The sequence below is a fragment of the Nocardia sp. NPDC058244 genome, from assembly GCF_042882065.1.
Classification (GTDB): Bacteria; Actinomycetota; Actinomycetes; order Mycobacteriales; family Mycobacteriaceae; genus Nocardia.
On sequence record NZ_JBHVWX010000005.1, the window covers coordinates 224,708 to 280,854 of the forward strand.

At 69.8% G+C, this 56,147-nt stretch carries 54 protein-coding genes and 2 pseudogenes (2 of these 56 running past the window's edge); 25 read left to right on the forward strand and 31 right to left on the reverse strand.

Annotated elements, in window-relative coordinates; all coding sequences use genetic code 11:
• The 4 genes in view from ACFVW6_RS17390 to ACFVW6_RS17405 are tightly spaced (at most 28 nt apart) and all read left to right on the forward strand, a layout consistent with a single transcriptional unit that may run on beyond the window.
• Positions 1-468, forward strand: partial view of an acyl-CoA dehydrogenase family protein gene (locus ACFVW6_RS17390; RefSeq protein WP_378828614.1) — the 3' end only. It extends 822 nt beyond the left edge of the window; 468 of the gene's 1,290 nt are visible here — the last part of the coding sequence; its start codon lies beyond the left edge, outside the window; the stop codon is at positions 466-468.
• Positions 465-1,709, forward strand: a complete 1,245-nt coding sequence (locus ACFVW6_RS17395) for an acyl-CoA dehydrogenase family protein (RefSeq protein ID WP_378828616.1) — start codon at positions 465-467, stop codon at positions 1,707-1,709. Before ACFVW6_RS17390 ends, ACFVW6_RS17395 begins: the two co-directional genes overlap by 4 nt.
• Before the next feature lie 28 nt (positions 1,710-1,737).
• Positions 1,738-2,769 (forward strand): aldo/keto reductase, encoded by a 1,032-nt coding sequence (locus ACFVW6_RS17400; RefSeq protein ID WP_378828618.1) that lies wholly within the window; start codon positions 1,738-1,740, stop codon positions 2,767-2,769.
• 2 nt (positions 2,770-2,771) lie between these two features.
• Positions 2,772-4,109, forward strand: coding sequence for an NtaA/DmoA family FMN-dependent monooxygenase (locus tag ACFVW6_RS17405; RefSeq protein ID WP_378828621.1), 1,338 nt, complete (start codon positions 2,772-2,774; stop codon positions 4,107-4,109).
• A 60-nt stretch (positions 4,110-4,169) separates the two neighbouring features.
• Here ACFVW6_RS17405 and ACFVW6_RS17410 read toward each other — a convergent pair whose 3' ends face one another.
• From ACFVW6_RS17410 to ACFVW6_RS17440, 7 genes are all read right to left on the reverse strand, one after another.
• On the reverse strand, positions 4,170-5,441 hold the full coding sequence (locus ACFVW6_RS17410; RefSeq protein WP_378828623.1) for an MFS transporter: 1,272 nt from the start codon (positions 5,439-5,441) through the stop codon (positions 4,170-4,172).
• Positions 5,438-6,502: an LLM class flavin-dependent oxidoreductase gene (locus tag ACFVW6_RS17415; protein ID WP_378828625.1), complete on the reverse strand. Its 1,065-nt coding sequence runs from the start codon at positions 6,500-6,502 to the stop codon at positions 5,438-5,440. Before ACFVW6_RS17415 ends, ACFVW6_RS17410 begins: the two co-directional genes overlap by 4 nt.
• Positions 6,503-6,524: 22 nt before the next feature.
• The gene (locus ACFVW6_RS17420; RefSeq protein WP_378828628.1) at positions 6,525-7,604 is read right to left on the reverse strand and encodes an acyl-CoA dehydrogenase family protein; all 1,080 of its coding nucleotides are present in this window, start codon (positions 7,602-7,604) and stop codon (positions 6,525-6,527) included.
• 193 nt (positions 7,605-7,797) lie between these two features.
• The gene (locus tag ACFVW6_RS17425; RefSeq protein WP_378828630.1) at positions 7,798-8,298 is read right to left on the reverse strand and encodes a DinB family protein; all 501 of its coding nucleotides are present in this window, start codon (positions 8,296-8,298) and stop codon (positions 7,798-7,800) included.
• Positions 8,299-8,447: 149 nt separating this feature from the next.
• A complete protein-coding gene (locus tag ACFVW6_RS17430) occupies positions 8,448-8,621 on the reverse strand; it encodes a CsbD family protein (RefSeq protein ID WP_378828633.1) in 174 nt (57 codons plus the stop codon).
• Between the two features lie 117 nt (positions 8,622-8,738).
• Positions 8,739-9,845 carry a glutamate--cysteine ligase gene (locus ACFVW6_RS17435; RefSeq protein ID WP_378828635.1) on the reverse strand — a complete coding sequence of 369 codons (1,107 nt, stop codon included), beginning with the start codon at positions 9,843-9,845 and terminating at the stop codon, positions 8,739-8,741.
• A 162-nt stretch (positions 9,846-10,007) separates the two neighbouring features.
• Positions 10,008-11,186, reverse strand: a complete 1,179-nt coding sequence (locus ACFVW6_RS17440; RefSeq protein WP_378828637.1) for an AI-2E family transporter — start codon at positions 11,184-11,186, stop codon at positions 10,008-10,010.
• Positions 11,187-11,307: 121 nt separating this feature from the next.
• Between ACFVW6_RS17440 and ACFVW6_RS17445 the strand changes: the two genes are divergently transcribed.
• A complete protein-coding gene (locus ACFVW6_RS17445) occupies positions 11,308-12,081 on the forward strand; it encodes a MarR family transcriptional regulator (protein ID WP_378828639.1) in 774 nt (257 codons plus the stop codon).
• The gene (locus tag ACFVW6_RS17450; protein ID WP_378828642.1) at positions 12,078-12,473 is read left to right on the forward strand and encodes a VOC family protein; all 396 of its coding nucleotides are present in this window, start codon (positions 12,078-12,080) and stop codon (positions 12,471-12,473) included. The genes ACFVW6_RS17445 and ACFVW6_RS17450 overlap by 4 nt, the downstream gene beginning before the upstream one ends.
• 27 nt (positions 12,474-12,500) lie before the next feature.
• On the opposite strand, the gene ACFVW6_RS17455 is transcribed toward ACFVW6_RS17450, so the two are convergent.
• The 3 genes from ACFVW6_RS17455 to ACFVW6_RS17465 are packed head-to-tail and all read right to left on the reverse strand — an operon-like array spanning position 12,501 to position 17,358.
• Entirely contained in the window at positions 12,501-14,006 is a 1,506-nt protein-coding gene (locus ACFVW6_RS17455; RefSeq protein ID WP_378828644.1) for an aldehyde dehydrogenase family protein, read from the reverse strand.
• A 30-nt stretch (positions 14,007-14,036) separates the two neighbouring features.
• A complete protein-coding gene (locus ACFVW6_RS17460; protein WP_378828646.1) occupies positions 14,037-15,824 on the reverse strand; it encodes an AMP-dependent synthetase/ligase in 1,788 nt (595 codons plus the stop codon).
• Positions 15,825-15,873: 49 nt separating this feature from the next.
• Entirely contained in the window at positions 15,874-17,358 is a 1,485-nt protein-coding gene (locus ACFVW6_RS17465; protein WP_378828648.1) for a flavin-containing monooxygenase, read from the reverse strand.
• 108 nt (positions 17,359-17,466) lie between these two features.
• Between ACFVW6_RS17465 and ACFVW6_RS17470 the strand changes: the two genes are divergently transcribed.
• Entirely contained in the window at positions 17,467-18,522 is a 1,056-nt protein-coding gene (locus ACFVW6_RS17470; RefSeq protein WP_378828652.1) for an AraC family transcriptional regulator, read from the forward strand.
• Positions 18,523-18,570: 48 nt separating this feature from the next.
• Here the strand turns inward: ACFVW6_RS17470 and ACFVW6_RS17475 are convergent, their stop codons facing one another.
• From ACFVW6_RS17475 to ACFVW6_RS17490, 4 genes and pseudogenes are all read right to left on the reverse strand, one after another.
• A complete protein-coding gene (locus ACFVW6_RS17475; RefSeq protein ID WP_365012143.1) occupies positions 18,571-18,804 on the reverse strand; it encodes a hypothetical protein in 234 nt (77 codons plus the stop codon).
• A gap of 66 nt (positions 18,805-18,870) precedes the next feature.
• Positions 18,871-19,626 (reverse strand): glucose 1-dehydrogenase, encoded by a 756-nt coding sequence (locus ACFVW6_RS17480; protein ID WP_378828654.1) that lies wholly within the window; start codon positions 19,624-19,626, stop codon positions 18,871-18,873.
• A 47-nt stretch (positions 19,627-19,673) separates the two neighbouring features.
• Positions 19,674-20,891 (reverse strand): annotated as a pseudogene (locus ACFVW6_RS17485) (class I adenylate-forming enzyme family protein); the annotation flags it as partial.
• 171 nt (positions 20,892-21,062) lie between these two features.
• The gene (locus ACFVW6_RS17490) at positions 21,063-21,692 is read right to left on the reverse strand and encodes a TetR/AcrR family transcriptional regulator (RefSeq protein WP_378828657.1); all 630 of its coding nucleotides are present in this window, start codon (positions 21,690-21,692) and stop codon (positions 21,063-21,065) included.
• Between the two features lie 174 nt (positions 21,693-21,866).
• Between ACFVW6_RS17490 and ACFVW6_RS17495 the strand changes: the two genes are divergently transcribed.
• The 3 genes and pseudogenes from ACFVW6_RS17495 to ACFVW6_RS17505 form a co-directional block, all read left to right on the forward strand.
• Positions 21,867-23,411 carry a long-chain fatty acid--CoA ligase gene (locus ACFVW6_RS17495; RefSeq protein WP_378828659.1) on the forward strand — a complete coding sequence of 515 codons (1,545 nt, stop codon included), beginning with the start codon at positions 21,867-21,869 and terminating at the stop codon, positions 23,409-23,411.
• A 130-nt stretch (positions 23,412-23,541) separates the two neighbouring features.
• The gene (locus ACFVW6_RS17500; RefSeq protein ID WP_378828661.1) at positions 23,542-24,738 is read left to right on the forward strand and encodes a cation:proton antiporter; all 1,197 of its coding nucleotides are present in this window, start codon (positions 23,542-23,544) and stop codon (positions 24,736-24,738) included.
• Between the two features lie 163 nt (positions 24,739-24,901).
• A pseudogene (locus ACFVW6_RS17505) lies at positions 24,902-27,076 on the forward strand (MMPL family transporter); the annotation flags it as partial.
• A 21-nt stretch (positions 27,077-27,097) separates the two neighbouring features.
• Here ACFVW6_RS17505 and phaZ read toward each other — a convergent pair.
• Both phaZ and ACFVW6_RS17515 read right to left on the reverse strand, forming a co-directional pair.
• Positions 27,098-27,922, reverse strand: a complete 825-nt coding sequence (phaZ, locus tag ACFVW6_RS17510; RefSeq protein ID WP_378828664.1) for a poly(3-hydroxyalkanoate) depolymerase — start codon at positions 27,920-27,922, stop codon at positions 27,098-27,100.
• A 10-nt stretch (positions 27,923-27,932) separates the two neighbouring features.
• Entirely contained in the window at positions 27,933-29,150 is a 1,218-nt protein-coding gene (locus tag ACFVW6_RS17515; protein ID WP_378828666.1) for a PucR family transcriptional regulator, read from the reverse strand.
• A 397-nt stretch (positions 29,151-29,547) separates the two neighbouring features.
• On the opposite strand from ACFVW6_RS17515, the gene ACFVW6_RS17520 reads away from it, so the two are divergent.
• The gene (locus ACFVW6_RS17520) at positions 29,548-31,227 is read left to right on the forward strand and encodes a PHA/PHB synthase family protein (RefSeq protein ID WP_378828668.1); all 1,680 of its coding nucleotides are present in this window, start codon (positions 29,548-29,550) and stop codon (positions 31,225-31,227) included.
• A 239-nt stretch (positions 31,228-31,466) separates the two neighbouring features.
• On the opposite strand, the gene ACFVW6_RS17525 is transcribed toward ACFVW6_RS17520, so the two are convergent.
• Positions 31,467-31,862: a hypothetical protein gene (locus ACFVW6_RS17525; protein ID WP_378828671.1), complete on the reverse strand. Its 396-nt coding sequence runs from the start codon at positions 31,860-31,862 to the stop codon at positions 31,467-31,469.
• 59 nt (positions 31,863-31,921) lie between these two features.
• On the opposite strand from ACFVW6_RS17525, the gene ACFVW6_RS17530 reads away from it, so the two are divergent.
• Complete coding sequence (locus ACFVW6_RS17530) at positions 31,922-32,383, forward strand: MarR family winged helix-turn-helix transcriptional regulator (RefSeq protein WP_378828674.1); 462 nt, start codon at positions 31,922-31,924, stop codon at positions 32,381-32,383.
• Between the two features lie 10 nt (positions 32,384-32,393).
• On the opposite strand, the gene ACFVW6_RS17535 is transcribed toward ACFVW6_RS17530, so the two are convergent.
• Positions 32,394-33,017, reverse strand: a complete 624-nt coding sequence (locus ACFVW6_RS17535) for a TetR family transcriptional regulator (RefSeq protein ID WP_355272518.1) — start codon at positions 33,015-33,017, stop codon at positions 32,394-32,396.
• 75 nt (positions 33,018-33,092) lie between these two features.
• Here ACFVW6_RS17535 and ACFVW6_RS17540 point away from each other — a divergent pair, with 75 nt between their 5' ends.
• Positions 33,093-34,304, forward strand: a complete 1,212-nt coding sequence (locus tag ACFVW6_RS17540) for an oxygenase MpaB family protein (RefSeq protein WP_378828677.1) — start codon at positions 33,093-33,095, stop codon at positions 34,302-34,304.
• 39 nt (positions 34,305-34,343) lie between these two features.
• On the opposite strand, the gene ACFVW6_RS17545 is transcribed toward ACFVW6_RS17540, so the two are convergent.
• The 4 genes from ACFVW6_RS17545 to ACFVW6_RS17560 form a co-directional block, all read right to left on the reverse strand.
• A complete protein-coding gene (locus ACFVW6_RS17545) occupies positions 34,344-35,615 on the reverse strand; it encodes a PucR family transcriptional regulator (protein ID WP_378828679.1) in 1,272 nt (423 codons plus the stop codon).
• Positions 35,616-35,850: 235 nt separating this feature from the next.
• On the reverse strand, positions 35,851-36,018 hold the full coding sequence (locus ACFVW6_RS17550; protein ID WP_355272523.1) for a hypothetical protein: 168 nt from the start codon (positions 36,016-36,018) through the stop codon (positions 35,851-35,853).
• 139 nt (positions 36,019-36,157) lie between these two features.
• Positions 36,158-36,907, reverse strand: a complete 750-nt coding sequence (locus ACFVW6_RS17555; protein ID WP_378828681.1) for a helix-turn-helix transcriptional regulator — start codon at positions 36,905-36,907, stop codon at positions 36,158-36,160.
• Between the two features lie 21 nt (positions 36,908-36,928).
• On the reverse strand, positions 36,929-37,525 hold the full coding sequence (locus ACFVW6_RS17560) for a TetR/AcrR family transcriptional regulator (RefSeq protein ID WP_357346757.1): 597 nt from the start codon (positions 37,523-37,525) through the stop codon (positions 36,929-36,931).
• 83 nt (positions 37,526-37,608) lie between these two features.
• Here ACFVW6_RS17560 and ACFVW6_RS17565 point away from each other — a divergent pair, with 83 nt between their 5' ends.
• The 5 genes from ACFVW6_RS17565 to ACFVW6_RS17585 all read left to right on the forward strand — a co-directional run bounded on the left by ACFVW6_RS17565 (position 37,609) and on the right by ACFVW6_RS17585 (position 42,561).
• The gene (locus tag ACFVW6_RS17565) at positions 37,609-38,724 is read left to right on the forward strand and encodes a cytochrome P450 (RefSeq protein WP_378828685.1); all 1,116 of its coding nucleotides are present in this window, start codon (positions 37,609-37,611) and stop codon (positions 38,722-38,724) included.
• A gap of 14 nt (positions 38,725-38,738) precedes the next feature.
• The gene (locus tag ACFVW6_RS17570; RefSeq protein WP_378828687.1) at positions 38,739-39,866 is read left to right on the forward strand and encodes a cytochrome P450; all 1,128 of its coding nucleotides are present in this window, start codon (positions 38,739-38,741) and stop codon (positions 39,864-39,866) included.
• Positions 39,867-39,936: 70 nt separating this feature from the next.
• Positions 39,937-40,728 carry an alpha/beta fold hydrolase gene (locus ACFVW6_RS17575; RefSeq protein ID WP_378828689.1) on the forward strand — a complete coding sequence of 264 codons (792 nt, stop codon included), beginning with the start codon at positions 39,937-39,939 and terminating at the stop codon, positions 40,726-40,728.
• Positions 40,729-40,840: 112 nt separating this feature from the next.
• Positions 40,841-41,803, forward strand: coding sequence for a hypothetical protein (locus ACFVW6_RS17580; protein WP_378828691.1), 963 nt, complete (start codon positions 40,841-40,843; stop codon positions 41,801-41,803).
• Positions 41,800-42,561, forward strand: coding sequence for an SDR family oxidoreductase (locus tag ACFVW6_RS17585; protein WP_355272536.1), 762 nt, complete (start codon positions 41,800-41,802; stop codon positions 42,559-42,561). Before ACFVW6_RS17580 ends, ACFVW6_RS17585 begins: the two co-directional genes overlap by 4 nt.
• A 9-nt stretch (positions 42,562-42,570) precedes the next feature.
• Here ACFVW6_RS17585 and ACFVW6_RS17590 read toward each other — a convergent pair whose 3' ends face one another.
• The 5 genes from ACFVW6_RS17590 to ACFVW6_RS17610 all read right to left on the reverse strand — a co-directional run bounded on the left by ACFVW6_RS17590 (position 42,571) and on the right by ACFVW6_RS17610 (position 46,732).
• A complete protein-coding gene (locus ACFVW6_RS17590; RefSeq protein WP_378829415.1) occupies positions 42,571-43,137 on the reverse strand; it encodes a TetR/AcrR family transcriptional regulator in 567 nt (188 codons plus the stop codon).
• Positions 43,138-43,229: 92 nt separating this feature from the next.
• On the reverse strand, positions 43,230-43,601 hold the full coding sequence (locus ACFVW6_RS17595) for a carboxymuconolactone decarboxylase family protein (protein ID WP_378828694.1): 372 nt from the start codon (positions 43,599-43,601) through the stop codon (positions 43,230-43,232).
• Positions 43,598-44,485 carry an NAD(P)-dependent oxidoreductase gene (locus ACFVW6_RS17600; protein ID WP_378828696.1) on the reverse strand — a complete coding sequence of 296 codons (888 nt, stop codon included), beginning with the start codon at positions 44,483-44,485 and terminating at the stop codon, positions 43,598-43,600. The genes ACFVW6_RS17595 and ACFVW6_RS17600 overlap by 4 nt, the downstream gene beginning before the upstream one ends.
• Positions 44,482-45,231 (reverse strand): SDR family oxidoreductase, encoded by a 750-nt coding sequence (locus ACFVW6_RS17605; RefSeq protein ID WP_378828698.1) that lies wholly within the window; start codon positions 45,229-45,231, stop codon positions 44,482-44,484. The genes ACFVW6_RS17600 and ACFVW6_RS17605 overlap by 4 nt, the downstream gene beginning before the upstream one ends.
• A 31-nt stretch (positions 45,232-45,262) precedes the next feature.
• Positions 45,263-46,732 (reverse strand): aldehyde dehydrogenase, encoded by a 1,470-nt coding sequence (locus tag ACFVW6_RS17610; protein WP_378828701.1) that lies wholly within the window; start codon positions 46,730-46,732, stop codon positions 45,263-45,265.
• Between the two features lie 117 nt (positions 46,733-46,849).
• Here ACFVW6_RS17610 and ACFVW6_RS17615 point away from each other — a divergent pair, with 117 nt between their 5' ends.
• From ACFVW6_RS17615 to ACFVW6_RS17640, 6 genes are all read left to right on the forward strand, one after another.
• Positions 46,850-47,443, forward strand: a complete 594-nt coding sequence (locus tag ACFVW6_RS17615) for a TetR/AcrR family transcriptional regulator (RefSeq protein ID WP_378828703.1) — start codon at positions 46,850-46,852, stop codon at positions 47,441-47,443.
• 90 nt (positions 47,444-47,533) lie between these two features.
• Positions 47,534-48,886, forward strand: coding sequence for a cytochrome P450 (locus ACFVW6_RS17620; RefSeq protein WP_378828705.1), 1,353 nt, complete (start codon positions 47,534-47,536; stop codon positions 48,884-48,886).
• Positions 48,887-48,929: 43 nt separating this feature from the next.
• Positions 48,930-50,186 (forward strand): cytochrome P450, encoded by a 1,257-nt coding sequence (locus ACFVW6_RS17625; RefSeq protein ID WP_378828708.1) that lies wholly within the window; start codon positions 48,930-48,932, stop codon positions 50,184-50,186.
• Positions 50,186-51,442, forward strand: coding sequence for a glycosyltransferase family 4 protein (locus tag ACFVW6_RS17630; protein ID WP_378828710.1), 1,257 nt, complete (start codon positions 50,186-50,188; stop codon positions 51,440-51,442). Before ACFVW6_RS17625 ends, ACFVW6_RS17630 begins: the two co-directional genes overlap by 1 nt.
• A complete protein-coding gene (locus ACFVW6_RS17635; RefSeq protein WP_378828712.1) occupies positions 51,436-52,158 on the forward strand; it encodes a class I SAM-dependent methyltransferase in 723 nt (240 codons plus the stop codon). The genes ACFVW6_RS17630 and ACFVW6_RS17635 overlap by 7 nt, the downstream gene beginning before the upstream one ends.
• On the forward strand, positions 52,155-53,168 hold the full coding sequence (locus ACFVW6_RS17640) for a prenyltransferase (protein WP_378828714.1): 1,014 nt from the start codon (positions 52,155-52,157) through the stop codon (positions 53,166-53,168). The genes ACFVW6_RS17635 and ACFVW6_RS17640 overlap by 4 nt, the downstream gene beginning before the upstream one ends.
• Here ACFVW6_RS17640 and ACFVW6_RS17645 read toward each other — a convergent pair.
• On the reverse strand, positions 53,165-53,821 hold the full coding sequence (locus tag ACFVW6_RS17645; RefSeq protein ID WP_378828716.1) for a class I SAM-dependent methyltransferase: 657 nt from the start codon (positions 53,819-53,821) through the stop codon (positions 53,165-53,167). The two genes, ACFVW6_RS17640 and ACFVW6_RS17645, sit on opposite strands and share 4 nt — an antisense overlap.
• An 86-nt stretch (positions 53,822-53,907) precedes the next feature.
• Between ACFVW6_RS17645 and ACFVW6_RS17650 the strand changes: the two genes are divergently transcribed.
• Positions 53,908-54,054, forward strand: coding sequence for a DUF1059 domain-containing protein (locus ACFVW6_RS17650; protein WP_355272539.1), 147 nt, complete (start codon positions 53,908-53,910; stop codon positions 54,052-54,054).
• A gap of 5 nt (positions 54,055-54,059) precedes the next feature.
• On the opposite strand, the gene ACFVW6_RS17655 is transcribed toward ACFVW6_RS17650, so the two are convergent.
• The 3 genes in view from ACFVW6_RS17655 to ACFVW6_RS17665 are tightly spaced (at most 16 nt apart) and all read right to left on the reverse strand, a layout consistent with a single transcriptional unit that may run on beyond the window.
• Positions 54,060-54,638 carry a hypothetical protein gene (locus tag ACFVW6_RS17655; RefSeq protein WP_378828719.1) on the reverse strand — a complete coding sequence of 193 codons (579 nt, stop codon included), beginning with the start codon at positions 54,636-54,638 and terminating at the stop codon, positions 54,060-54,062.
• Positions 54,639-54,654: 16 nt separating this feature from the next.
• Entirely contained in the window at positions 54,655-55,611 is a 957-nt protein-coding gene (locus ACFVW6_RS17660) for an MlaD family protein (protein ID WP_378828721.1), read from the reverse strand.
• Positions 55,608-56,147: the 3' portion of an MlaD family protein gene (locus tag ACFVW6_RS17665; RefSeq protein WP_378828724.1), read on the reverse strand. Its footprint extends 528 nt past the window's final position; the window shows 540 of its 1,068 coding nt (coding positions 529-1,068); its start codon lies beyond the right edge, outside the window; it ends in the stop codon at positions 55,608-55,610. The genes ACFVW6_RS17660 and ACFVW6_RS17665 overlap by 4 nt, the downstream gene beginning before the upstream one ends.

The window sequence follows — 56,147 nt, forward strand, 5'->3', positions numbered from 1 at the left end:
ACGAGCCTGCACGCGCTCACCCAGCACGCCACCGAAGACCCCGACATCCTGTCCGTCGTCGGCACCCTGGAGACCCGGCGGCTCACGGCGGAGACCCTGCTGCGCCACGCCGCCGAGCAGCTCGAGGCGGCGCACGCCGCGGGCGACGAGGCGGCCTACGCCCGCGCCTACCTCGACACCTCCGCCGCCCAGATCGCCGTCATCGAAGCCGTTCTCGACGCCGCGACACGGGCTTTCGACGCGGGTGGTTCCTCGACGGTGCGCAACAGCGCCCACCTGGACCGGCACTGGCGCAATGCCAGGACCCTCGCCTCGCACAACCCGGTGGTCTACAAGCCACGGGTGCTCGGGAATTTCGTGGTCAACGGGACCACGCCGGTGCCCGGCTACTACCGGCAACGGCCGTCGGTGGCCGACCCGGTGGAGCCGGACGGGGACGCGGCGGCCGACGCGGGCGGTTCGCGATGACCACCGCACCCGTCGACCCGTCGTCGGTCACCCGGCCCGATGCCCCCGTGTCCCCGTCTGTTCCAGCTCTCACCGTGGCCGGGATCCGGTCCGCGGCGGCACCGGTCCTGCGTCGGCTGGCCGAGACCGCGCGACAGCGTGAGCAGACCCGCGACTACGCCTTCGACGAGGTCCGCGCGCTCGCCGACGCGGGCATCACGCTGACCGGGATCGCGGTGGCCGACGGCGGGGCGGGCGGCTCGCTGCGCGAGGTGACCGAGCTGGTGATCGCGATCGCGCGCGCCGATTCCAGTGTGGCGCAGGCACTGCGGAGCAGTTTCCTGATCGCCTACCAGGTGGCCGCCAGGCCGGATCTGCCGCACCGCGAACCCCTCCTGGAGCGGTTACGGCACCGGGACCTGTTCGCGGGCACCGTGAACGAACGCACCGGCGGTGCCAGCGGACAGGTCAACGCCACCGCCCGCCGCGACGGGACCGAGTGGGTGATCGACGGCGAGAAGTTCTACTCGACCGGCGGACTCTACGCGCAGTGGTTCGGCACCCAGGCGCGCACCGAGGACGACGAGATCCTGCGATTCACCGTGCCGGTGGATCGCGCCGGGGTCGAGCGGCTCGACGACTTCGACGCCATCGGGCAGCGCCTCACCGCCAGCGGCACCACCCGGTTCACCGGGGTGCGGGTGTCGGCCGACGAGGTGACGCCCGCGCCGGAGACCGAACCGGACAACCCGTGGCAGGGCTCCTATGCCCAGCTGTATCTGGCCGCCGTGCAGGCGGGCATCGCGGCGCGGGCCCGCGACGACGCCGTCGGCTACGTGCGCGAGCGGGCCCGCCCGATCAAGCACAGCACCGCGACCGACAGCGTCGACGACCCGTACGTGCGCCAGACCGTCGGCGAGATCGCGGCCCGCGCGCTCGCCGCCGAAGCGGTGGTGCTGCTGGCCGCCGAGACCCTCGAGGACGTGCGTCGCCACACCGGCGACGCGGCCAGAGCGGCGGGCGCGGCGGCCGCCGTCGAGGTGGCCGAGGCCGGGGTGATCGCGATCGAATCCGCCCTCGCCGCCGCCGAACTCGTCTTCGACGTGGGCGGCGGGTCGATCACCGACCGGGGTCTGGGCTTCGACCGGCACTGGCGCAATGCCCGCACCGCCGCCAATCACAACCCCCGCCAGTGGAAGCTGGCCGTCGCGGGCGCGTTTCACTTGACGGGCGAGGACCCGCCCACCACCGGCCTCTTCTGAACCGACACGAGAGAGAAAAGAACACCTGATGAGCTACGGCCCCTTCGAAACCACCTACGCCGCCGCGGAAGACCGCTACGAGAACGCGTCCTTCCGCCGCACCGGGAGCTCCGGTCTGGACCTGCCCGCCTTCTCCTTCGGCCTGTGGCAGAAGTTCGGCGGCGACTACGCCTTCGCCACCCAGCGCGAGATCATCCTGCACGCCTTCGATCTGGGCATCACCCACTTCGACAACGCCGACCGCTACGGTCCGCCGCACCGCGCGGCCCAGCAGAACTTCGGCCGGGTGCTGGCCAGGGACCTCGCGCCGTACCGCGACGAGATCATCCTGTCCACCAAGGCGGGCAACCCGATCGGCCCCAGCCCCTACCTGCGCGGCGGCTCCCGCAAATCCCTGCTGGCCTCGCTCGACCACAGCCTGCGCGACCTCGGCACCGACTACGTCGACATCTTCTACCACCACAGCCCCGACCTGGAGACCCCGCTGGAGGAGACCGTCGGCGCGCTGGTGAGCGCGGTGCAGCAGGGCAAGGCGCTCTACGTCGGTATCTCCAACTACCAGCCCGACCGCACCCACGAGATCGCCGAGCAGTTGCGCGCGGCCGGGGTGCCGCTGCTGATCCACCAGGCCAGGTACTCGATCTACGATCGCCGCCCGGAACGCAACGGGCTGCTCGACACCGCGACGCGCGACGGCTTCGGCGTCATCGTCTACTCGCCCTTGGCACAGGGCCTGCTCACCGACAAGTACCTCGAGTCCATCCCCGAGGGCGCCCGCGCGCAGAACAGCACCTTCCTGTCGCCGGACGTGATCGACGAGACCTACCGGCAGCGCACCGCCGAGCTGAACAAGATCGCCGCGGCCCGCGGCCAGTCGCTGGCCCAGCTGGCGCTGCAGTGGGTGCTGCGCAGGCCCGAGGTGACCTCGGCGCTGATCGGCGCCAGCTCGGTGGCCCAGCTCGACCACAACACCGCGGCCCTGGACTTCCCCGACTTCACCGCCGAGGAACTGGCGCTGATCGAGGAGCACGGTGTACACGGAACCGGACTGAAGCTGTAGCGATGACCGGATTCCATCTCAATCTGTCGCTGATGACGCCGGGCCACTTCCGGAACGCCTGGCGGCTCGAGCACGCCGATCCGCTCGCCTACCTCGACATCGATCACTTCCAGCGGCTGGCGCGGATCGCCGAGGCCGCCAAGATCGACGCGGTCTTCCTCGGGGACGGGCCCGCGCTGCGCGGGGAGATCGAGGAGGCGCCCGGCACCGGGATCGATCCGCTCGTGCTGCTCGGCAATCTGGCGGCGGTCACCGAGCACCTCGGCGTGGTGATCACCTCGTCGACGACCTACAACTCGCCCTATAACCTGGCCCGCCGGTTCCAGGCACTCGATCACGTGACGAAGGGACGGGCGGCGGTCAATATCGTCACCACCGGAACTCCGGCCGCCGCCGCCAACTTCGGGCTGACCGACCATCCGGACAAGGAGACCCGCTACCGGCGAGCCTGGGAGTTCCTCGATGTCGTCACCCGGCTGTGGGACAGCTGGGAGGCCGACTGGCTGATCGCGGACAAGGCGACGGGCCACTACGCCGACACCGGCAAGATCCACCGCATCGACCACGACGGCGAGTTCTTCTCGGTGGCCGGACCGCTGCCGGTGGCGCCCGGACCGCAGGGCAGGCCGGTGGTGGTCCAGGCGGGCGGGTCGGAAGGCGGCCTGAAACTCGCGGGCGACTTCGCCGACGTGGTGTTCACCGTGGCCCAGACCCGAGCCAAGGCGATCGCGTTCCGCAACGACATCCGGCAGCGGGCTGCGGCGGCGGGCAGGCATCCCGACGACGTGAAGCTCTCCCTCGGCGTGGTGGTGCTGGTCGCGGCCACCGAGCAGGAGGCGCGGCGCCGCGAGCGCGAGCTCTACGCGCAGCTGCCGATCGAACGGCTCACCACCGCGCTGCTGGGGAATCTCGGCCTGCCCGCCGACGCGTTCGGCCCCGACGACCCGATCAGCGCCGCCGACCTGCCCGACACCGTCCCGGCCGGCGCGTTCTCGACCGGATTCGGCGTCTCCACGCGGGCACTCATCGCGGAGGGCCCGCGCACGCCGCGGGAGCTGATCCAGCGGGGCGCGGGCGGTTCCGGTCATCGGCTGCTCGTCGGTTCGGCCGAACAGGTCGCCGACGATCTGGCCGACTGGTACGCGGCGGGCACCGCCGACGGTTTCACCGTGATGCCCGCCGAAACGGCAGTGGATCTGGAGAATTTCGCCACCCTGGTGGTCCCGATCCTGCAGGAGCGCGGACTCTTCCAGCGGGACTACGTGGCGCCGACCCTGCGCGAACGCTTCGGGCTGCCCCTTCCGGGTGAGCGCCGGGCCTACGCGAGCCTGCCCGCGTAGCGCCCCCGAAACACGGTGGGCCGCCCTCGTCCGAGAGGCGGCCCACCGTGTTTTCCGCCGTCAGGGCGGCGTAGCGCAATTGTGTCCGGTCACCGCGCAGTCCGCTGCCGGAACAGCGGCGACGCGGTCCTCGGACACGGTGCGGGACAACGGGATCAGGGCCACGGCCGCCAGCAGCGCGGCCACCCCGACGGCGACCAGGAAGCGCCAGTCACCGAGCCAGGTGGCGGCCAGGGGCGCGCCCGCCCTGGACAGGGCGATCGGCACCGTCATCACCGCGAGGATGCCGGCGAACTGCGGCACGCCGAAATTGTCGGCGACGATCGACGGCCGGGCGATCACACTGGTGCCGTAACCCGTACTGAAGGCCACGATGCAGGCCAGGGTCAGCGGGAGCGAGGTCCCGGCCAGCGGCAGCGCCAGCAGCCCGAGACCCTGCACCGCGAAGGAGGCACCGGTCACGGCGGTCATCCCGAAGCGGCGGGCCAAGGGTCCCAGCGCCAGCCGCGACCCGATCTGGGTCACCCCGACGGCGATCGGCAGGGCGGCCGCGGTGACGGGTGAATGCCCGATGTCACGGAAGTAGGTGACCATCATCAGCAGGAAGGCCGAGGTCGCACCGCTCTGCGCCACGAACGACAGCACCAGCAGCCAGAACTTGCGGTCACGCAGCGCGTCCCCGAGCGGGACACCCGCCCGCTGCTCGACCCGGCTGACGTGCGCGGCCCGCCCCGGCACGGCCCACAGATGGGCCGGGACCACGATCGCCGCCGAACCGACGGCGAGCACCAGCAGCGTTGCCCGCCAGCCGATCTCCGTCTCGAGCCAGCCGGCGAAGAAGTAGTACAGGCTGGTCGCCAGCCCGACGATGGTGGTCACCGCGATGATGGCGGAATCACGATGCCGCGGTTCGGTGGCCACCACGAGCACCGCGAAGGCCGCCTCGTAGGTGGACGTGGCCAGCGCCAGGCCGATCAGGACGAACGCCAGATACAGCTGTGCCAGGCTCTGCACCTGCGACCACAGCACGATCGCGCCGACCCCCACCGCCGAGCCCGTGGTCATCAGGGCCCGGCCACCGTAGCGGTCGAGCAGGTTGCCCACCGGGACGGCCGCCGCGGCGCCGACGAGCGTGGAAAGGGTGGCCGCGGCGGCGATCTCGGTGCGCGAGACGGCCAGCGCCTGCGACATCGGCAGCAGCAGCACGGTGAAGGCCTGGATCATCGCGCCGTAGCCGACGGTCTGGGTCACCGCGAAGACCGCGATCAGCCGGAACCGGTGACCCGCGTCCGGCGCGGCGGTCAGGACCGGGACGGCGCTGTCGGTGCTCACTCTCCGAGCAACGGCAGCAGCTGTTCGCCCTGGCGTTCGATCTCGCGCAGGTACGGGGTGTCCGACAGCACGAAGTGGGTGATGCCCAGATCGCGGTACTTGCGCAGCGATTTGGCGACATCCTCGGCGGAGCCGACGAGCCAGGTGGTGCCGGCGCCGCCGCCACCGTACTTACCCGGTGCGGTGTAGAGGTTGTCGTCGAGCACGTCGCCCCGGGCAGCCAGGTCGAGCAGCCGCTGTTGCCCGACGGCGGTTCGGCGCCGCGGATCCTGTGGTGCGCCACCGTGATTCGCCGCCATCTCGGCGACCCTGGCCTCGGCGTCGGCCCAGGCCTGCTCGGTGGTGTCGCGGACGAAGGTGGTGATCCGCAGCCCGAATTCCAGCGGCGCGTGCTCGCGGCCGAGTTCGGCGCTCAACGCGCGCAGGCGTTCGATCCGTTCCCGGACGCCTTCGAGTGGTTCGCCCCAGAACAGCTGCACGTCGGCTTCGGTGGCCGCGACCCGTTCGGCGGCCGCGGAGGCGCCGCCGAAGTACAGCGTCGGATGGCGGCGCTCGCCACGGGGCACGATGCGCGGGGTCACCGTGGAATCGGTGACCTGGAAGTGCTCACCCCGATAGGTGACGTTCTCCTCGGTCCAGAGTTTGCGGACCAGCTGCAGGAACTCCTTGGTGCGGGCGTAGCGGTGCGCCTGATCGCCCTCGCTGTCGCCGTAGGCGGCCAGGTCGTCCTGCCCGGAGACGATGTTGACCCGCACCCGGCCACCGCTGAGATGGTCGAGAGTTGCTGCGGCGGAGGCGAAGTTCGCGGGTCGCCAGTAGCCGGGACGGATCGCGATGAGCGGTTCGAAGGTGCGGGTCCGCGCGGCCAGCGCCGCGGCCACGGTGAGGGTGTCGGGGCGGCCCCAGCCGGTGCCGAGCAGCGCGCCCTTCCAGCCGTTGGCCTCCAGCGCCTCGGCGTGGGCGGTCAGCGTGTCGAGACTGTTGTGGTCGGCGGTGACCGGCTCACCCCGGTGGCCGGGAACGACCTGATTCGGGATGTACCAGAGGAATTCGAGACTCATGCGGGGTGGTTCCGTTCGATGATCAGCGGGCGAGGTGGGTGAGCTGGGCACGCCGGACGTCGGCGGTCTGTCCCTGGACCAGGACGAACAGGGCCGAGCGCGCGTGCAGTTGCGCGGTGTCCTCGCCGCTGAGGCCGCGCCCGGCCCTGGCGACGAGCAGCGCGCGAGTGAGGGCCGAGAGGGCCTCGCCGCTGGCGACTTTGGTGGCCAGCCGGTCGTCGAGCCGGTGCGGGCCGCCGCCCGCGGCGGTGGCCTCGTCGGCGAGCGCGTAGGCGGTGGCGCGGATCTCGGCGACGCGGGGCCGCCAGCGGGCCGCGACCGCGTGGGCGAGCGGTTCCGCGGTCTGTTCGAGCTCGGTGAGCACCGTGTCCGCCAGGCCGAAGTGGTGTGCCCTGGCATCACTGGCGGTGCCGATGTCGGCGAAACGGGCCGCCTCGAGGCTCTGCGTGCCGAGGACGTTCTCGTCGGGCACGAACACCGTGTCGAGCCGGACTCGCGCGGTCCGGCTGCCCGCCACCGCGCCGAGCGCGAGCGGGCCGGCGCTGTGCGTGCGCTCGCTCACCGGCACCAGCGCGGTCACCACGGTCTCGCTGCCCGGTTCCACCGCCGCCACGGCGAGCGCCGCGTTGAGTCCCCACCCACTGACCCACGAGACGGTGCCGTCGAACACCCAGCCGCCGTCGGCCTTGCGCGCCTCGATGTAGTGCTCGGGGAACCTGCGCACATCGCTGACGCCCGCGCCGAGCAGCAGTTCGCCGCGCAGGATCCGTTCCGCGAACACTGATATCGGCGTACCGTCGGCGCGACCGGCCGTGATCCTGCCCGCCAGCGGCGCGTGCTGCGCCCAGACCAGCCAGGTGTTGAAGCAGGCGCCCGCGATGATCTCGTGTACCCGCCGATCGGTGTCCCGATCGATCGCGAGACCACCGTATTCCGGCGGCGCCAGGTGGTTCAGCAGACCCAGCGCCCGCAGTTCGCCGATCCGCTCCGCGGGAACGCCGTCGCGGTCGGTGGTCAGGGCCGCGGGCCGCAACACCTGGTCGGCGTACTGCTCTACCCGGGCGACGAACGCGTCGTCGTCCGAGCTGTCGCGCGCGGTCATCACGTCCCTTCCGAGGTTCCACACCTGAGCCGGAGCACTCCGCGAGCGGAGCTCGGCCCTGGTTCCTCTGGGAATTGTCGACCCGCCGCGCACGCGAAAGCCGCTGTCCACCCGCGTCTCACGTGCGAGATTGCGGCTATGACCAGCGGCTATCCGACATAAAATCCCATCGATGCGGAATTCCGGAAGCAGGTCAGCGGCCGGTGCTGCCGTCGATCAGTTCGCGCAGGATGTCGGCGTGGCCCGCGTGCCTGCCGGTCTCCTCGATCATGTGGGTGAGCGCCCATCGGACACTGGGCGCGGGGCGGCCCGGCCGCGGGCGCGGCAGCGGTGCGCCGAGATCGGTACAGCCGTCCAGGCTTTCGTTCGTCTGCTCGACCGCGGACCGGTAGCGGGCGAGGACGTCGCCCACACCGTCCCCGGGAGCGACCCGGAACGTGGCCTGCCAGTCGGTCACGGTGTCACCGAGGAACATCGACCGTTCGACGAAGGTCAGGTGCGCGAGCAAGCCGAGCAGATTCGTGCCCGAGGGCACGGCGGCGGTGCGCACCTGCGGCTCCGGCGCGCCCTCGACCTTCGCGGCGATCGACGTCCGCAGATAGTCGAGGAAGCCGCGCAGCACCTCGGCCTCGCCGCTGCCGGTCCGGGGCGGTGGGGTATCCCTGCGGCGGGGACGGCGCGGCGTCGCGGACACGACGGTCTCCTTCCGTCGCGAGCGTCGGCCCGCGAGGCCCTCAGTCTCCCCACGTTCGCCACGATCCGGCACGCGAAATTGCGGTTTCGGCAAACCGGCGAGTGCCCGCGGGGCACCGGCGATCGTGCTCGGTGCCCCGCGGCCGGGAGTCAGTTCCGGAAGGCGTCCTTCACCTTCTCGCCGGCGTCCTTCAGGTTGGACTTGGCCTGATCCGCACGACCCTCGTTCTCCAGGTCCCGGTCGTCGGTGGCCTTGCCGGTGGCCTCCTTGGCCTTACCCGCCAATTCCTCGGCCTTGTTCTTCGCCTTGTCCGCAAAGCTCATCGCGGCATTCCTTTCAGACGTTCGCTCGGCCACCACGGTGACCGTGGGCCGTCTTGGGGACCCACTCCGGCGGTACCCGGGTCGCGCCGGGACAAACAACGGTGCGCCGACGGGTCGTCAGCACCCGTCCAGCGTGGCCCGCGCGGATTCGGCCACGACGTCGGCGACGTCGCGCCGAGCGCGGAACGCCTGGAGCTGGCGGCGCGCGCCGTTTCCCCGGCTGAGCAGCGCGTCGATCGCCGCGACGACGAAATCGTGGTCACCGCTCTCGACGAGGGCGGGCTCGATGTACGTGACGAGCCGGGCGAGCAGGTCCCGATGCGGGATCACCCGGTTGTCGGCCATGTCGAGACCGTCGCCGTCCAGGCCCGAATGCGCGGCGTTCCAGTAGGCGGCCCGCAGCACCTCGCCCGACACCGCCAGCGCCGATTCCCCCCTCGCGATCGAGCGCAGCCCGGAGCTCACGATCCCCCGGATCAACGCGGCCAGCAGCGCGGATTCCGCCGCGGTGGCCGGGATGTCGCTGACCCGTATTTCCACGGTGGGGAACGATTCGGAGGGCCGGATGTCCCAGTAGACCATCTTGTTGTCCAGGATGCTGCCGCTGGCCCGCATCATCGCCACGATCGCCTCGTACTGGTCGAGCGAGGTGAAGTACGGCGGCGGACCGGCGCTGGGCCAGCGCCGCCACAGGATGCTGCGCCAGCTCGCGTAGCCGGTCTCACTACCGCGATAGATCGCCGAGTTCGCCGTCGTGGCGAGCAGGACCGGCAGCCATGGCCGGACATAGTTGCCGACGAGGACCGCGGTCTCGCGGTCCGGTACGCCGACGTGGACGTGGCATCCGCACAGCCCCTGCTCGTGGGCGAGCATCCCGAACGTGTGCGCGATCCGCTCATAGCGTGGGGTGTCGGTCACCGGGAACCGGTCGGGCACGGTCGGCGGGATCGCGACCGCGAGCATCCGCACGTCATGGTCGGCCGCGCACTCGGCGATCCGGCGCCGGGAGGTGCGCAGCTCCGCCAGCAGTTCGCCGATGTCGGAGTGCACCCGGCTGCTGGTTTCCACCTGGCAGCGCGTCAGCTCCAGCTGCAGATCGATGCCGGCCTGCCGCGCGGTGGCGGCGACCTGACGGTTCTTCGGGGCCGGAGCCCCGGTACCGGGGTCGGTCAACAGGAATTCCTCTTCGACACCGACCGTGAGTACGTCCGCGTGCCTGCCCACCGCCCGCCTCCTTCGCAGGGATTCGACGAGGTTCTTCCCGCCGCGACCACGGCACAGCGGCGACACTTTCACCGTAGACCAGGTGGTCGCCGAGGTGAACCCTGTCGGCACCGTGTCGGGGTCACGGCCCGACCACCGGCGCGAATCGTCGACCGGTACGGGTCAGGGAGCCGGGTCGGGCGACGGCGCGGGCACCACGCGCTCGTCGCTGTCCGATTCGTCGGGCTCCGCCGGTGTCTTTCCGGTGGCCGCGTCGATCTGCTCGCCGATGTAGCGGATGACCACCGCGACCATCGCCACGACCGGCACCGCGAGGAACGCGCCGGTGATGCCGTAGAGCGAGCCGCCCGCGGTCACCGCGAGCAGCACGATCACGGCGTGCAGCTCCATGCTGCGGCTCTGCAGCACCGGTTGCAGCACATTGCCTTCCAGCTGCTGCACCGCGATGACGATGCCGAGGACGATCACCGCGGTGGTGAACCCGTTGCCGACCAGCGCGACGAGGACCGCGAGCGCACCGGCGACGAACGCGCCGACCATGGGCACGAATCCGCCGATGAAGGTGATCACCGACAGCACCAGCGCGAGCGGGACATCGAGGATGAACAGCGCGGTACCGATGCAGAGGGCGTCGACCATGCTGACGACGGCCTGAGTCCGGATGAATCCACCCAGGGTCGCCCACACCCGTTCCAGGACGGCTTCGACGTGGCGGCCGCTGCGGCTGCCGAACACCCCGTGCATCCACGGCAGCAGCCGGGGCCCGTCCTTCAGGAAGAAGAACACCAATACCAGCACCAGGAACACGGTGATCAGGAGCGAGGTCGCGGTGGAGACGCCGGTGAACACCCCGTTGGCGATCTGCGCGCCGCTGGACTGCAGCCGCGCCACGATGGCTTCGACCGCGGAATCGAGTTGTTCGTCGCGGATCTGCAACGGCGGGCCCTGGATCCAGTCGCGGACCTGATTGACGCCCTCGGTGGACTTGTCGACGAGTTCGGGGGCCTGATCGGCCACCGACGGCACGATCAGCGCGACGACGCCGGCGACCAGCGCGAGAAACCCCAGCAGGGTCGTCGACGCGGCCAGCGCGGGCGGCCACCGGTGCCGGGTCAGCCACCGGGTGAGCGGCCACAGGATCGTGGCGACCACGATCGCCAGCGCGACGGGCAGAATCACCACCCACAGCCGGGCGGCGACCGAACCGAGCACCCACGCCCCCGCCGCGATCGCCACGATGCACAGCGACCACTTGGCCAGCCACAGCAGCCCGCCGCCGATCACCTCGCCTCGGTCGCGCAACGACTTTCCGTTCGATGCCGCCGCGCTGGGTTCTTGCACCGAAGGTTCCTTCACCGGCCCGCTCACGCCGCCAGTCTTCCACGCCGGGCCGGATCGCGACGCCGAGACCGGACGCAATTCCATCAAACTCATTTGATTTATTCGATGCTAGCCTGGAGTGGTGACCTCGCCCCGCCGAACGGTTCCCCCGTTCGTTCAGCTGGCCGCTCATCCCCTGCGATGGCAGTTGCTCACCGAGCTGGCCGGCGGCGATCTGCGCGTGCGCGAACTGGTGACGCGGCTCGGCGAACCGCAGAACCTGGTGTCCTACCACCTGCGATTGCTCCGCGACGGCGGGCTGGTCACGACGACGCGCAGCAGCCACGACGGCCGCGATAGCTACAACCACCTGGATCTGGACCGCTGCGCCGACCTGATCGCCGGCGCGGGCCCCGCGCTGCATCCGGCGCTCCGGATGCACCCGGGCGCGCCGTCGGTCGAACCGCGGGCGGCGGCGACGGTGCTGTTCGTCTGCACCGGCAACAGCGCGCGCTCGGTGATCGCCGAAGCCCTGCTTCGGCACCGCGGCGAGAACCGCGTGACGGCGCTCAGCGCCGGAACCCGGCCGAAACCGGCGCTGCATCCCGACACCGTGCGCGTGCTGCGCGACGAGTTCGGCATCGATATCGGCGGCCGGGTACCCCGGCCGCTCGAAGAACTGCGTGATCAGCGCTTCGATGTCGTGATCACCCTGTGCGACAAGGCTCGCGAGAACTGCCCCGATTTCCCGGACCACCCGCGACACATCCACTGGAGCATTCCGGACCCGGCCGCGCGGCACCGCGCCGACGAGGACCCCTATCCCCTGTTCCGGGCCACCGCGACCGAGATCGACACCCGGGTCCGCCATCTCCTGCCCACCCTCACCGCCAACCCGAAAGGCAGTGCGCCATGACCACATCCACCGACCTGGCCGCCGTCCGCTACCTCGTCGACGACGTCGCGGCAGCGATCGACTTCTACACCGGGCACTTCGGCTTCACCCTGCACACCGATGCCGCGCCCGCCTTCGCCGATGTCGTGCGAGGTCCCCTGCGGCTCCTGCTGTCCGGTCCGGCGAGTTCCGGTGCCCGCGCCACCCCGGCCGAGCTGGCCGGGCCGGGCGGCAACCGGATCCACCTCCTCGTCGCCGACCTCGATGCCGAGATCGGCCGGCTCCGTAGCGCGAGCGTCGACTTCCGCAGCGACCCGGTGTCCGGCCCGGGCGGACGGCAGGTCCTGATCGCCGACCCCGCGGGCAATCTCATCGAGCTGTTCCAGCCCGCCGCACAGCGCCCCGGTTCGTAGCCGAACGCGGGCGCGCTCGTCCGGGGGTCAGTGCTTGTTGCCGTACAGGGTGCGTACCGCGCGCCGGACGATGGCCATGGTCGCCGCCGTCCGCTCGAAGGTCAGCAACGCCATGCCCGGGATCGCGAACCGTTGCCGGGCCAGCGCATGCGGGCGGGCGAACTCGCGCAGCCCCTCCTGACCGTGGATGCGCCCGATGCCGGACTCGCCTACCCCGCCGAACGGCAGGGAGGAGATGGCGCCGAAGGCGAGGACCGCGTTGATCGAGGTGGCCCCCGCGCGCAGCCGACGGGCGATCTCGACCCCGTGCCGCTTCGAGTAGACCGTGGAGGCCAGCCCGAAGCGGGTGCCGTTGGCCAGCGCCACCGCCTCGTCCACATCGGCGACCGACCGCACGGTCAGGGTGGGCCCGAAGGTCTCCTCCTGCACCGCGGGTGAGTGTTCGTCGACATCGAGCAGTACGACCGGGTCGATGAAGGGCGCCCGCACCGATTCGGGCCCACCGACCACGGCGGTGCCGCCGTCGCGCAGCGCGTCCTCGATATGGCGACGGACCACCTCGATCTGGCCCGGCATGGTCATCGGGCCGTAGTCGGCCCCGGGATCGCTGCCGGCGCGCACACCGTCGAGGTTCTTGCGCAGCTCCGAGACGAACTGGTCGCGTACGGATTTCACGACATAGACCCGTTCGATGCCGACACAGGTCTGGCCGCTGTTGGCGAAGGCACCCCAGGCGATATCGCGGGCGGCGGCCGCGATATCGGCGTCATCGGCGACGATCGCGGCGTCCTTGCCACCGCATTCGAGCAGCACGGGTGTCAGGGAATCGGCGGCCGCGGCCATGATCTTCTTCCCGGTCGCGGTCGACCCGGTGAAGGCGACCTTGTCCACCCCGGCGGTCACCAGCGCGGCACCGGTGGCGCCGTACCCGTTGACGGTCTCCAGAATGCCCTGCGGCAGCTCGGGATTCGCCAGGGCGAAGGCCGCCGCGAAGTAGTTGCCGACGCCGGTGGTGTACTCACTCGGCTTGAACACCACGGTGTTCCCGGCGATGAGGGCGTAGGCGATCGAGCCGGTCGGGGTGTAGACCGGGTAGTTCCACGGCCCGATCACCCCGACCACACCGAGTGGCCGCCACTCGACCGTGGCGGCGAAGTTCGCCATCAGCAGGCCGGGGCGCTCCCGCCGCGAGGCCAGCGCCCGTTCCCCGTGGCGAGCGGCCCAGTCGATGTGGCCCAGCGCCAGGGTGAGTTCGAGGAAGGCGTCGTCGACCGGTTTGCCGTTCTCCCGCTGGATCAGGGCGGTGAACTCCTCGGCGTGCCCGGTCAGGTACGACGCCCAGCGCAGCAGCGCCGTGCGCCGCGCCGAGAACGGCTGCGCCGCCCAGAATTCCGCGGCGACGCGCGCCGTGCCGACCACGCGCTGGACCTGTTCCGGCGTGTCGATCGGGTACTCGCCGATCGGTTCACCGGTCGCGGGATCGAACGACACCAGTACTTCCGCCGTGACCAGCGTCTGCTCGGTGGTACTCATCTCTGCTTCCTCGTCTTCGATTCGGGTGGGTCAGCGCGCGGCGCTGTACATGGTGTCGATCTCGGTGGCGTACTTGGCCGTGATGGGCTTGCGCTTCAGCTTTCCCGTCGGCGTCAGTTCGTCACCGCCGGGCTGCCAGAAGACCGGCGCGACAACGAATTTCTTGATCTGCTCCACCCGGGCCAGCTTCGCGTTGGCGTCGCGGATGCCGGCGTCGACGAGGTCGCGGATCCCCGGATCGGTGGCCAGCTCGGCCGGGTTCGGGGTCAGGCCGTTGGCGAGGGCGTACGCGGCGGCGGCATCGGGGTCGAGGGCGATCAGCGCGGTGACATACGGCCGCGCGTCGCCGATGGCCACCACCGACCCGGCGAGCGGGCAGGCGACCTTCACGTAGCCCTCGATCTTGCTGGGCGACATGTTCTTTCCGCCGGAGTTGACGATCAGCTCCTTCTTGCGGTCGATGATCGAGACGAAGCCGTCGGCGTCGACGGTGCCGATATCGCCGGTGTGCACCCAGCCATCCGCGTCGATCGCCTCGGCGGTCTGCTCGGGGTCGCCCAGGTATCCCTTCATCACGATCGGGCCGCGGACCAGGATCTCGCCGTCCTCGGCGATCGACACCTCGACCCCACGCGCGGCGACACCGACCGTGCCGAGCCGCATCCGGCCCGGCCGGTTCAGGGTGGCGATGGCCGACAGTTCCGACATGCCGTACACCTCACCGACCGGCAGACCGAGTCCGAGGACGAACTCGAGCGCTTCCGGTGCGATCGGCGCCGCGCCGGTCGCACCGACGAGCAGCTCGTCGAGCCCGAGCCGGTGCCGGATCTTCTGCAGGACCAGTCGATCCGCCACCCGATGCCGCGCGGCCAGCCACGGCGAGACCCCGCCGCCGGACCCGCCGAGCTCGGCACGAACCCGCTGCCGCCCGATGTCGATGGCCCAGGTCGCGAGATTCCGCTTGACCGGACTGGTCTCGGCGGCGAGCTGCGCCTCCAGCGCGCCCTTGATCTTGTACCAGACCTGAGGCACGCCGACGAACGCCGTCGGCCGGGTGTCCGACAGCGCGGTCACGATCTGCTTCGGGTCGGCCAGGTCGGTGACCGGTCCCCCGCCGATCATCGGGAAGTAGTGGCACGTCCAGCGATTCACGATGTGCGCGTCCGGCAGGTAGGACACCGTCCGATGTTCGAACCAGGGATCGAGCATGTCGCGGACGCCGTCGATATTGCTCAGGATGTTGGCGTGGGTGAGCTCGACGCCCTTGGGGGTTCCGGTGGTGCCGGAGGTGAAGATGATCGTCAGGACGTCCTCGGCGCCGACTCGCTCCCAGGCGGCCCGGAAGTCGAAGCCGGGCAGCGGGTTCGACTCGAGCTCGGCCAGCGACACCGTGTCGGCCCCGCCCTCGTCGACGACCACGACCGTGTCGACGGTGCGGTCGACGGCGCGGGCTGCGGCGATCTGCGGCAGGAACTGCTTCTCGCACAGGATCACCCGGCTCCCGGTCTTCGCCAGCTGATAGGCGATCGTCTCGACCGGGTTGGTGTTGTAGATCGAGAAGGGCACCGCGCCCAGGTGCATCGCGGCGGTGTCGACGAGATGGAATTCGGGCCGGTTGGTCAGCATCAGCGCCACGGCGTCACCGGGGGCGACACCCAGATTCGCCAGGCCAGCGGCGATCCGCTCCACCCGGCGCGCGTATTCGCCCCAGGTGATGCGGGTGGTGTCGCCGGGTGTGCGCAGGGCGACGGCGTCGGGCATGCGGGCGGCGGTGCGCTGGAACGCTTCGCACAGGGTGGTCGGCAGGGCAACGGTCATCGGTCGGCTCCGGCAGGTCTCGTCGGGAAGGGGGTCGATCGGGCGCTGTTCACAGCCCGGGTCGGTCGGCCGTGGCGGGGACCACCTGGTAGTCCGACAGCGCGAAGGTGCGCGTGCCGCGGCGATAGCTGGACACGGTGCCCGGCCAGTTGTTGGTGATGCGCCCGGCGGCGGTGCGGTACCAGCTCGTGCACCGGGTCCACGGGGTCCGTTCCAGCCGCCGCTGCACCCGGGTGTCGTATGCCTCGGCCACCTCGGCCCGCACATCGAGCACCCGTCCCGAATGCCGGGCGATCTGCTGGACGGCCTGGCGGATGTAGCGGGCCTGGGATTCGATCATGTAGACGATCGACCCCACGCCGAGATTGGTGTTCGGGCCGTAGATCAGGAACATGTTCGGGAAGCCGGGCACGGTCATGCCCTGGTAGGCGCGGGCGCCGCCGTCCCACGCGTCGGTCAGCTCGCGTCCGGCGCGCCCGGTGATCCGCATGGGCCACAGGAATTCGGTGCCCTTGAATCCCGTGCCGTAGATGATCACGTCCGCGCTGTGGACGGCACCGTCGGCGGTGCGCAGACCGTCGGGCAGGATCTCGCTGATCGCGCTGGTCTCGACGTGTGCGTTCGGCTGGGTGAGGGCCGGAAAGTAGTTGTTGGAGAACAGGCCTCGCTTGCAGCCGGCCGGATAGTCCGGCAGCAGCGCGGCTCGCAGCCGCGGGTCCTGGACCTGGTTCTCGAGATGCCGGGTGGCGATGCCGGTCACCAGCGGCCGGATCGCGGGGACATCGACGATGCCCAGCGACAGGAATTCGCACAGGGCCCAGACCGCGAACCGTTCCGCCAGCCGGATCGGTGGCACGGAGGCGAACACGGTGTGGTGCCAGGGCCGGTACTCGATGTCCGGCTTGGGCAGCACCCAGGCGGCCGACCGCTGGAACAGGGTCAGCCGCTCCACCTTCGGCTGGATGGCGGGCACGAACTGGATCGCGCTGGCGCCGGTACCGATCACCGCGACCCGTTTGCCGGTGAGATCCACCTCGTGATTCCACTCGGCCGAGTGGAACGACTCCCCCTGGAAATCGTCGATTCCCGGGATATCCGGCAGCGCTGGACGCGACAGCTGTCCCACGGCCGGGATGAGGATGTCGGCGGTGATCGTCGCGCCGTCCGCCGTGCGCACCGTCCAGGTGCCGGTGGCGTCGTCGAACTCGGCCGCCGTGACCTCGGCCCCGAACCGGATCTTCGGGATCAGACCGCGTTTCTCGGCGACCCCGCGCAGGTAGGCGTGGATGTCGGGCTGCTCGGAGAACCGTTTGGGCCAGTCGGTCCGGGGTTCGTAGGAGTACGAGTACAGCGGCGAGGGGATGTCGCAGCCCGCCCCGGGGTAGGTGTTCTCCCGCCACACACCGCCGACGTCGGCGGCCCGTTCCAGCAGCGTCACCCGGTCGAATCCGGCCTTCTGCAGTTCCATCGCCATGCCGAGGCCGCCGAAGCCGGTGCCGATGATGACGATCGACGGGGTGGTGCGCGCGCTCATCCCAGGACTCCTCTGTCGCTGCTGTCGCTGTCAACGCTACGACCTGCGCGAACACCGGGGACAAACAACGACGGCCAGCAAATCAATATTTTCGGCCATACTGGGCGGATGCGTACCGTCGAAGAGCCGGAAGTCCGGACCTGGGACTTTCCGCGCGGCATCGCCAGCATCGCGGTGATGGCGGCCTTCGCGGCCGATCACGGCGTCACCGCCGATCGCGTGCTGGCCGGCACCGGCCTCGCCGAGACGGCCCTGACCTCGCCCGATCTGCAGGTGCCCGCCACGACCGAGCTCGTCGTCGTGCGCAATCTCGTGCGCGAGCTCGCCCACGTTCCCGCGCTCGGCGTCGAGGTGGGGCGCCGCTACCGGCTCTCCACCTTCGGCATCTTCGGCTTCGCCTGCGTCACCAGTCCCACACTGCGCGAGGCGATTTCGCTGGCGCTGCGCTACTACCACCTGGGCTACGGATTCTGCACGCCGGTCGTCGAATCCGGCGACGGCGGGGTGCTGGCCCGGATCCACCACGAGCTCGTTCCCCCCGACGTGGCGCGCTTCCTCGTCGAACGCGACATCGTCGCCATGCATCGGGTGATGGGTGACCTGCTCGGCCACGAACTCGCCGTGTCGCGCATCGAGTTCGACTTCGACGCGGGCGACAGCGCCGAGCGCCTGGCCGAGGTGCTCGGCGCCCCGCCGGAATTCGGCCGCGCGCAGACGGTGTTCACCCTCGACCCGGCGGTGCTGGCCCAGACCCTGCCCCAGGCGAACGCCCAGACCTGGAGCCTGTGTGTCGCGCAGTGCGCCGATCTCCTGCAACGGCGCAGCGCCCGCACCGGCATCACGGCGGAGGTCCGCGAGCTGATCCTGCCCGGCGGCGAGTCCGCGGGCATCGCGTCCCCGCCGACCATCGAGGTGGTCGCGCGCGAATTGGGCACGAGCCCGCGCACGCTCCGGCGGCGTCTCACCGAGGCGGGTACCGGCTTTCGCGCGCTGGTCGACGAGGTCCGCTGCACGCTGGCCGAGGAGATGCTCACCGGCACTCCGCTCTCGATCGACGACATCGCCATCCGGCTGGGCTACGCCGAGGCGACGCCGTTCATCCACGCCTTCAAACGCTGGACCGGGACCACGCCGTCGGCCTACCGGCGCTCCCGCGTCCGCTGAGGGACAGCGAACGCCGACTCGGCCACCACGGAGACCGGCCGCACCGGGCTACCGCCACAACCGATTCCGGCACTGTTCCCGCAGTGTGACGACAGTGGTGTTGGTGAGCGTGCGCGCGGCGCGCGACCCGAGCAACCGGTGCAGTCGGCGGTGGAATTCGTCGGCGCCGAGCCCGAATCGGACGAAGGCCTCGGCATCGTTGCCGCCATAGGGCGCCCACGCGGTGGCGAATTCGAGCAGCTCGATATCGGCGGCGCTCAGCACCGTCGGCCGGTCACCCATCAGGCCACATCCGTGCCGGTCGGCGCGCCCGGCCTCGGCGCACGCCACGCCCGGTGCGGAATCCCTTCACACATGGCCGAACTCGCCGCCGCGGAACGAGGCCGCGTCACCCAGCCACTGTCCGCCGTCGATCACGAAGGTCTCGCCGGTGATCCGGCCCGCCGCGTCGGAGGCGAGGAAAGCGATGGCGGCACCGATGTCCTCGGGCACAGCGTGGTCCGCCGCCGCGACGGCCGACTGCGGCTGGTCCGGCGGCGTGCGGACGGTCCCCGGCACGACAGCGTTGACCCGCACGCCGGGCGAGAGTTCCAGCGCCAGCTGTTCGGTGACGTGGATCAGTGCGGCCTTCGCGGCGTGGTAGAGCCCGAGGTCGGGCTCGGGTGTCGTGCCGCCGACCGACACGGTATTGATCACGACCCCGCCGTGCTCACCCATCCACGCCCGCGTCACCAGCGAGGTCCACAGGATCGGCCCCCAGACGTTCACCCCGAAGGTCTTGGTGAAGCGCAGGTAGTCCTGGTCGAGGACCGGCCCGGCCGACGGGTTGCGGTCCGCGGCGTTGACCAGGATGTCGATGCTGCCGAAGCGGCTCATCGTGGCTTCGACACACCGCCGGGCCGCCGACTCGTCGATACCGCCGGCGGCGAAACCGATCGCTGCGCCCCGTAATTCGGCCGCAGCGGCATCGGCGGCCTCCTGTCGGCGTGCGGTGAGGACGACATTGCCGCCCGCGGCCACGATGGCCCGCGCGGCGGCCGCGCCGATCCCCTCCGAGCCCCCGGTGACGATCGCGGTGCGTCCGGTCAGATCGAGTCCGGTCATGTCGGTCCGCCATCAGCATCGGGTGTCCGGCGCCGGGTTCCGGCGGTGTCGGCGAGGCGGTCGATGAGGTAGACCCGCCCCGCGTCGTCGACGCGCACCACGTCACCGGTGCGGAGCCAGCCGCCGACGATCGTCTCGGCGGTCGCCGCCGGGCGGTACCAGTATCCGGCAGTGACGTTGGCGCCACGGACGACCAGCTCACCGATGTGCGGGACATCGCCGATCGGGACGATCCCGATGTCCACCGACGGCACCGCGTAGCCGACAGAGTCCGCGTGCGTGACCGCGTCCCGATCGGGCAGCACGGTGATCAGCGACGCCGTCTCGGTCGTGCCGTACCCGTTGGTCACCGTCGCGCGCGGAAAAGCCACGAGCAACTCGCGCACCAGCGACGGCGCGATCGGGGCACCGCCGTAGCCGACCATGCGCACTCCGGACACGTCCGCGGTGGCGAAGTCCGGGTGCCGCAGCAGCGCCGAGTAGACCGACGGCACCGTCACGACGAAGGAGATCCGTTCCACCGCCAGCGTTTCGATCAGCAGCGCGAGATCGGGCGCGGCCTGGATCACCGCGGTTCCACCGACGTAGGCGGCGACCACCAGTTGCGAATGGCAGGCCGTCACCTGGAACAGCGGCATCGAGATCAGGGTCCGCAGATCCGAGCCCACCTCGCGGGGCAACGTGCAGCTGCGGATCATGTTCTCGGCATTGGTGACGAAGGCCCCGTGGGTGGTGGGCACGCCCTTCGGGCGCCCGGCGCCGCCCGAGGTGTAGAACAGCGCGGCCAGGTCGTCGGCGCAGAGCCCCTCCGACACATAGGGGTCGCTGTCCGGCAGCGGGGTGTCCGCGGTGAGATCGACCGCGATGTCGGCGTCGGTGAGGACGAATTCCACCTCCGAGTCCGCCGACCGGGTATTCACCGCCACGGCGATACCGCCGGCCATGATCGTGCCCCAGAAGGCGAGCGCCCAGGTCGTCCCCGACGGGTAGCGCAGCGCCACCCGATCCCCGCGCCGCACTCCGGCGGCACGCAACCCACCGGCCGTCCGCGCGGCGCGCTCCCAGAGCTGCCGGTAGGTCAGCCGGTCGCCGCCGACTTCCGCGACGGCTTCGGCGTCCGGTCGCTGCTCGACGTGGGTGCGCAGGACATCGATCAGCGTCTCCGGGACCGAGGCGTAGCGCGGGGTTCCCGTGCTGTCGCGCGTCACCTCCGACTGCGGAAAGGGATTGCGCGCACGCGTGACTTCGATGACAGCGGTGGTCACGCGGCAACTCCGAACGCTCGATGGAATGGTGGGTGAGCATGATGGCCAGGTGTTCCCCGAACACGCCACCAATACTCGATATCGAATCTATTTCGAGTTTATGGACCCCGCGGAACCCTGTCAAACAATCGGCCGATGGTCCGGCGTCTCCGCTCGCCCCCGAAGGAGGGGTCAGACCCTCGGTGCGTAGGTCTCGAGATAGGCGGCGACGAGCCGTCGCGCTTCGGCGATCACGGCCTCGTCACCGGAAGACGACCGCCGGAAGGCGATGTCGAACAGCCGGTTGCCCGCCTCGAAAGCGAGCTCGACGGGGAGCAGCGGCGTCTCGGCGTCGACGAACTCCCGGTCGATGAGGTACCGCCAGAAGCGTTCGGACTGCGCCTCGTCGAACACCCGCGCCACCTCGGCGATCGCCGGGGGGCGCCCCACGAACCAGAGTTCGATGAAGCCGGGAAACTCCCGGTAGTAGGCGAGGAGCAGATCGATGATCACATCGGTGGCCTGGCGCAGATTCCGCGCCACCGGACGCTCCAGCGCCGCGGTGATGCGCGCGTCCAGTTCGCGGACATGGCGATGCGCCAGCTCGACATCGACCTGATAGCGGTCGGCGAAGTAGTGATAGATCGACGCCAGCGGAATGCCGGTCCGGTCCCCGATCGCCTTCAGCGTCGCCGCGTCGTAGCCCTGCTCCCGCAGCAAGGAATCGGCGGCCTCGAGAATCGCCTGCACGCGCTCGATACCGCGACGCTGCACGGGAGCGGGGCGGGCCGAGGCCTGCGGGGCCACCTTGTTCTCGAACACGACTTGACATCGTAACAGCCGACGGCATCGTCGACGGTCGACCACCGCGGGGGCGCGACCCCACTCCCCGTCACCGGTGGCGTGCCTTGACAGGGTCAGGATTCCGCCCCTAACGTCAATCTCGATTCGACTTCGAATTCTCTAGGCTCCCTCATTCGCGCAAGGACGTACCCCGTGCTGAACCTGTCGGTCCTCCTGGAGGACTCCGCCCGTCGCCATCCACACCGCGACGCTCTCGTCCTCGGTGGGACCCGGCTGACCTATGCCCAGGTGGACGCCGCGGCCAATCAGGTGGCCAACCTCCTGGTCGCGCGCGGGATCCGGCCCGGCGACAAGGTCGCGCTCAGCTGCCCGAATCTGCCGCACTTCCCGATCATCTACTACGGCATTCTCAAGGCGGGCGCGGTGGTCGTGCCCCTCAATGTGCTGCTCAAGAGCCGCGAGATCGCCTATCACCTACGCGATTCCGGCGCGGTGGCGTATTTCTGCTTCGAAGGCAGCGCCGAGCTTCCGATGGGCAGCGAGGGTTTCGCCGCCGCTGGGGTCGCCGAGGTCGAGCACTTCTTCCTCATCACCGCCGACCCCGCGGCGCCCAGCCCGCTCTCGGGTGCGGAGACGCTGGGTACGGCGGTGGCCGGTGTCAGCCCGGCCTTCGAGGCGGTCGGCACCGAGGCCACCGACACCGCGATCGTTCTCTACACCTCCGGCACGACCGGGCAGCCCAAGGGCGCGGAGCTCTCCCATTCCAACACCCTGATCAACGCGCTGACCCTGAACCAGTTGCTGCGCAATCGCCCCGCGGCCGACAGCCACATCGTCTGCCTGCCGCTGTTCCACACCTTCGGCGCCACCGTGCAGATGCACGCGGGCTTCGCGACGGCGGCCACCCTGCATCTGGTGCCCCGTTTCGATGCCGCGCAGGTCGTCGCGCTGATGAACACCGAGGACATCACCTTCTTCGCCGGCGTGCCGACGATGTGGTGGGGCCTGCTCAACGCCTTGACCGCCGAGATCGACGTCGAGCGAATCGCCCGCAACCTGCGCATCGGTATCTCCGGCGGCGCCGCCCTGCCCTTGGAGATCCTGCATCAGGTGAAAGATCGCCTCGGGGTCACCGTGCTCGAGGGGTACGGCCTGTCCGAGACCTCCCCGGTGGTGTCGTTCAGCGACCCCGATCGCGGTCTCCGTCCCGGCTCGATCGGGCTGCCGATCTGGGGTGTCGAGATCAAGCTCATCGACGACGACGGGTCGGAGATCACCGAAGTGGGGGCCGTGGGCGAAATGGCGGTCCGCGGACCCAACGTGATGAAGGGCTATCACGGCCGCCCGGAAGCCACGGCCGAGGTCATCCGCGACGGCTGGTTCCGCACCGGCGACCTGGCCCGCCGGGACCAGGACGGCTTCTACTACATCGTCGACCGCACCAAGGACCTCATCATCCGCGGTGGATTCAACGTCTATCCGCGCGAGATCGAGGAAGTGCTGCTGACCCACCCGGCGGTCAGCCTGACCGCGGTGATCGGCGTGCCGCACGACAGTCACGGCGAAGAGGTCAAGGCCTTCGTGATTCTCGAACCCGGGACGACCGCCACCCCGGAGGAGCTCGTGGCCTGGAGCCGGGAACAGATGGCCGCCTACAAGTACCCGCGCATCGTGGAACTCGTCGACACCCTCCCCATGACGGCGACCGGCAAGATCCTCAAGCGCGAGCTCCGCTGACGGACGAGCCGCACCAGCACCTCCGCTCCGGCGGTGCCGCCGACACGCCAGCGGTACCGCCGGAGCGGGCGAAGGTCTCCTAGCATTGGTTTTCCGATAGCAATCGTCTCGACCCACCGGCGGGAGAAGCATGTTCGTCGCGATAGCGGTGACGATGGCCATCATCCTGGTGTGGGCCTGCTACTCCCGCGCCTTCGCGCGCTGGAGCGTCACCGAGCCGGTGGCCATGATCGTGGCGGGCGCCGCCGTCGGGCTTACCGACGACGAGTGGTTGCTGCCCTCGATCGACACCACCGCCGCGCTGCGGATCGTCGAATTCCTGCTCGCGCTGTTCCTGTTCACCGATGCCACCGAGATCCGGGACCGGATCGCCAAGAACACCGGGGTGACCCGCATGCTGGTGGCGTTCGCGGTCAGCCTCGTGATCGCCGCGGTCGCCGGGAAATACGTGCTGTCGGTGGATTCGTGGCCGCTGTTGCTGATCCTCGCCTGCATCGTGATGCCGACCGATCTGGTGCCCGCACAGTCCATCCTCCGGGACAACCGGATCACCAAGCGGGTCCGCGACACCCTCAATGTCGAGAGCGGACTCAACGACGGACTCGTCGCCCCGGTCATGCTCTTCGCCCTCGAGGCGTATCGGCGCAGCACCGACTCCGACGAGGTGCTGGGAGCATTCGGCCACGCGCTGCAGGCCGTGGTGAAGTCCGTACTGGTCGGCCTTCCCATCGGCGCGGCCGCCGGCCTCGCGCTGTCGGCGGCCGCGGCCCGCGGCTGGACCGATCCCAGGACCGTGCGCTGCGGCATTCTGGCCATCCCGGTGCTCACCTTCGCGCTGGCCATCCAAATCGACGGCAACGGGTTCGTGGCGGCCTTCCTGGCCGGGCTCGCCTACCGGGCCACCCACCGAGACATCCCCGGCGAACCCCTGGAACTGACCGAGGGTCTCGCCCAATTCCTCGGCCTGGGCCTGTGGTTCGTGGTCGGCGCGATCGCGGTCGCCATTCCCGGGCTGGACTGGCAGGTCATCGTCTACGGACTGCTCGCGCTGACGGTCTTCCGGATCGTGCCCGCGGCGCTCGCCCTGATCGGTTCCCGATTCACCGCGCCCGAGCGAATCCTGCTGTGCTGTCTGGGCCCGCGCGGCGTCGCCTCCATCGTGTTCGGCCTGCTCGCCGTGAACAGCCTGGCGGGCACATCGGACGCGAATCTCGTCGTCGGAGCCACGCTGGTCGTCGTCTGCGGCAGCATCGTCCTGCACGGCATCGGCGCACCGCTCGTCGCCGCGCAGTTCGGTCGGCGCGCGCGGAACTCGCGCACCCGCTGAGAACCGGCAGGCTCGACGAGATCACACTCCAGAACAGCGCCGCTGTCAGCTATTCCTCAGTTTCGCGTGCCACCATCGGCGACACCGTCGACACCTCGACCTCTGCCACAGCGGTGTGGGGCAGTCGCCGATGCCCGTTGCCCCTGCTGTCGAGGAGTCGCTTGTGTTCACCCGTTGGGGCGACCTGGTCTATCGGTTCCGTTTCGCGGTGCTCGCCGTCGTCGGCGCCGCACTGCTGGCACTGGGCGGCTTCGGGCTCGGCCTGGAGAACCAGCTCACCTCCGGCGGGTGGGACGACCCTGGTTCGGAGTCGTCGCAGGGCGCGAAGATCGCCGACCGCGCGTTCGGACGCGACCACACCGCGGACGTCATCGTGCTGTACACCGCCCCCGCGGGGACGACCATCGACGATCCGGAGTTCAGCGCCGAGGTCGTCGACAGCCTCTCCCGGGTGGTCTCCGAGCATCCGACCGCGGTCGACAAGATCAACGGCGCCTATTGGACAGTGGGCGCCACCCCCGGCGTGCCGTCGGTGTTCGGGTCCAAGGACAAGGAGCACGCCTTCGCGTCGATCGCGATCGGCGGCGACAACGACACCGAGGTGCTGCACAACTACCGGGAAGTGAGCGACGCGTTCGCCATCGACGGCGTCCAGGTGGAAGTGTCCGGATTGCAGGCCGTCGGCGGCACCCTCAACGACACCATCGCCCACGACGTGCAGCGGATGGAGATGCTGGCCATCCCCGCGGTCGCGGTGCTGCTGTTCTTCATCTTCGGTGGCGTGGTCGCGGCCGCGCTGCCGCTGATCATCGGCGGGCTCACCATTCTCGGCGCCAACGGCATCGTCATGGGCATCACCCACGTCACCGACGTCAACTCGTTCGTGTCCGCCGTCGTGTCGATGATCGGACTCGGCCTGGCCATCGACTTCGGGTTGTTCATCGTCAGCCGGTTCCGCGAGGAACTGGCCGACGGCTACGACACGCGAGCCGCGGTGCGGCGCACGGTGATGACGGCGGGACGCACGGTCGTGTTCTCCGCGACGATGATCATCGCCAGCCTCGGTGGCATCCTGCTGTTCCCGCAGGGCTTCCTGCGCTCGGTCGCCTACGGCACCATCGCCACGGTCTCGCTCGCCGCGCTGACCGCGGTGACCCTGCTGCCCGCGATGCTGGCGGTGCTCGGCCCGCGCGTCGACATGCTCGGACTCAAGCGGTTCCGCAAGACCAGGACATCGGAGGAGATCGAGAACGGCTTCTGGGGCAGACTCACCCGCTGGGTGATGAAGCGTCCGCTCCAGGTGGCCATCCCGATCGTCATCGGCTTGCTGCTGCTGATCATCCCGGTCGGGAACCTGGCGTTCGGTGGCATCAACGAGAAGTACCTGCCGCCGGACAACAGCACCCGGCTCGCGCTCGAGCACTTCTACGAGATCTTCCCGCTGAAGAAGACCGACCCGATCCAGCTCGTCTTCGTCTCCGACAACACCCCGGCGATCGGCCAGATCATGCGCGAGGCCAACCAGGCGCCGGGGCTGGTCAGCTCGTTCGGGGTCCCGAGCAATACCGGGTCCACCGACCCGACGGTGTATCGGACCTCCGCCACCCTGGTCGACCCGACCGGCAACGCCGAGCCGACGATCGACTACCTGCGCTCGATCGAGGTGCCCGACGGCGTGACGATGTACGTCACCGGCCAGCCCGCGATCATGGCCGACAGCATCGACACGCTGCTCGACCTGATGCCGTTCATGATCATCCTGGTGCTGGCGACCACCATGGTGCTGATGTTCCTGGCCTTCGGCTCACTGGTGCTCCCCCTCAAGGCCGTGGTGATGAACGTGCTCGGGCTCGGCGCGACCCTGGGCATCCTCACCTGGATCTTCATCGACGGACACGGTTCCGGGGTCCTCAATTTCACGCCACAGCCGATCAGCGCTCCGGTGCTGATGCTGATCATCGCGGTGATCTACGGCTTGTCGACCGACTACGAGGTCTTCCTGCTCTCCCGGATGGTGGAAGCGCGTGCCCAGGGCGCGTCCACCACCGACGCGATCCGCATCGGCACCGCCCAGACCGGGCGCATCATCACCGCGGCCGCGCTGATCCTGATCGTCGTCACCGGCGCGTTCGCGTTCTCCGATCTGGTGATGATGCAGTACATCGCCTACGGCATGATCGCCGCCCTGATCATCGACGCGACCGTGCTGCGCATGCTGCTGGTCCCCGCGATCATGAAGCTGCTCGGCGACGACTGCTGGTGGGCGCCGCAGTGGATGAAGCGGATCCAGCAGCGGATCGGGCTCGGCGAGACCACCCTCGACGACGACCGGCCACCGCAGCACGCGGTGACCGTCGGCTCAGCCCCCGGTGGACACGGCTGACGGCCGCAGGAAGGCCGCGACGCGGGGCGCGAGGTCGTCGGCACGGGTGATCAGGCCGAGGTGGCCGTCGGGATAGACGTGCAGGGTCGAGTGCGGCAGCAGCCGATGCATGATCCGCGCGTTGACGAGGGGAATGATCGGGTCGTCCGCGCCGGCCAGGATCAGCGTGGGCTGCCGGATCAACGGCAGGAACGGCAGACTGGTCCAGCCCGCCCCACCGATCAGCTGCAGGGCGTAGCCACGACCGGGCGCCACCCGGGCGTGGCGGATCAGAATCTCCGTCGCCAGCTCCGGTTCGTCGCGCAGGCGCCCGCCGTACAGCTGCGCGGCGATGGCCGCGGCGTAGGCGGGGTCGCGATACCGGCGGGGGGTGATCATCTTCCTCAGGACCCGCGGCCGGGCCGGGACCATCACCATGCCGGTCGCCGTGGCGACGAGCACCAGGCGACGGCAGCGCCGGGGATTCTGAAAAGCGAACTGCTGGGCCAGGCCCCCGCCCCAGGAGATGCCGAGAACGTCCACCTCACGACACCCGATATCGTCGAGCACGGTGCCGAGCAGGCAGGCCATCGTCGCGAAAGTGTAAGGCAGCCTGGGCAGTTCGGATCCGCCGATCCCGGGAACATCGAACCGGACGACGGGGATCGCCGGATCGAGCTCGTCGACGAACGGCTGGAGCAGATCGAGATTCGCGCCGATCCCATTGCACAGCACCAGGGGCCGCCCCTCCCCCGCGCGCACCGAGACCCGGACGCGCCGGCCGTTGATCCGCAGTTCACGAACGGTGTCGACAGGGGTCACTCGCACTCCTTCAGGCCGTGGCCGGGATGGGCTGGCCGAACTCGGGGAACATCCGGATCGCTTGCAGCGCGGTGGTGAGGTCACCCAGATTCCGTGGGTCGTCGAGCGAGCCGCCCAGATGCTGTTCCAGTCGATGGATGCGGCCGCGCACGGTGTTCTCGTGGCAGTAGAGCAGACGGCCCGTCTCGGCGGCCGAGCCGCGCGCCTGGATCCACGCGGTCGCCGTCGCCAGCAGCGTGGTCCGTTCGTAGTCGGGCAAGGCGAGGACACCGCCCAGCACCCGCAGGACGAATCGCCGGGTGGTGTCCCGGTCGCGGACGAGCAGATCGATATTCGGCTCGTCGGCCAGCTGGCGAACGGATGCCGCACCGGGAGACAGCGTTTCGAGGGCGACGTGCGCGAGCCGCAGTGCCCGGGCCGCGCCGTCGAGCCGGGCGAACACCGGACTCACCCCGATCGGGCCGATGGCCGCCTTCCGCACGGCGGCGAGTACCTCCTCCGGATCGCGGCGCCGTCCCAGGGAGAGGACGCCGATCTCGTGATCCGGTTGGGAACGCCACGCCGAACCGACATCGAGCTGGCGCAGGCGGTCCTCGAGATGCGGCAGCGGCGCCGCGGTGCCGTCCACCGCCTCCGCGACGAGCACGAGGAACGTCCCCTCGTAGGGCAGATCGAGCAGCCGCGCGACCTCCCAGGCGCTGTGTGAGCCCGAGCCGGGGCCGTCGAGGATGGCCGAGAGGAGACCGGACCGCCGCCGGTCGGCGGTGATCATCCGTTCGCTCATCGCTTCCCGGTACGCCTCGGTCACCGCCAGCGAGACGTCGTCGGCGATCTCCCAGATCGTCGTGGCCGTGTCGAGGAGCGCGTCGACCGTCCGCTGCCCGGAGCTCCGTGCCGCGCCGAGCAGCCGACGCCACAGGAACGCGAAGCCGAGACGATAGGCCCGCAGGACTTCCGGCAGTGGCATGTCCTGCTCCGCGCGGGCGCGGCCGGTCTCCCGGGGCGCCGACAGCTCGATCTCCCGATCGCCGCTCAGCCGACCGAGGATCTGATTCATATTGGCTATCAGCGAGCTCTTCAGCTCACGCCGATCGACGATGCACTCCAGGCGATAGACCTCGATCCGATCGACGATCCGGACGGCGAGCTGGTCGGCCAGCACATCGATCCGTTCCAGCAGGCCGACGGCGAGTGTCGCCACCGAGGGAGCGGGACTGAGGGTGGACACCACGACAGGCTATCGACGACTTCCCCCGGACGCCGCAGCGAGAAGGCGGACTGTGGGCGCCGACACGTCCCCCGCCGATTTCCTGTCGGCGCCGACATTGGCGGCCGTGGCGCAGTGCGCCACTGTGGGATCACGCGTTCGGCACGGTGGCCGCCCCGGGATGTGGGACATCATGCGTTCGCCGCCGAAGCCGACTGCCACACCACTCCTCGATCGATAACCGCCGCGCCCTCGGATCACTGCGGGAGATCCACGCGGACCCATCGACAACATGCTGCGCGAACCGATTCGCGCGGCCGTCCAGGAGTGGAGACGACATCATCACCATCGGCAGGAATCCACAGGATGCCGCTCATCGGGTCGTCGGCGGCGACCACGCTGGATCGGAGGGACTCCGATGACGAGCACTCCGGAAGACACCACGGTTCCGCTCGACCAGATACTGGCCCGCGCCGCGTTCGGGTCGGCCGGTCGCTGGCTGCCCGGCAGCTCGGGCGCGCGCTTTCTCGACGCGCTGGCCCAGCACCCGGACCGGGTCAAGGCCCGGATCGGCGGACTGGTCGACGAACTCGGCCGGATCGCGAAGGGCACCTCCGAGATCGCACCGCGGCGCGGCGACCGCCGCTTCACCGACCCGGCATGGTCGGAGAATCCGCTGTTGAAACGCGTGGTGCAGGCGTATCTGGCCGCGAACGACACCGCCGAGGGCCTGCTGCGGGACGCGCCGCTGGAGTGGCAGGACGCCGAGCGGATGAAGTTCGTGATGTCGAACATCGCCGAAGCCCTGTCGCCCAGCAACAATCCGCTGATCAGCCCGGTCGCGTGGAAGGCGCTGTTCGAGTCCGGAGGCGCCAATACGATCGCGGGCCCGCTCAACCTCGTGCGTGACATCGCGAGTTCCCCGCGGATCCCGTCGATGGTCGAGCCGGACGCGTTCCGGGTGGGTGCCGACCTCGCGGTCACGCCGGGCGCCGTCGTGTACCGCGCGCCGATGTTCGAGCTGATCCAGTACCTGCCCCAGACCGAGACCGTGCACGCGGTGCCGCTGCTGATCGTCCCGCCGACGATCAACAAGTACTACGTGCTCGATCTCGCGCCCGGCCGCAGCCTGATCGAGTACCTGGTCAAGCAAGGGCACCAGGTGTTCGTGGTGTCCTGGCTCAATCCCGACGAGCGGCACAGCGAGTGGGGCATCGATGCCTACGCCGCCGCGGCGATCGAGGCGTTCTCGGTGGTCGACCGGATCATCGGGGCCGGCTCAGTGCACGTCCTGGCCGCGTGCTCGGGTGGCCTGATCACCAGCCTCGCCGCGGCCCACCGCGCGGCGAAGGGGTCCATCGGCGCACTCGCCGGCCTCACCTTGCTGGTCACGATGATCGATCAGCGCCGGGCCGGCGTCGCCGGATCACTCGTCGACGAAGGCGTCGCGCGAGCGGCGATCGCGCGCTCGGCGAGCAAGGGCTATCTCGACGGTCGCCATCTCGCGGAGGTCTTCGCCTGGCTGCGCCCGTCGGATCTGGTCTGGAACTACTGGGTCAACAACTATCTGCAGGGCAAGACCCCGCCGAAATTCGACATCCTGTTCTGGAATGCCGACACCACGCGCATGCCTGCCGCCCTGCATCGCGACTTCATCGAAGCCGCGGTGCACAACAAGCTCGCCACCCCCGGGGCGGTCACCGTGCTCGGCACACCCGTCGACCTCGGCGACATCACCGTCGACTCCTATGTCGTGGCGGGCTCGGCGGATCACATCTGTCCCTGGGCCAATTGCTACCGCAGCTCCCAATTGCTCGGGGGGAACGTACGTTTCGTCCTGTCGACCAACGGCCACATCGCCGCGCTGGTCAATCCCCCCGGCAACCGCAAGTCGAGCTACCAGGTGTCGGACGACACTTCGCTCGATGCCGCCGAGTGGCGCGGCGCCGCGACCACCGCACAGGGGTCGTGGTGGCCGGACTACGCCACCTGGCTCGCCGACCGTTCCGGACCACGGATCTCCCCGTCACCGCTGCTCGGCAACACCGAGTTCGCACCGCTCGGTGTCGCGCCGGGTACCTACGTGATGGCCCGGTAACACCCCGGCCCGAGCGCGGGTTCGTCCGCGCTCGGGCCGACCGGCGGCAGTCAGCGAGGACCTGATAAACTCGATATCGAATCGAGTTCGTAAGTCGACGAACATCGGAAGGAGTGAGGGAATGGTTGTCGCGATCGAGATCCTCGTCATCGCCTGCGCCGTCATGATCACGTGGTTCGCGGGCTACGTGATCTATCGCCTCGTCACCGAGGAACCCAACCGCCGCTGACCGCGGGCCGTCAGATCGCCGGACGTGTGGCGGCCGGACGCCAGCGCACCGCCACCACCCCGATCAGGATCAGCACGGCGAGCGTGTCGAAGACCGTACTGAACAACGGCGCGTCCGGCCGGGTCGCCGGATCCGACAGTGTCAGCACGAGATTCGTCGCCTTCGTGACGATCGCAGCCAGGGCGACAGGCACCCGCACCGACGGCACGAACGCCGCCCAGACCAGCGCGGCACCCAGCACCAGCTGCATCATGCCGCGGTGCCGGAGCAGGGCTTCCTCCATCGGGGCCAGCTGGGTGAGCCCGTAGTACTCCAGGGCCACCGGTGTCACCAGGGCGAGCACCGGCGTCATCGTGATCAGGCCGAGGACTACGAGGACGATCTTGACGGCACGGGAATCGGGCATTCGACACGCTCCAATCATCAGTGATACTGACGATCAGCGTACGTGACTAGAGTGGGCTGATGCGAGAGACGAATCCGGTGGCACGGATCACCCAGGCGCCGCTGTTCCTGTTGTTCCGGGTCGGCGACGCGGCGCGCGAGGCCGTCGAGCAGGCGCTGGATCGTTACGACCTGCGCGGCAAGGACTTCCGCGTGCTCGCCTATGCCGCGACGGGCACGCACTCGCAGCAGGATCTGGCCCGATCGACGGGCCTGGACCGGACGACCATGGTCGCCGTCGTCGACCGCCTCGAGCGCACCGGCATGGCCACCCGCGAACGCGGCGCCGACCGGCGCAGGCACGTGGTCGTCCCGACCGCGCAGGGCCTACGCACCCTCACCGAGGCCTTCGCCGACCTGGAGCGCGCGCAGGCCGACTTCCTGGCCGCCCTCAGCCCGGCGACACAGCAGGCCATGGACACCGCGCTCACCCAGCTGTTCACCGCGCACGATCCGTCCTGCCGCCCGCGGCCCGACGCCTGACGGGCTGTTGTCAGCGCCCTCTGCGCGCCACCGCGAGGGCGAGTTCGGTACAGAGCGTGGCCAATTCGACACTCGACTGACGGGGGTCGCGCAGCCAGGCATCGATGAGCTGATTGATCCCACCGACGACGAAGAGCGCTTCCTGGCGCCGGCTCTCCGGAGTCGCGGGCGCGTCGAGGAACTCCGCGCTGTACTGCACGACGAGATCGGTGATGATGCCGACGGAGCGGGCCCGAAGCTCTTCGAGGCCCGCGGTGCCGTGGGTGTCGCTGGTGAGGATGCGGTGGATCCGCGGGTCGTCGGCGATGGCGTCGAGGAACGCCGTCAACGCCCGCAGCAGTTTGTCCCGCAGGCCGTCCGCCTGAGCCTGACTGGCCTCGACCAGGGTGGCCGCCAGCTCTTCGTGCACCTGCTCGGCGACGGCGAGCACCAGCGCGTCCCTGGTGGCGAACTGCTCGTAGAAGTAGCGCGGCGTCAGTCCGGAAGCGGCACAGACGCGGCGCACCGTGACCTCGGTCAGCCCGGCCTCACCCCAGACCTGCCGACCCGCGGCGAGGAGCTTGTCGCGGCGCTCGTCCCGGCGATTCGCCGCGCTCATGCCCCGATAGGGCCGGACCACCTCCGCACGCGCCATTGACAGCACTTTAGCAGGCGGCCTACTTTGGATATCAGTCGTTATCCAGTTTACGTCGCTCAACGAGGAGTGCCCATGCGTACCGTTCCCACCCGACACCCCGACCGGCCCCACCGCACCCCGGTGATCGTCGGCGGGTTCGCGGCCACCCTGGGTGTCCACGGCCCCGACGCGGACCAATGGCGCCGCCTCGGCGAGGGACTGCTCGTCGGTGACGAGCCGATGGATCAGCTGGTGGAGTGGATGGTCACCACGGGCAGCAAGCAGATGCGCCCGCTGTTCGACCGGGCACTCACCCACGGCATCGCCGCCGTGCCGGACGCGCCGGAACCGCTGCGCGCGTTCTTCGCCGAGGTCGAAGCCGTGCCGGCGTGGGTCGATCACGACAAGCTCGTACGCGGGGCCAAGGTGCTGCTCAGCAGCGGGGCCGACGGTATGTACATCGCGCGCGACGTCGCCATGCTCGGCGGCTACCAGTTCTCCGGCTTCAACAAGACGCTGCTGCGCACGGGCGCCCTGGAGAAGGGCTCCAATCAGCGCTGGGCCGAGACGATGCAGTGGGCGATGGACGTCCTGTCCGAGGACGGGCTCGCACCGCTTGGCCTCGGCTATCGCTCCACCATCCGGGTGCGGCTCATCCACGCCTTCGTGCGGCGCCACGTGGCCGCGATGCCGGATTGGCAGGCCGAGGACTGGGGGCTGCCGATCAATCAGACCGATATGGCGGCCACGCTGGTCGGCGCCTTCATCGCGCCGGCGATCGGCGCGCTGGGGATGGGCGTGCTGCTCACACCGTCCGAAGCCGACGACCTCGCGCACCTGGTCCGCTATGTCGGCAGCCTGCTCGGCGTCGAGGAGCAGTGGCTGCCGCACTCGTTCCGCGACGGCGTGCGCGTCCTGGTGCACACGCTCTCGGCCCTGGCCGACCCGGACGAGTCGACCCGCCAGCTGGCGGTGCCGATGTCGCGAGATCCGCTGTCGTGGAACTACGACCGGCTGCCCGCCGTGCGCCGCCGCCTCGCCTACGCCCAGCACCTGTCGGTGACAGGGACCTTCCTCGGCCGCCGCACGATGCGCGCGCTGGGCCTGCCGACGGTGGTGATTCCCTGGTATCCGGCGCTCCGGATCCCCACCAATCTCGTCCGCTCGGCCACCCGGGTACTGCCCGGCGGCCTGGACCGGGCCGCGACGCGCGGTGCGCGGGAGCAGGATCGATTCATGCGCACGCTGGTCGGCGCCCGCCCGGCGATCGGTGCCTCCGCCGCCCGACTCACCCACGCCGCCTAGCCGCCCGGCCTCACCGTCCCGACGCCGGAACCGGGTGGATCACCCTGCGCGCGAGCGGGTTTCGTCGTCGGGATGGCCGTCTTCCGGCTTACCCATTCCACGGTGCGCGCGGATCAGCAGGGCCGCGCGCAGGTAGCACAGTCCCGTGACATCGTTCAGGTCGAAGCCGGTCAGCTGCCCGATGCGCTTCAATCGATAGTCGACGGTATTCGTGTGGACGAACAACTCGCGCGCGGTATTCGTCCGGCGCAGATTCGACGCGATGTACACCTCGAGCGTGCGGAGCAATTCCGGATGGGCCTCGAGGGAATCGACGACCGAACTCAGATAATCACGCGCCGCGCCCTCGCGCGTCAGCTGATATTCGAAAGCCAATTCGTGCGGGCGGTACACCTTGCTCGGACCGCCGAGCCGGTGCACTATTTCGACCAGTTCGTGGACCTGCTCGGCGGCGCGCGGAATGTCGGCCGGCGCCGCGGGCGTCGTCACCGCGCGCACCGGCACCTGTGCCGCCGCGGACAATCCGATGACCAGCTCGTCGAGCTCGTGTTCGGAGAATTCCGCCGTGGGCAGCAGCAGCGTGCCGCCGTCGACGCTGAGCAGCGACAGCACCTTGCCGACGCAGCGATTGGCCAGCTCGGCCTGCACGCGCCGCAACTTGCGGCGGGCGACCACATTCGCATCGAGCGCCGGGTCGAATTCCTCGGCGTGCGGCGGCAGCGCCAGGGCGATCACGTGGTATCGATCGGCGATCTCGATCCCGCATTCCCTGGCCATCGTGGAGGTGCTCTGCCCGCCGAGCAGGGCCGAGGTCAGGGTGTGCACGGCGGTGTGATGCTCGCTGACGACCGACCGCAGTTCCCGCACATAGGCCGCCGAGACGGCGGCGGTGATCGTGCTCTGGACATCGGTCAGCCGCCGGGCCACGCCGACGACGGTCGCGTGGTCGTGGTTGTTCACATTGGCGGTCACCAGGTCGAAACCGAGTTTGAAGCCCTCGTGCACCGCGTTGTGAATGGTGTCGATCGGAATGCCCTCGCGCGCCCAGCCCGCGGCCGCCGCCTGGATCCGCTCCAGGCGTCCGGGGAGGTCGCGGCCGTCGAGCACACCGCCGGTCAGTTCCAGGCATACCCGCGTCACCGTGGTGACGTCACCGTCGAGGACTTCGGTGGGCAACGTCGCGCAGGGCGCCACGTTCTCGATGAAATGGCCCACCATCTGGCGGGATATCGCCCGCACATCCTTCAGCGGGGTCGATACCGGACGGCCCGCTGCGGTCAAGAACGGTGTGAGGGATGCTGAGCCAGCCATGATGAATCCTTCCCACCCAGACAACTGGGCAAGCTCCCAACTTACCGCGTAGAACAAACCGCCACGTCGGGTTCGCTTGTGACAGGCGGTAAGGGAATACCGGAATGTTTAGGGATTCCCCCAACGGCACCGGCGCGCGAACCCGCCGTCCGGCGGTGATGAAACCTGACGGGACCGCGCAATCCCGCTCCTTACGGACGGTTCCACCACCACCGGAGGCATTCCGCCTAGCGGATCACAGGCACAAGCTCACCTCGAGCGGACCGACCGGCAGGGGCAGGCACACCTCGACCGACCCCGCCACCGGGGCCGGGGCCGCCGCGGTGGCGGTTCCCGCACCCAGGGCGCAGGCGGACAACGCCAGCACGGCGACGGCGAGCGGACGGGCAGTTCTGGAATTCATACAGTCAACCTCGATTGCATTCTTTCTGATCGCCCCCATCTCGGGGACATCTCGATCAGATCACAGACAGATCGCGGCGGGTTCACTTCGCGGGAGTTCTTGGTTTTCTCCGTAGAACTCGGGAAATCGTCATGGATACCTACAAGTCGACCAAACCCACCAGCAGCAGCCGATTCGGTTCCGGCAGTGGGGTACTGAACTGCTGGACCCGGATTCCGAAGGGCTGTCCGGTCTTTCGGTTCCGCAGCCGGACGGTGGGGTCGCGCCGGTCCAGGTACACCCGGCCGGCGCGCCAGAGCCGCTGGAAGTCGGGCTGGCCGCCCAGCTCGCTCAGCAGGTTCCGCAGGTCGTCGCGATCGCCGACGCGCCCGGCGTAGCCACGGAAGCAGCCGGTGATCACGGTGGCCTCGCGTTCCCACTCCTCGATCACCAGGCGTGCGCGCGGATCGGTGAACAGCCAGCGCAACAGGTTGCCTTTGGCCAGCAACCCCGGGAGGGCCGCATCGAAGGCGGCATTGGCGCCGATCACGTCCCAGCCGCCGTTCAGCACGGCCGCCAGATGCGGGCTCATGGCGTCCACGGTGGTGCGCAGTTCCGGCTCGAGATGCCGGGGACGCGCGACGGCGGGACGCCGGAACCGTTGCTGCGCCAGGTGATACAGGTGCGCGCGCTCATCGCCGTCGAGTGCGAAGACCTCGGCGAGCGCGTCGAGCACCGACGGGCTGGGATTGCTCGCGCCGCCCTGTTCGATCTTGGCGATGTAGCCGACGCTCGAGTGGATGGCCGTGGCCAGCTGCTGGCGGCTCATGCCGCGCGGATGATCCGGTCCGGTCGCGCGCCGATGGGCGCGGACGAAGTCGGCGAGTGTCGGCACCCCTGGCCCGTGCATGATCCTCCTCGATGGTCCGGCTCACTCTTGCGCGGCCGCACCGTCTTTCGCAATCTCGATCAGTGCCAGCGCGGCCCGCCCGATGCGCGCGGCGGCGCCCTCGGGATCGGGGCGGCCCACGTCCAGCCAGGCGATGACGGCGTCCAGGATGAAGCCGGGAATCACCTGGGTCGCCCAGTCCTGCCAGGGCCCGTCCGGGATCGCCTGGGTGAGATACCGCTGCGCCACCACGGTCGAATAGCCGCGCACCAGATCGGTGATGTCGCGAAAGTCCGGCTCCTGCACCGCATGCCGGAACAGCAGCCGGAAGGCGTCGGGATCGGCGGTCGCGGCGGCGAGCAGCGCGGGCAGGCTGGAGCCGCCGGGGTGCTCGGTCCCCATGGTGTCGCCGAGCCGGGTGTAGGCCCGCTCGAGCACCGCCCGGAACAGGTCGGCCTTGGACGCGAAGTGCCGATACAGGATGACGTGGGTGATGCCCGCCTCGGCCGCGATCTGTTCGAGGCCGGTCGCGCCGAATCCGTTGCGCGCCAACACCCGCGTGGCCGCTTCGAGGATCTGCTCACGCCGTTCGGCGCGCGGCATGCGACGGCTCGGCGCGGGTGTGCTGCTGGCGGCCACGGACCTACCTCCTTGTTCAAGTCGAATGGTACAACTTCCTATGTTTAACTTCGCTTGTACAAGCGAACATATAGGAGTGAGTGATGACCACCGACGCACCCCAGCTCGCCTGCCCGATCCAGCGGGTCCAGACCCTCACCGGTGATCCGGCCTGGCAGGTCTGCGGCTACGACCGGGTCAAGAAGCTGTTCACCGACCCCCGGCTCGGTCGTTCGCATCCGACGCCGGAGACCGCCGCCCGCACCACCGCCTCACCGTTCTTCGGCGCTCCCCTGGGCAATTTCGAGACCGAACCCGCCGACAACGCCAGGATGCGGGAGTTGCTCAACCCGTTCTTCGCCCCGCGCGCGATGCGCGCCCTGCAACCCCAGGTGGAGGCCTACACCGCCGAACTGCTGGACGAGATGGCGGCCAACGGCTCGCCCGCCGATCTGCACGAGGCGCTGGCGGTACCGCTGCCGCTGCTGGTGATCAGCGAGCTGCTCGGCGTGCCCTACGACGACCGCGGCATGATCCGCGAGTGGACCGCCGGCCTGTTCGACAAGTACGACGCCGCGAAGGCGTCACGGGCCGGCGCGGATTGGTTCCTGTACTGTAAGGAACTCGTCGAGCGCAAGCGCAAGGAGCCCGGTCCGGGCGTGCTGTCGAAGCTGTGCGAGGTCGAGGACATCAGCGACGACGTGATCGCCACCCTCGCGCTGGGCCTGCTGCTGGCCGGGCACGAGACCTCGGTGGTCGAGATCGGTTTGGGGACACTGGCACTGCTGCGCCAGCCGGATCAGTGGCAGCTGCTGGTGCGGCGACCGGAGCTGGTGCCCCAGGCGGTCGAGGAACTGCTCCGGGTGCACAAGTCGACCGGATTCGCCCGCTACGCGCGCACCGATCTGGTGATCGAGGGCGTCGAGGTGAAGACCGGGGAACTCCTGCTGCTCGACGTGGATTCGGCCAACCACGATCCGACCGTCTACACCGATTCGCGCAAGGTCGACATCCTGCGCCAGCAGGGCGCGCACCTCGGCTTCGGCTACGGCCCGCGCTACTGCCTGGGCGCGCCGCTGGCCCGGGTCGAGCTGCAAGCGGTGTTCGGGCAACTGACGCAGCGCTTCCCGACCCTCCGCTTGGACGCGGACCCGGCGACCCTGCCCCGGCGCGACGACGTCGCGACCAGCGGCCTGCTCTCCCTGCCGGTGGCCTGGTGAGAAAGGAGTCCGCGATGACCACGGAGTCGACCTCCGCCCGGTGCCCCGTCACCACGACCCTGCACCGGACCACCACCGCGCTCGGCCATGAAGGCTGGGTCGCCACCGGTCACGCCCAGGTCCGCAAGCTCTACGCCGACCCCCGGCTGGGCCGCGCCCATCCCACTCCCGAGACCGCCGCGCGCGCCTCGGACTCGATGTTCTTCGGTGGACCGATGGGCAACTTCGACACCGAGCCGGCCGATCAAGCGCGCCTGCGAGAGCTGGTGGTGCCGTACTTCTCCCCGCGGCGCATGCGCGATCTCACGCCCCGGATCGAGGAGCTCACCACCGCGCTGCTCGACGAGATGGCCGCCACCGGCTCACCCGCCGACCTGCACACCGCCGTGGCGGTTTCGCTGCCACTGCTGGTCATCTGCGAGTTGCTCGGCGTGCCCTACGAGGATCGCGACCAGTTCCGTGCCTGGACCGAGGGCCTGTCCGAGCAGGTCGAGACCGTGAAGGTGCAGGAGGGCGTGGCCGGGCTGTTCGCCTACTTCCTGACCTTGATCGAGCGGAAGAAGGCCACCGGCGGCGACGACGTCCTCGCCCGGCTCTGCGCCCGGGGCGACCTGGGCGATCACGGCATCGCGATGCTGGGTCTGGGGCTGTTGTTCGGCGGGCACGAGACGACCGTCGTGGAGATCGGTCTCGGGGTGAAGCGCCTGCTGGAGAACCCGGAGCAATGGCAGGCGCTGGTGCGCGATCCGGACCTGGTGCCGACCGCGATCGAGGAACTGCTGCGCGTCGCGCCGATGCCCCGGATTCCCCGGTACGCCCGCGACGATGCCGAACTCGACGGGTGCCCGGTCCGCAGGGGGGACCTGGTGCTGCTGGACCTGGACTCCGCCAATCACGATCCGGCGGTCTTCCCCGATCCGGACCGGTTCGACGTGACCCGCACCGGCGCGGCGCACGTCACCTTCGGCCACGGGCTGCGGCACTGCGTCGGCGCACCGCTGGCCCGCATCGAACTGCAGACCGTCTTCCGGCAGCTCGTGACCCGGTTCCCGACTCTGGAACTGGCGGTGGATCCGTCCGAAATAGCGTTGCGCACAACCACTTTCACCGGCGGCGTGCGGGAGTTACCCGTGCGGTGGTGACCGGCGGCCGACCGGGCTCTTGTTAGGCTGCGACCCCCAGGGGGTCGCACGACTGACAGGAGCCACGGTTGTGCCGTACGCGATCTCCGCGGGCGCGAAAGTCCACTTCGTCGACAGCGGCGGCGACGGTCCCGCGCTGATCCTCGGCCATTCCTTCCTGATGGACCACGAGATGTTCGACGACCAGCTGGCCGCGCTCGCGCCGGAGTACCGGGTCGTGGCGGTGGACGCGCGCTGCCACGGGCTGACCGAGAGTCCCGACACCGTCTTCAGTTTCTGGGATCTGGCCCGCGACGCCTGGGCGGTCGCCGACCATCTCGGGCTGGACCGGGTGGTGGCGGGCGGCGTGGGGCAGGGCGGTTTCATCGCGCTGCGCATGGCGTTGCTCAGTCCGCCGCGGGTGGCGGGGCTCGCCCTCGTCGGCACCTCGGCGCGGGAGTTCTCCGAGCCGCAGCGGGTCGGGTTCCGGCAGGTCACCGACGCCTGGGTGGGGTCGAGCCCGCTCGCGGCCATCGCGAAGATGATCGCGGGGCTGGTGATCGGCAACGATCGCGCCGATCATCAACGGTGGCTGGACAAATGGCTCAGTGGTGACCGCCGCCGGGTCGCGCCCGCCGCCGACGCCCTGGTCAATGTCGACTCGATCGCGGACCTGCTCGGCGACATCGACTGCCCCGCGCTGCTCGTGCGCGGCGCCTCCGACCCGGCGTTCGCCGCGGAGGCGATGACCGCCCTGGCCGAGGGCCTGGGCGGACCGGTGCGATTCCACACCGTGGCGGGCGCGGAGCACACCGTCAACCTCACCCACGCGGACGAATTCCACGAACTGCTCCGCGATTTCCTCGCCGAGCTGCGCCCCTGAACCCGCGCGGTAGTACTACTCGCCAGGGGTACCACCGGCCGGGAGGCGGCTGAGAGGTGGTCCGGCGGCGCTCTTGCCGGTGCCCCGGCCCGCTTGCTGTATTCGATGGGTGATGAGGTTTGCTTACTTGTTCGGCGGTCAGGTCAGTATGACGCCGGAGACGATCGACGAATTCTGCCGGACCTGCCCGGCGGTGGAGAACGCCTACGACGAGGCGGCCGAGTGCACCGGATTGTCCGTGGACATCCTGCGCGGCCGACATCCGGACACGGAACTGCTCGGTACGCCCGAGGACCGGCACAGCATCGGCGCCCTGCGTCAGGCCGCGCTGAATCTGGGCCTGGCCGACGACCTCTCCGCCCGCGGCGTGGAGGTGGTCGCGACGGGCGGCCTGAGCTTGGGAGCGTTGATCAGCACCTGTGTGGCCGGGGCGGTGCAGCGGCACGAACTGTTCGGGATGCTGCGCCATCGGCGACTGGTGCCGAGACCGGACGATATCGCGGGCCAGGGCATGGCGCTGCTGTCGGTGCCGATCGAGGACGTGCCCGAGCGCTACTACGGGCAGGCACGACCCGGGCTGTACCTGGCCGTCGACACCGGACCCATCGACGGCGTGAACCGCTCCTTCGTGCTGTCGGGATACACCGCGGCGCTGCGCGAGCTGCACGCGGAGATCGAGGCCGCGGCCGACGCCCGGCACATGTTCGTGCTGGACGCGTACCAGGGCGCGTTCCACTCCCCTTTGCAGCAATACGCGGCCGATTTCATGCGGGAGTTCGTGAGCGGTATGACTTTTCGGGATCCGCGCATCCCGGTGTGCTCCCCGGTGTCGCAGCGCAGTCTCACCACGGCGGCCGAGGTGCGGGATTTCGTGTGGCACAACAATCTGCTGCCCGCCCGCTACGAGCCGATCATCCAGGAAATGGACCGGCTCGACGTCCGGGGCGGGCTGGTGGTCGGCCCGGGGCTGCCGCCGCCCGCCGTCCAGCCGTTCCCGGTGGACGTGGTCGCCGAACCGGGCGATCTCGACCGGCTGCCCGCGTCCGGACCGGTCGCGATCGTGGAGGCCCGGTGAATCGCCTCGCCGGGCGCCGCGCGCTCGTCACCGGGGCAGGCTCGGGTATCGGCCAGGCCATCGTCGCGCGCCTGCTCGCGGAGGGCGCGGTGGTGACCGGGGTGGGGCGCACCGCCGCGGCGCTGGCGAAGACCCGGCAGCTGGCGGCCGATCACGGTGCGGCCGAACGGTTCAGCTACGAGATCCTCGACGTCACCGACGACGTCGCGGTCGCGGAGGTGGTGCCGAGACTGTCCGCCGATGGGCTCGACGTCCTCGTCAACGCGGCCGGGATCATCCGCCTGTCGCATCTGCACGAGACCGGCATCGAGCTGTGGAACACCGTGCTCGGCACCAACCTCACCGGCCCCTTCCTGGTCACCCGTGCCGCGCTCCCCGCGCTGCTGGAGAGCGAGCACGCGGTGGTCGTCAACATCAGTTCCAGCGCGGCCACCTATGCCGCGCCCTACCGCGCCGCGTACGCCGCCAGCAAGGGCGGGCTGGAATCGTTCACCCGCACACTGGCTTTGGAGTACAGCAAGCACGGCCTGCGCGCGGTGTGCGTCTCGCCGGGCGGCATCGAGACACCGATGACCTACAGCCTCACCGATGTCCCGGCCGATATCGACGCCGGGCTGCTGAGCAAGATGGCCCCGGCCATCGGACCGCTGCTCGGCTCGCCCGAGATGGTGGCGGGTGTGGTGGCGATGGCGGCCTCCGACGACGCGGCGTTCATCACCGGCACCACCATCCAGGTGGACGGGGGCGCGCACATCTGAGGCTCTCGCCTACGGGACCTGCAGGATGCGCAGGGCAGCGCGTTCGATGCGGTCGGCGATCTTCTCGTAGGACTCGTACCCCATTCCGGCGCGGACCAGCGCCCCGGCGTAGATCAGTTCGAGCCATTCGATGACTTCCGGATCGGCGTCGGGGCCGAGGGCGCGCGAGATCCGGCCGCGGATCTCGATGCCGATGCGGGTGCGCAGATGTTCGACGTCCGGGTCCCCGCCCAGCAGGGCGCTGGTGACCGCGCCGGAGAGCTCCTGCTCGTCGGCCACCAGCAGGGCGATGGTGCGGAGTTCGGCCAGCACGCGGACGGACGGATCCGGGTCCTCGCTGGCGGGCGACGGCGAGGCGAGCAGCCGCCGCCAGAAGATCTCCGCGACCAGGTGTTCCTTGGACGAGAAGTAGGTGTAGGCGGTGGCGGTGCCGACGCCGGCCTCGGCGGCGACCAAACGGATCGTCATGCCGGAAAAGCCATCACGGGCCAGCACCCGCAGTGCCGCCTTGGTGAGCCGGTCGACCGTGTCGGCCTGCTTGTCGGTCAACCGCCGCCGGGTCGCCTCGAGGCTGATGGAATTGCTTTCGGACATGCGTCTGGATGCTACTCTGCGAGCCCCGCCCACCGGCCGACCACGTCCCGGTGGGCGTGTACCGCCACCGTCCGTTACTTCTTGCGGCGTTCCTGCGCGATCACCTTGCCGACCGCACCGTCGAGCTTCGTACCCGCGGGCCAGCCCACGTAGTGGCACAGGAACAGCGCGATCTCGCGCAATTGCTCCTCGGAAAGCTCACCGTTGCGCAGCGCTGCCCCGATCTGGATCTCGGCGATGTCGAGGTGCCCCTGCGCGGTCAGCGCGCCGAGCAGCAGCAGACGCCGTTCCCGCACCGTGAGCGCGGGCCGCGACCAGATCTCGGCGAACAGGTGGTCGGCGGTGACCGCGAAGTGGTCGCCGGGACCGTCGGCGAACTCCCAGCCGTAGACCTCGCTCATCTTGGCCAGCCCGCGCTGCCTGACGTCGTTGTCACCAGTGCTCATGATGTCTCCTTGTCGAGAACGGAACCGGCGACGCCGAGCCCGCCCGCCAGCCGGTCGATGGCGAGGTGCGCGAGCGGCAGATCAACGCCGAGCCGATCGCCGAGTTCCAGGGCCAGCGCGAGGTCCTTCTCGCCGAGATCGCGCACGTGGCCGAGGATGGGGAACCAGAAGTCGTCCGGATCCAGCGGCGCGGTGGTGTCGCGCAGCATGATCGCGCCGGGTCCACCGGTCACCGCGTCGGAGTGGCGCACCACCTTGCCGAGCGCGGTCAGGCTGAGCCCGGCGGCATCGGCCAGGCGCTGCGCCTCGGTGGCGGCGGTGAACGAGATGAAGTGCAACAGATTGCGCGCCAGCTTCATTCGCGTGCCCGCACCGACCTCGCCGGCATGCACGATCAGATCGGCGAAACAGCCGAACGGCGCCCGGATCCGGTCCACCGCGGCCGCGCTGCCGCCGATCATCACGGCCAGGCTGCCGTGCGTCGCGCCGGGCGCACCGCCGCTGACCGGCGCGTCGACGAACTCGACCCCGTGCTCCGCGCAGCGCGCGGCGAGATCTACGGCGGTGCGGTCACCGATGGTCGAATGCACCGCGACGACGGTGCCGGGAACCGCGGTGCGCAGGATGCCCGCCGGACCGGTGAGGACCTCGGTCACCTGCGCGTCGTCGACGACGGTCACGCAGATGACGCGCGCGTCCGCGGCCAGTTCCGCCGGATCGGCGACCGCCCGCGCCCCCGCCTCGACGAACGGCGCGGTGGCATCGGCGCGGACATCGCAGACGGTGAGCCCGCCCGGCCAGTCCAGCAGCCGCCGGGCCATCGGCGTGCCCATATTGCCCAGCCCGACGAAACCGACCGGGAGACAGTCCGTCTCGGTCGTCATCGGATGATCTGCCCGCCGTCGACGTTCAGGATCTGCCCGGTGACCCAGCTCGCGTCGTCGGACAGCAGATACAGGCACGCGCCGACCAGATCCTCCGGCGTGCCCATCCGCTTGATCGGAATGCGGGAGACCATGTCCTTCACCAGGTTTCCCGGCGTCACGGTCTGGGTGGCCTCGGTGTCGATCGGGCCGGGCGCGATGGCGTTCACCCGGATCTTCGAGCCGCCGAGCTCGGTCGCCAGCTGCTGGGTGAGACCGTTGATCCCGACCTTGGCCAGCCCGTAGAACCCGGAGTACAGCCAGGCGGCCGTGGAGGACTGGTTGACGATGGAACCACCGCCCGCCGCCACCATCGGCTGCCAGACCGCGCGGGTCACATTGAGCGCGCCGTCGAAGTTCACGCCCATGAACTTCTTGTAGTAGTCCCACGGCACGGTGAGCAGCAGGTCGAGCTTCATCTCGCCGTAGATCGCGGCGTTGTTCACCAGGTGATGGATGGCGCCGAACTCGGCGACGGTGAATTCCGCCAGCGCGGTGGCGGAGTCGGGATCGGCGACATCGACCCGGTGGAAGGCGGCGGTGCCGCCCTCGGCGACGATCTTCGCCGCGACTTCGGCGCCGCGCTCGGCGTTCAGGTCGGCGACGACGACATTGGCCCCTTCCGCGGCGAGTGCGGTGGCGTAGACGGCACCGATGCCCTGTGCCGCGCCGGTGACGATCGCGGTGCGACCGGTGAAACGTGCCATGGTGGTTCAGCTCCTGTGAGTGGTGATGCGGTCAGGCGGGGGTGGCGACGAGCTTGGTCTCGAGGTATTCCTCGAATCCCGCGACGCCCATCTCCCGGCCGAGGCCGGACTGCTTGTAGCCGCCGAACGGGGCGTCGGCGTGGTACCAGAGCCCGCCGTTGACGCTCAGCGTCCCGGTCCGCACGCCCGCGACCACCCGCTCCACCCGCTCCGGGTCCGTGCCCCAGACGGAGCCGGACAGCCCGTAGGGCGAGTCGTTGGCCAGCCGGATCGCGTCGTCGTCACCGTCGTGCGGAATCACGACGAGCACCGGTCCGAAGATCTCCTCCTGGGCGACGGTGGCGGAATTGCCGAGGCCGCCGATGAGCGTCGGCTCGATGAAGAAGCCGCGCTCCTGGTTCGCCGGTCTGCCGCCGCCCACCAGGATCTGCCCGCCCTCGGCCTTCGCGAGCTCGAGATAGCGTTCCACCCGGGCCCGCTGCTGCGCGGAAATGACCGGCCCGCAGACGGTTCCGGCGTTCGTCGGATCACCGGCCGCCAGCCCGGACAGCGTGCCTGCCGCCGCGGTCACCGCGGCGTCGTAGGCGGCGCGCGGCACCAGCAACCGGGTGGTGAGGGCGCAGCCCTGGCCCGCGTGCACGGCGACGGTGAACGCGGTGTAGCTCGCGGCCGCCGCGATGTCCGCGTCGTCGAGGACGACCGCCGCCGACTTGCCGCCGAGCTCGAGGAATGTGCGCTTGAGCGTGGCCGAGGCCCCCGCCATCACCGAGCGTCCGGTGCGCGTCGATCCGGTGAAGGTGATCATGTCGACCCGCGGATCGTCGACCAGTTGCGCGCCGATGCCGTGATCGGCGGAGGTGACGATATTGAGCACGCCCGCGGGTATGTCGGTGTGCTCGGCGACGAGCGGGCCCAGCACGGCGGCACACCACGGGGTGTCCGGAGCGGGCTTGAGCACGACCGTGTTCCCGGCCGCCAGCGCGGGACCGATCTTGGCCAGATTGATCTGGTGCGGGAAATTCCACGGTGTGATGGCGCCGACGACGCCGACGGCCTCGCGCCGGATCACCCGCCGGGAGGCGACACCCATCAGGTCCCTGGTGCCGAGATCCGTTTCCCACGCGTAGTTCTCGGCCAGCTCGGCGGCATAGGCCAGGTCGGCGATCGGGCCCTCCAGCTGGGGGCCGCTGGTGAGCATGACCGGGGTGCCGACCTCGGCGATGGTGATCGCGCGCAGCTCCTCGAGGTGTTCGCCGAGGACATCACGCAACTGGCGCAGGCAGTGCGCGCGGAACGCCGGGTCCCGCGACCACCCGGTCTCGTCGAAGGCGGTGCGCGCCGCGCCGATGGCGGCGTCCATATCGGCGGCCGAGGCGTCGGCGGCGTGACCGAGCACCTCCTCGGTCGCCGGGTTGAGCGTCGCGAAGACGCCGGAACCGCCCGGGATCAGCTTGCCGCCGATCAGCAGGGGCGTGCCGCCGGCAGGGACGAGGCCGTTCATGGCAGGTCTCCGATACTTGTCTGGACAGGTGTACGGAATATAGTTCGGATTCCGGAACGGCCGCAAGGAAATGCACGTCATTCGTCCATACAGCTAGCTGTAGTAGCATCCAGACACATGTCCGAAACCGCGCCTACCGGCATCGAAGCAACTCGACGACGCTTGACGGAAAAACAGGCCGACACCGTGGACCGCCTGACCGCGGCCGCGGTCGAGGTGCTGTCCAGGGCGGGCTACTCGGGGACCACCATCCGTCTCGTCGCCGCGGCGGCCGGCGTCGGGACCGCCACCGCGTACACGTACTTCTCCTCCAAGGAACACCTGATCTCGGAGGTCTTCTGGCGGCGCCTGACCGCCCTGCCCCCACTGGAAGACCAGGACGCCGACCCGACCACGCGGGTGGTCGCCGTCCTGCGCCAGGTCTCGATGCTGGTGGCCGACGAGCCCGCGCTCGCGGGCGCGGTCAGCAGCGCCCTGCTCGGCGACGACCCCGACGTGCGGCACCTGCGATTACGGATCGGCAAGCAGATCCGCCACCGGCTCGCCGAGGCCCTGGGCACCAGGGACCCCGAACAGCTCGCGGCGCTGGAACTCCTGTACTCCGGCGCCCTGCTCCAGGGCGGCATGGGCCTGCTGTCCTATGCCGAGGTCGCCGACCTGCTCGAGGTGTGCGCACGCCGCATGCTCGCCGATCCGGCCCCGGGCATCTGACGCATTCTCCTTGTCGCGTCGCGGTAACCGTAGTACTGTCCAGACACATGTCCATCTGATGTCTGGACAGTATTCCGGGAAGGATTCCCCATGACGCTGGCCATACCGCGGCGCGTGTCCGGAGGCGACGAGAGCCACGGGCACCTCACCGAATTCCGCACCGATCCGATCGCCTTGATGCGCCGTGTCCGCACCGAGTGCGGCGATGTCGGGACCTTCGACCTGGCGGGCCGCAACGTCGTCCTGCTGTCCGGCGCCGAAGCCAACGAGTTCTTCTTCCGGGCCGCCGACGACGACCTCGATCAGGGCGCCGCCTACCCGTTCATGAAGCCGATCTTCGGCGAGGGCGTCGTCTTCGACGCGCCCCCGGAACGCCGCAAGGAGATGCTGCACAACCAGGCGCTGCGGGCCGACCACATGCGCGGGCACGCGGCCACCATCGCCCGCGAGGTCGACCGGATGATCGCGAGCTGGGACGACGAGGGCGAGATCGACCTGCTCGACTTCTTCGCCGAGCTGACCATCTACACCTCCTCGGCGTGCCTGATCGGGGCGAAGTTCCGCGAGCAGCTCGACGCCCGTTTCGCGCACCTCTATCACGAGCTCGAACAGGGCACCGACGCGCTGGCCTACGTCGACCCGTACGCGCCGATCGAGAGCTTCGCCCGGCGCGACGCCGCCAGGGCCGCCCTGGTCGAGCTGGTGCAGGCGATCATGGATCAGCGCGCGGCGAATCCGCCCGCGGGCAAGGGCGATCGCGACATGCTCGACGTCCTCATGTCCGTCCCGGACGAGGACGGCGCCCCGCGATTCCCCGCGACCGAGATCACCGGCATCTTCATCTCGATGATGTTCGCCGGTCACCACACCACCTCGGGCACCGCGGCCTGGACCATCATCGAACTGCTCCGGCACCCCGAGACGCTGCGCACCGTGGTCACCGAGCTCGACGAGCTCTACGCCGACGGCTCCGAGGTCAGTCATCACGCGCTGCGCCAGATCCCGCAGCTCGAGGCCGCGCTCAAGGAGACGTTGCGCCTGCATCCGCCGCTGATCGTGTTGATGCGGTTGGCGCGCGGCGAGTTCGAGGTGTGCGGGCACCGCATCGCACCGGGTGACATGGTGGCCGCCACGCCCGCGGTCTCCAACCGCATTCCGGAGGACTTCCCCGACCCGGACGCGTTCGATCCCGCCCGCTATCTCGATCCGCGCCAGGACGACATCGTCAACCGCTGGACCTGGATCCCGTTCGGCGCGGGCAGGCATCGCTGCGTCGGGGCGCCGTTCGCGCTCATGCAGCTCAAGGCGATCTTCTCGATCCTGTTGCGGGACTGGGAGTTCGAGCTCGCACAGCCGTCGCACACCTATCGCAACGACCATTCGAAGATGGTCGTTCAGCTGCAGCAGCCCTGTCGCGTCCGCTACCGTCGCCGGCATCGCTGACCGCCCCGGGCCCACACCGCCGTCGGCATCCAGGAGGAAACCCGTGTCAGCGCCGTCGCTGCCCAGCGGATTCGATTTCACCGATCCCGCTCTCTGGCAGAACCGTAACCCCGTCCAGGAATTCGCCGAACTGCGCCGGACCGCGCAGGTGTGGTGGAACGCGCAGACCGACGCCCAGTCGGGTGGCTTCCGCGACGGGGGCTACTGGGTCGTCACCAAACACGAGGACATCAAGGAGATCTCGCGCAATCCCGAACTGTTCTCCTCACAGCGCAAGGGCTCGGTCATTCGGCTGCCCGGTGAGGTGACCCCCGAGCAGATCGAGCTGACCGGCGCGCTGCTGCTCAATATGGATCCGCCCAAGCACACCAAGATCCGGCGCATCATCGCCAAGGGGTTCACCCCGCGCGCGGTCGAGGGGTTGCGCGCGGCACTGGCCGAGCGGGCGGCCGCCATCGTGCACGCGGCCGCGAAGACCGGTGGCGGCGATTTCGTCGAGCAGGTGGCGTGCGAGCTGCCGCTGCAGGCGATCGCGGAACTGGTCGGGGTCCCCCAGGCGGATCGGCGCAAGCTGTTCGACTGGTCGAATCAGATGCTCAACTACGACGACCCGGAATACGGCGACGCCACCACCACCGACGCCTCCTCCGCCGCCGCGACGGGCATCCTCGGCTACGCCTGGGACCTGGCCGAGCAACGCCGCGCCGACCCGCGGGAGGACATCGTCAGCAAGCTCGTGCACGCCGACCTCGACGGGGAGGCGCTCGGCTCCGACGAGTTCGGGTTCTTCGTCATCCTGCTCGCGGTGGCGGGCAACGAGACCACCCGCAATGCCATCACCCACGGCATGAAGGCCTTCGTCGACCACCCGGAGCAGTGGGAGCTCTACCGGGAGCAGCGACCGGCCACCGCGCCCGACGAGATCGTCCGGTGGGCGACCCCGGTGACGGTGTTCCAGCGCACCGCCACCGCCGACACCGAACTCGGCGGGCATCGCATCCGGGCGGGTGAGCGCGTCGGATTGTTCTACAGCTCGGCCAATTTCGACGACGACGCCTTCGATCAGCCGTTCCGGTTCGACATCCGGCGCGACCCCAATCCGCATCTGGGCTTCGGTGGCACCGGCGCGCACTTCTGCGTCGGCGCGAATCTGGCCCGGCTCGAGATCGATCTCGTCTTCGGCGCCATCGCCGAGGTGATGCCGCGGCTGTCGCAGGTGAGCGAGCCGCAGCGGCTGCGTTCGGGATGGATCAACGGCATCAAGCACTGGCAGGTCGACTACGGGACCGGGGTGCGCTGATGCGGATCGCGCTGCTGTCGTATCGGAGCAAGGCCCACTGCGGTGGGCAGGGGGTGTACGTCCGGTATCTGAGTCAGGGGCTCGCCGAACTGGGCCACCGGGTCGAGGTGTTCTCCGGCCAGCCCTATCCGACGGACCTCGATCCGCGGGTGCGCCTGACCGAGGTGCCGAGCCTGGACCTCTACCGCGACGACGACCCGTTCCGCACCCCGCATCCGCGCGAGCTCCGCGACCGGATCGACCTGCTCGAACTCGCCACCATGTGGACGGCGGGGTTCCCGGAACCCCGGACCTTCAGCTTGCGCGCGGCCCGGCTGCTGGCCGCCCGGGTATCGGATTTCGATGTCGTGCACGACAATCAGTGCCTCGGCGACGGGCTGCTCGACATCGCGCGGGTGCTGCCGCTCGTGGCGACGATCCACCATCCGATCACCCGTGATCGCGCCGTGGACCTCGCCGCCGCGCCGTGGCGGCGCAAGCCGTTCGTGCGGCGCTGGTACGGATTCCTCGGCATGCAACAGCGGGTGGCCCGCCGGATCCCGGACCTGATCACGGTGTCCGCGTCGTCGGCCGCCGATATCGCCGCGGACTTCGGGGTCGCGCCCGGGCAGGTGCGCACGGTGCCGCTCGGGGTCGACACGGCACTGTTCCGGCCTCGACCGACGCCCCGGGTCCGTGGGCGGATCGTGGCGGTCGCCAGCGCCGACAAGCCCCTCAAGGGCATCGCGCACCTGCTCAACGCGCTGGCCCGGCTGCGCCATCAGCACGAGGTCGAGCTGCGCCTGGTCGCCAAGCTGGAACCGAACGGGCCCACCGAGAAACTCATCGCCGAACTCGGCCTCGCCGACATCGTGACACCGGTCAGCGGACTGAGCGACGAACAGCTGGCCGAGGTGCTCGCCTCGGCCGAGATCGCCTGCATTCCGTCGATGTACGAAGGCTTCTCGCTGCCCGCGGTCGAGGCCATGGCCAGCGGCACCCCCTTGGTCGCCAGCCGGGCCGGTGCGCTGCCCGAAGTGGTCGGCGACTGCGCGGAACTGGTCGCGCCCGGCGATATCGACGCGCTGACCGACGTCCTGGGCGAACTGCTCGCGGATCCGCGGCGTCGCCGGCGGATGAGCGAGCGGGGCCGTCAGCGCGCTGTCGATCTGTTCAGCTGGGCCGCCGTCGCCGCGCAGACCGTCGCGGTCTACGAGCGGGCGATCGACCGCTTCCACTCCCCCGATTCCGGCTCCCACCAGGAGGATCCATGCTGACCGTCGACTTCGATCGCTTGGGCGTCGGACCCGGTTCCCGGGTGATCGACGTCGGCTGCGGGGCCGGACGGCACGCGTTCCAGGCCTACCGGCGCGGCGCCGACGTCGTGGCCTTCGACCAGAACGCGGACGACCTGGCACAGGTGGACGCCCTGTTCGAGGCCATGGCCGCGGTGGGTGAGGCGCCGGGGTACGCCAAGGCCGAGACCGTGCGCGGTGACGCGCTCGACCTGCCCTACGGCGACGGCGAGTTCGACGTGGTGATCGCCTCGGAGATCCTCGAGCACGTCCCCGCCGACGACCGGGCGATCGCCGAGCTGGCCCGCGTCGTGAAACCCGGTGGCGCGCTGGCGGTCACGGTGCCGCGCTGGCTGCCCGAACGGATCTGCTGGGCGCTCTCGGACGAGTACCACGCCAACGAGGGCGGTCATGTGCGGATCTATCGTGCCGACGAACTCCGCGACAAGGTGACCGCGCGCGGGCTGCGCTACGTCCACCAGGAATTCGCGCACGCCCTGCATTCGCCGTACTGGTGGCTCAAGTGCGCGGTCGGCGTGCGCGACGACGACCACGCGCTGGTCCGCGCCTATCACCGGCTGCTGGTGTGGGACATGATGTCGGCGCCCGCGCTGACCCGCACCGCCGAACGCCTGCTCAACCCGCTCGTCGGCAAGTCCGTCGCCCTCTATTTCACCAAGCCGGCGGTGCGTCGATGACCCCGGCCGTCCCCGGCGTCGTCTCGGCGCGCGAACTGCGCCGCACGGCCGACACCATCGCCGCCGCACAGGAACCCGACGGGGCGATCCCCTGGTTCACCGGCGGGCACACCGATCCGTGGGACCATGTCGAATCCGCGATGGCGCTGACCGTGGCCGGGCTGTGGGACGAGGCGCGCGAGGCCTACATCTGGTCGGCCAAGTCCCAGCGCTCGGACGGGTCGTGGCCGATGCAGACGCGCGGCGGTGTGATCGAGAACCACGACGCCGATGCCAACTTCTGCGCCTATCTCGCCACCGGCGTCCTGCACGCGCTCACGATCACCGGCGACGCGAGCTTCGCCGCCGAGCTGTGGCCGACTGTCCGAGCCGGTATCGATTTCGTCCTCGGTCTGCAGCTGGGCACGCACGGCGAGATCCATTGGTCGGCGAACGAATCGGGCACCTCCGGCGAAGCACTGCTGACCGGGTGCGCCAGCATCTATCACAGCCTGGGCTGCGCGGTGACCCTCGCGGAGCGGGTGGGCGACCCGCGCCCGGACTGGATCCTCGCTCGCCGCAGGCTCGGCCATGCCCTGCGCCACCATCCCGACGCCTTTCTGGACAAGAGCCGCTACTCCATGGACTGGTACTACCCGATCCTCGGCGGCGCGCTCCGCGGTCCCGCCGCCCACGCGCGGATCGCCCGGCACTGGGACGAGTTCGTCGTCCCGGATCTCGGCATCCGCTGTGTCTCCGACGCACCCTGGGTCACCGGCGCCGAGACCTGCGAACTGGTCCTCGCCCTCGACGCGATCGGCGACACCTCCAGGGCGACACAGCTTTTCACCGCGATGCAGCACCTGCGCGATCCCGACGGCTCCTACTGGACCGGCCTGGTGTTCACCGACGGCAAACGCTGGCCGGAAGAACGCACCACCTGGACTGCGGCCGCCGTCGTCCTCGCCGCCGACGCCCTGACCCGCACCACCGCCGCCAACGGCATCTTCCGCGACGCCGTCGACCACTAGCCGCAGGCGGCGATGCGCTGCAGGATGCGCAGCGATCCGGTCACCGAGAGCTCGCGGAACTTGCCGCTGTCGAGGGCCCTCCGGTAGATGCCGAACGGGGCCCGGCCGCCGTCGGCGGGGTCGGGGAAGACGTCGTGGATCGCCAGGAGCCCGCCGCCGGCGACCCAGTGCACCCAGTTGTCGTAGTCGCGCTGGGCGGCTTCCTCGGTGTGGCCGCCGTCGATGAAGAGCATGCTCAGCGGAGTGCGCCAGAGGCGCGCGGCGGTGGTGGAGGACCCGATGATCGCGGTGACGGTGTCGGTCAGGCCGGCTCGGATCATGGTGCGCCGGAAGGCCGTCACGGTGTCGAAGACACCGGTCTCCGGGTCGACCAGACTCGTGTCGTGGTACTCCCAGCCCGGCTGGTGCTCTTCCGAGCCACGGTGGTGGTCGACGGTGACGACGCTCGCGCCGGTTTCGCGGGCCGCGGCGCCCAGATAGATCGCCGACTTGCCACAATAGGTACCGATTTCCAGAATGGTTCCCGTCCCCGCGTAGTCGCGGGCGGCAGCGTAAAGCGCACGCCCCTCGTCCGCCGGCATGAATCCGGTGACCTGTTCGGCGAGCGCGAACAGCGCACCGGCCTCGGCGGAGATCTCGTCTACGGGTCCCATGACTCACGCTAACACAGCGATTGGAATACACTCCGGACTACTGTCCAGCAGATCGCCGGACAGTGACCGGCACAGGAGACACCCTGATGAAGACTCGCCTCAACTGCCCCTGCGGTACCCAGATCAACGCCGACAACGAGGACGACCTGGTCGCCCAGACCCAGGCGCACCTGGCCGCGAACCACCCCGATCACGACTACACGCGCGACGAGATCCTCTTCATCGCCTACTGAACACGCTACTTCTTCGTCGGCAGGGAGTTCTGCAGTCCGCCCACCTCGGTGATCGTCCAGCCCGCGTTCCGGTCGATGGTCACCGAATAGGTGACGGTGGTCGTCGCGCCGCCGGGATTCTGGGCGCTCGTGGAGACCACCGTGAAGTACGCGTTCACCTTGTAGATTCCGCCGGATTCCGAGATCACCGACGCCGAGAGCGGGGTCGCGGTGGAGGTCCATTGCAGCGGCAGCAGGATCTGTTCGAGCTGCGGCGCGGTGGCGTCGAACTTCGCGCTCAGCGTGGGCGCGGTGCCGGCGCGCAGCCGGCCGAACCAGGCCGCGACGTCGCGATAGTCGATCGTCGACGCGCCGGCGCCGTAGTCCGTCGCGATCCGTTCGGCGTGCCGGTCGTCGGCCGCGCGGGCGTCGCGGTCGGCGATCGTCGACCTCGCGGCGAAGTACAGCGCGGCGAAGGTGATCGTCGCGACGGCGAGGATCCCGATCGCGACGGCGGCCAGGACGCTCGAGAGCCGCAGCGAGACCGTGCGCGGCTCCGGCCGATCGCTGTCGGTCGTGGTGGCGTCCGCTGTCGCTGTGCTCATGTGCCGTCCTTCGTCGCTATTTGACGGCGATGCGGAAGTGCACCGTGCCGTCGGGGCCCACGCTCTGCAGGGCCTGGTCGATCAGGGTGCCGATGTCGATCGCGGGCGCGCGCCGCACGGCGTCGGTCACCACCGGGCCGAGTATCTGCCCCAGGGGTTCGATGCTCGGCCCGATCTCGGTGATCAGCGCGGTGAGCCGGGCGAGGAACGGGACCAGCCCGTCTCCGGTGACGTAGTCGTCCAGCGGACGGCTCTCGACGAGCGCCGATCCCGACTCGACGATGGCGCTCAGGGTGACGCCGAACTCGCCGAACTTCGGGCCCGCGGCGCCCAAGGACGGCCCCAGCCAGTCCATGTCGCCGCCGAGCGCCTGGATGTCGGCGAACAGCGCCCGGATGAGGTCGGTGCGGCTGAGCAGTGTCGCGGCGAGCAGGTTCGAGGATCGTCGCAGTGTCTGCCGCGCCGCCTCGGTGCCCGCGAGCGCGCGCTCGACAGTGTCCACCAGGTGCGCGATCGCGTCCGGCCGGATCTGTGCGAGCAGTTCGACCAGCTTCGCGGACAGGGCGGTGACGGTCATCGGCAGGTGGATCCGGTGCGCCGGAATCTGCTGTCCGTCTTCGAGATACGGCCCGGCACCGGATTCCGGCACGAACGCCAGGTAGGGCTCCCCCAGCGCCGACAACTGCTCGATCCGGACGGTACTCGACAGCGGGATCCGCGCGCTGCGGTCGATCCGCAATCCCACCCGCACCCCGGTGGCCTGTTTGCGCACCGACTCGACCCGGCCGACCCGGACACCGGCCAACAGCACCGGCGCGTTCGTCGCCAGCCCACTCGCGCTGTCCAGGTTCATCTCGGCGGTGAGGAACTCCCGCCGGGGGTCGATACCGAGCACGCCCACCGACATGTAGCCGACGCCGAGGATCAGGACCACCGCGATCGCCGACAGGGACACCGCCGCACGGAGATTCATCGCACCGCCCCGATCATCCGCAGGGTGTCGACGATGCGCCCGGTGCGTTCCGCCTGCGGGATCGCGGTCGGGCCGGTGAGGCCGACCTCGACCAGGTCCACCTTCGGGCCGCGGGCCGCGAACGGGGCCAGGTCGGTGTTGATCAAGTCGACGAGGGTCTTCATATTCGACGGTGCCGCGGTATCGAGGGGGCTGCTACCGAACAGCACGGGCACCACGGCCCTGGTGGTGTCGTCGAGTGAGGACAGCAGCGGCCCGAGCCATTGCGCGCTGGGGGCGACCGGGCCGAGCGCGGTGAGCACGAAGATGACGCCGATCTGGGCGTTGACCGCGTCGGTGGTGTGGTCGACGCCGTAGGGCGTGAGGAGTTCGTCGAGCATCGGCAGGTTCTGGCGCAGGCCGTCCTCGACCGTGGCTTCCATGCCGTCGAGCAGGGCGTCGACCGAGTCGAGGTGCGCGCCCAGATCCGACAGGTCGGCACCGAGGACACCGGCGATGCGGGCGGTGTCGCGCGGGTTCTCGGGCAGGAGCCCGTT

Bases quoted from the DNA above. Each gene is read 5' to 3' on its own strand.
- ACFVW6_RS17600 (WP_378828696.1), bottom strand. From the start codon at position 44,485: ATGACGACCGAGACGGACTGTCTCCCGGTCGGTTTCGTCGGGCTGGGC.
- ACFVW6_RS17610 (WP_378828701.1), bottom strand. From the start codon at position 46,732: ATGAACGGCCTCGTCCCTGCCGGCGGCACGCCCCTGCTGATCGGCGGC.
- ACFVW6_RS17455 (WP_378828644.1), bottom strand. From the start codon at position 14,006: ATGAGTACCACCGAGCAGACGCTGGTCACGGCGGAAGTACTGGTGTCG.
- ACFVW6_RS17535 (WP_355272518.1), bottom strand. From the start codon at position 33,017: ATGGCGCGTGCGGAGGTGGTCCGGCCCTATCGGGGCATGAGCGCGGCG.
- ACFVW6_RS17415 (WP_378828625.1), bottom strand. From the start codon at position 6,502: ATGAGTCTCGAATTCCTCTGGTACATCCCGAATCAGGTCGTTCCCGGC.
- ACFVW6_RS17635 (WP_378828712.1), top strand. From the start codon at position 51,436: ATGCTGACCGTCGACTTCGATCGCTTGGGCGTCGGACCCGGTTCCCGG.
- ACFVW6_RS17660 (WP_378828721.1), bottom strand. From the start codon at position 55,611: ATGAATCTCCGTGCGGCGGTGTCCCTGTCGGCGATCGCGGTGGTCCTG.
- ACFVW6_RS17550 (WP_355272523.1), bottom strand. From the start codon at position 36,018: ATGAATTCCAGAACTGCCCGTCCGCTCGCCGTCGCCGTGCTGGCGTTG.
- ACFVW6_RS17630 (WP_378828710.1), top strand. From the start codon at position 50,186: ATGCGGATCGCGCTGCTGTCGTATCGGAGCAAGGCCCACTGCGGTGGG.
- ACFVW6_RS17470 (WP_378828652.1), top strand. From the start codon at position 17,467: ATGCGTACCGTCGAAGAGCCGGAAGTCCGGACCTGGGACTTTCCGCGC.
- ACFVW6_RS17540 (WP_378828677.1), top strand. From the start codon at position 33,093: ATGCGTACCGTTCCCACCCGACACCCCGACCGGCCCCACCGCACCCCG.
- ACFVW6_RS17500 (WP_378828661.1), top strand. From the start codon at position 23,542: ATGTTCGTCGCGATAGCGGTGACGATGGCCATCATCCTGGTGTGGGCC.
- ACFVW6_RS17605 (WP_378828698.1), bottom strand. From the start codon at position 45,231: ATGGCACGTTTCACCGGTCGCACCGCGATCGTCACCGGCGCGGCACAG.
- ACFVW6_RS17545 (WP_378828679.1), bottom strand. From the start codon at position 35,615: ATGGCTGGCTCAGCATCCCTCACACCGTTCTTGACCGCAGCGGGCCGT.
- ACFVW6_RS17655 (WP_378828719.1), bottom strand. From the start codon at position 54,638: ATGAGCACAGCGACAGCGGACGCCACCACGACCGACAGCGATCGGCCG.
- ACFVW6_RS17555 (WP_378828681.1), bottom strand. From the start codon at position 36,907: ATGCACGGGCCAGGGGTGCCGACACTCGCCGACTTCGTCCGCGCCCAT.
- ACFVW6_RS17645 (WP_378828716.1), bottom strand. From the start codon at position 53,821: ATGGGACCCGTAGACGAGATCTCCGCCGAGGCCGGTGCGCTGTTCGCG.
- ACFVW6_RS17650 (WP_355272539.1), top strand. From the start codon at position 53,908: ATGAAGACTCGCCTCAACTGCCCCTGCGGTACCCAGATCAACGCCGAC.
- ACFVW6_RS17400 (WP_378828618.1), top strand. From the start codon at position 1,738: ATGAGCTACGGCCCCTTCGAAACCACCTACGCCGCCGCGGAAGACCGC.
- ACFVW6_RS17450 (WP_378828642.1), top strand. From the start codon at position 12,078: ATGACCACATCCACCGACCTGGCCGCCGTCCGCTACCTCGTCGACGAC.
- ACFVW6_RS17565 (WP_378828685.1), top strand. From the start codon at position 37,609: ATGACCACCGACGCACCCCAGCTCGCCTGCCCGATCCAGCGGGTCCAG.
- ACFVW6_RS17525 (WP_378828671.1), bottom strand. From the start codon at position 31,862: ATGCCCGATTCCCGTGCCGTCAAGATCGTCCTCGTAGTCCTCGGCCTG.
- ACFVW6_RS17480 (WP_378828654.1), bottom strand. From the start codon at position 19,626: ATGACCGGACTCGATCTGACCGGACGCACCGCGATCGTCACCGGGGGC.
- ACFVW6_RS17430 (WP_378828633.1), bottom strand. From the start codon at position 8,621: ATGAGCTTTGCGGACAAGGCGAAGAACAAGGCCGAGGAATTGGCGGGT.
- ACFVW6_RS17580 (WP_378828691.1), top strand. From the start codon at position 40,841: ATGAGGTTTGCTTACTTGTTCGGCGGTCAGGTCAGTATGACGCCGGAG.
- ACFVW6_RS17420 (WP_378828628.1), bottom strand. From the start codon at position 7,604: ATGACCGCGCGCGACAGCTCGGACGACGACGCGTTCGTCGCCCGGGTA.
- ACFVW6_RS17570 (WP_378828687.1), top strand. From the start codon at position 38,739: ATGACCACGGAGTCGACCTCCGCCCGGTGCCCCGTCACCACGACCCTG.
- ACFVW6_RS17405 (WP_378828621.1), top strand. From the start codon at position 2,772: ATGACCGGATTCCATCTCAATCTGTCGCTGATGACGCCGGGCCACTTC.
- ACFVW6_RS17640 (WP_378828714.1), top strand. From the start codon at position 52,155: ATGACCCCGGCCGTCCCCGGCGTCGTCTCGGCGCGCGAACTGCGCCGC.
- ACFVW6_RS17520 (WP_378828668.1), top strand. From the start codon at position 29,548: ATGACGAGCACTCCGGAAGACACCACGGTTCCGCTCGACCAGATACTG.
- ACFVW6_RS17620 (WP_378828705.1), top strand. From the start codon at position 47,534: ATGACGCTGGCCATACCGCGGCGCGTGTCCGGAGGCGACGAGAGCCAC.
- ACFVW6_RS17475 (WP_365012143.1), bottom strand. From the start codon at position 18,804: ATGGGTGACCGGCCGACGGTGCTGAGCGCCGCCGATATCGAGCTGCTC.
- ACFVW6_RS17465 (WP_378828648.1), bottom strand. From the start codon at position 17,358: ATGAGCGCGCGCACCACCCCGTCGATCGTCATCATCGGCACCGGCTTC.
- ACFVW6_RS17530 (WP_378828674.1), top strand. From the start codon at position 31,922: ATGCGAGAGACGAATCCGGTGGCACGGATCACCCAGGCGCCGCTGTTC.
- ACFVW6_RS17595 (WP_378828694.1), bottom strand. From the start codon at position 43,601: ATGAGCACTGGTGACAACGACGTCAGGCAGCGCGGGCTGGCCAAGATG.
- ACFVW6_RS17460 (WP_378828646.1), bottom strand. From the start codon at position 15,824: ATGACCGTTGCCCTGCCGACCACCCTGTGCGAAGCGTTCCAGCGCACC.
- ACFVW6_RS17615 (WP_378828703.1), top strand. From the start codon at position 46,850: ATGTCCGAAACCGCGCCTACCGGCATCGAAGCAACTCGACGACGCTTG.
- ACFVW6_RS17395 (WP_378828616.1), top strand. From the start codon at position 465: ATGACCACCGCACCCGTCGACCCGTCGTCGGTCACCCGGCCCGATGCC.